This window comes from Chryseobacterium sp. 22458 (genome assembly GCF_052044975.1).
Lineage (GTDB): Bacteria > Bacteroidota > Bacteroidia > Flavobacteriales > Weeksellaceae > Chryseobacterium.
This window is the reverse complement of sequence record NZ_JBQEOA010000001.1, coordinates 1,426,359-1,484,029: the sequence shown is the minus strand read 5'-3', so window position 1 is coordinate 1,484,029 and position 57,671 is coordinate 1,426,359. Positions and strand designations below refer to the sequence as shown.

54 protein-coding genes (2 of these 54 cut by a window edge) are annotated in these 57,671 nt (G+C 37.3%); 34 read left to right on the top strand and 20 right to left on the bottom strand.

Translation table 11 applies throughout. The features are described 5' to 3' along the window. The 5 genes from gpmI to ACTJJF_RS06580 all read left to right on the top strand — a co-directional run. On the top strand, window positions 1-1,111 hold the 3' portion of the coding sequence (gene gpmI, locus ACTJJF_RS06600; protein WP_440699107.1) for a 2,3-bisphosphoglycerate-independent phosphoglycerate mutase. 431 nt of this gene lie to the left of the window's left edge; the window shows 1,111 of its 1,542 coding nt (coding positions 432-1,542); the start codon falls outside the window, past its left edge; the stop codon is at window positions 1,109-1,111. 149 nt (window positions 1,112-1,260) lie between these two features. Beyond that, window positions 1,261-2,238, top strand: coding sequence for an acyl-ACP desaturase (locus ACTJJF_RS06595; RefSeq protein ID WP_065397591.1), 978 nt, complete (start codon window positions 1,261-1,263; stop codon window positions 2,236-2,238). A gap of 97 nt (window positions 2,239-2,335) precedes the next feature. Beyond that, window positions 2,336-2,767, top strand: a complete 432-nt coding sequence (locus ACTJJF_RS06590) for a BT0820 family HAD-type phosphatase (RefSeq protein WP_312301533.1) — start codon at window positions 2,336-2,338, stop codon at window positions 2,765-2,767. 154 nt (window positions 2,768-2,921) lie between these two features. Further along, complete coding sequence (gene map, locus ACTJJF_RS06585; protein WP_312301536.1) at window positions 2,922-3,731, top strand: type I methionyl aminopeptidase; 810 nt, start codon at window positions 2,922-2,924, stop codon at window positions 3,729-3,731. Next, window positions 3,731-4,498, top strand: coding sequence for a class I SAM-dependent methyltransferase (locus ACTJJF_RS06580; RefSeq protein WP_440699106.1), 768 nt, complete (start codon window positions 3,731-3,733; stop codon window positions 4,496-4,498). The genes map and ACTJJF_RS06580 overlap by 1 nt, the downstream gene beginning before the upstream one ends. Before the next feature lie 206 nt (window positions 4,499-4,704). Here the strand turns inward: ACTJJF_RS06580 and ACTJJF_RS06575 are convergent, their stop codons facing one another. Then, window positions 4,705-5,037, bottom strand: coding sequence for a DMT family transporter (locus ACTJJF_RS06575; RefSeq protein ID WP_045496196.1), 333 nt, complete (start codon window positions 5,035-5,037; stop codon window positions 4,705-4,707). A gap of 401 nt (window positions 5,038-5,438) precedes the next feature. Beyond that, window positions 5,439-6,002 carry a Crp/Fnr family transcriptional regulator gene (locus ACTJJF_RS06570; protein WP_440699105.1) on the bottom strand — a complete coding sequence of 188 codons (564 nt, stop codon included), beginning with the start codon at window positions 6,000-6,002 and terminating at the stop codon, window positions 5,439-5,441. Window positions 6,003-6,423: 421 nt separating this feature from the next. Here ACTJJF_RS06570 and era point away from each other — a divergent pair, with 421 nt between their 5' ends. Both era and ACTJJF_RS06560 read left to right on the top strand, forming a co-directional pair. After that, window positions 6,424-7,299, top strand: coding sequence for a GTPase Era (era, locus tag ACTJJF_RS06565; protein ID WP_065397597.1), 876 nt, complete (start codon window positions 6,424-6,426; stop codon window positions 7,297-7,299). Between the two features lie 66 nt (window positions 7,300-7,365). Beyond that, complete coding sequence (locus ACTJJF_RS06560) at window positions 7,366-7,794, top strand: DoxX family protein (protein ID WP_312301558.1); 429 nt, start codon at window positions 7,366-7,368, stop codon at window positions 7,792-7,794. 54 nt (window positions 7,795-7,848) lie between these two features. Here ACTJJF_RS06560 and ACTJJF_RS06555 read toward each other — a convergent pair whose 3' ends face one another. Beyond that, window positions 7,849-7,998 (bottom strand): bacteriocin-like protein, encoded by a 150-nt coding sequence (locus tag ACTJJF_RS06555; RefSeq protein WP_440699104.1) that lies wholly within the window; start codon window positions 7,996-7,998, stop codon window positions 7,849-7,851. Window positions 7,999-8,119: 121 nt separating this feature from the next. On the opposite strand from ACTJJF_RS06555, the gene ACTJJF_RS06550 reads away from it, so the two are divergent. Next, window positions 8,120-10,522 (top strand): S9 family peptidase, encoded by a 2,403-nt coding sequence (locus tag ACTJJF_RS06550; RefSeq protein ID WP_440699103.1) that lies wholly within the window; start codon window positions 8,120-8,122, stop codon window positions 10,520-10,522. Window positions 10,523-10,646: 124 nt separating this feature from the next. On the opposite strand, the gene ACTJJF_RS06545 is transcribed toward ACTJJF_RS06550, so the two are convergent. Next, window positions 10,647-11,342: an HAD family hydrolase gene (locus ACTJJF_RS06545; protein WP_440699102.1), complete on the bottom strand. Its 696-nt coding sequence runs from the start codon at window positions 11,340-11,342 to the stop codon at window positions 10,647-10,649. A 76-nt stretch (window positions 11,343-11,418) separates the two neighbouring features. Here ACTJJF_RS06545 and ACTJJF_RS06540 point away from each other — a divergent pair, with 76 nt between their 5' ends. Continuing rightward, on the top strand, window positions 11,419-11,982 hold the full coding sequence (locus ACTJJF_RS06540; protein ID WP_440699101.1) for a Crp/Fnr family transcriptional regulator: 564 nt from the start codon (window positions 11,419-11,421) through the stop codon (window positions 11,980-11,982). A gap of 188 nt (window positions 11,983-12,170) precedes the next feature. After that, a complete protein-coding gene (locus ACTJJF_RS06535; RefSeq protein WP_440699100.1) occupies window positions 12,171-12,674 on the top strand; it encodes an N-acetyltransferase family protein in 504 nt (167 codons plus the stop codon). A 48-nt stretch (window positions 12,675-12,722) separates the two neighbouring features. On the opposite strand, the gene ACTJJF_RS06530 is transcribed toward ACTJJF_RS06535, so the two are convergent. The 10 genes from ACTJJF_RS06530 to ACTJJF_RS06485 all read right to left on the bottom strand — a co-directional run bounded on the left by ACTJJF_RS06530 (window position 12,723) and on the right by ACTJJF_RS06485 (window position 22,962). Beyond that, window positions 12,723-14,084 carry an MATE family efflux transporter gene (locus ACTJJF_RS06530; protein WP_440699099.1) on the bottom strand — a complete coding sequence of 454 codons (1,362 nt, stop codon included), beginning with the start codon at window positions 14,082-14,084 and terminating at the stop codon, window positions 12,723-12,725. Window positions 14,085-14,186: 102 nt separating this feature from the next. After that, a complete protein-coding gene (locus ACTJJF_RS06525; protein ID WP_065397605.1) occupies window positions 14,187-15,371 on the bottom strand; it encodes a sigma-54-dependent transcriptional regulator in 1,185 nt (394 codons plus the stop codon). Window positions 15,372-15,427: 56 nt separating this feature from the next. After that, on the bottom strand, window positions 15,428-16,087 hold the full coding sequence (locus tag ACTJJF_RS06520) for a YggS family pyridoxal phosphate-dependent enzyme (RefSeq protein ID WP_440699098.1): 660 nt from the start codon (window positions 16,085-16,087) through the stop codon (window positions 15,428-15,430). Between the two features lie 72 nt (window positions 16,088-16,159). Further along, complete coding sequence (locus ACTJJF_RS06515; protein WP_440699097.1) at window positions 16,160-17,020, bottom strand: polysaccharide deacetylase family protein; 861 nt, start codon at window positions 17,018-17,020, stop codon at window positions 16,160-16,162. Window positions 17,021-17,362: 342 nt separating this feature from the next. Beyond that, the gene (locus ACTJJF_RS06510; RefSeq protein WP_440699096.1) at window positions 17,363-18,091 is read right to left on the bottom strand and encodes a DUF72 domain-containing protein; all 729 of its coding nucleotides are present in this window, start codon (window positions 18,089-18,091) and stop codon (window positions 17,363-17,365) included. A gap of 4 nt (window positions 18,092-18,095) precedes the next feature. Continuing rightward, window positions 18,096-20,993, bottom strand: coding sequence for a heavy metal translocating P-type ATPase (locus ACTJJF_RS06505; RefSeq protein ID WP_440699095.1), 2,898 nt, complete (start codon window positions 20,991-20,993; stop codon window positions 18,096-18,098). Between the two features lie 237 nt (window positions 20,994-21,230). Further along, the gene (locus tag ACTJJF_RS06500; protein ID WP_440699094.1) at window positions 21,231-21,791 is read right to left on the bottom strand and encodes a helix-turn-helix domain-containing protein; all 561 of its coding nucleotides are present in this window, start codon (window positions 21,789-21,791) and stop codon (window positions 21,231-21,233) included. Further along, the gene (locus ACTJJF_RS06495) at window positions 21,788-22,183 is read right to left on the bottom strand and encodes an acyl-CoA thioesterase (protein WP_312301606.1); all 396 of its coding nucleotides are present in this window, start codon (window positions 22,181-22,183) and stop codon (window positions 21,788-21,790) included. The genes ACTJJF_RS06500 and ACTJJF_RS06495 overlap by 4 nt, the downstream gene beginning before the upstream one ends. 98 nt (window positions 22,184-22,281) lie before the next feature. After that, window positions 22,282-22,695, bottom strand: a complete 414-nt coding sequence (locus tag ACTJJF_RS06490) for a DUF6157 family protein (RefSeq protein WP_312301609.1) — start codon at window positions 22,693-22,695, stop codon at window positions 22,282-22,284. A gap of 63 nt (window positions 22,696-22,758) precedes the next feature. After that, the gene (locus tag ACTJJF_RS06485) at window positions 22,759-22,962 is read right to left on the bottom strand and encodes a helix-turn-helix domain-containing protein (RefSeq protein ID WP_312301612.1); all 204 of its coding nucleotides are present in this window, start codon (window positions 22,960-22,962) and stop codon (window positions 22,759-22,761) included. A 338-nt stretch (window positions 22,963-23,300) separates the two neighbouring features. On the opposite strand from ACTJJF_RS06485, the gene ACTJJF_RS06480 reads away from it, so the two are divergent. Continuing rightward, on the top strand, window positions 23,301-23,651 hold the full coding sequence (locus tag ACTJJF_RS06480; protein WP_034696719.1) for an RNA recognition motif domain-containing protein: 351 nt from the start codon (window positions 23,301-23,303) through the stop codon (window positions 23,649-23,651). A gap of 155 nt (window positions 23,652-23,806) precedes the next feature. On the opposite strand, the gene ACTJJF_RS06475 is transcribed toward ACTJJF_RS06480, so the two are convergent. Genes ACTJJF_RS06475 through ACTJJF_RS06465 form a run of 3 tightly spaced genes read right to left on the bottom strand, consistent with a single transcriptional unit; the run spans window position 23,807 to window position 26,715 of the window. After that, a complete protein-coding gene (locus ACTJJF_RS06475) occupies window positions 23,807-25,588 on the bottom strand; it encodes a DUF4153 domain-containing protein (protein WP_440699093.1) in 1,782 nt (593 codons plus the stop codon). A gap of 21 nt (window positions 25,589-25,609) precedes the next feature. Beyond that, on the bottom strand, window positions 25,610-26,104 hold the full coding sequence (locus tag ACTJJF_RS06470; protein WP_312301626.1) for a BlaI/MecI/CopY family transcriptional regulator: 495 nt from the start codon (window positions 26,102-26,104) through the stop codon (window positions 25,610-25,612). Window positions 26,105-26,112: 8 nt separating this feature from the next. Further along, a complete protein-coding gene (locus ACTJJF_RS06465) occupies window positions 26,113-26,715 on the bottom strand; it encodes a phosphatase PAP2 family protein (RefSeq protein WP_440699092.1) in 603 nt (200 codons plus the stop codon). A gap of 316 nt (window positions 26,716-27,031) precedes the next feature. On the opposite strand from ACTJJF_RS06465, the gene ACTJJF_RS06460 reads away from it, so the two are divergent. The 12 genes from ACTJJF_RS06460 to ACTJJF_RS06405 all read left to right on the top strand — a co-directional run bounded on the left by ACTJJF_RS06460 (window position 27,032) and on the right by ACTJJF_RS06405 (window position 39,873). Beyond that, window positions 27,032-27,160 (top strand): hypothetical protein, encoded by a 129-nt coding sequence (locus tag ACTJJF_RS06460; protein ID WP_440699091.1) that lies wholly within the window; start codon window positions 27,032-27,034, stop codon window positions 27,158-27,160. Between the two features lie 317 nt (window positions 27,161-27,477). Further along, window positions 27,478-28,479, top strand: a complete 1,002-nt coding sequence (gene pdhA / locus ACTJJF_RS06455) for a pyruvate dehydrogenase (acetyl-transferring) E1 component subunit alpha (RefSeq protein ID WP_185246723.1) — start codon at window positions 27,478-27,480, stop codon at window positions 28,477-28,479. Between the two features lie 108 nt (window positions 28,480-28,587). Then, window positions 28,588-30,186: a 2-oxo acid dehydrogenase subunit E2 gene (locus tag ACTJJF_RS06450; RefSeq protein WP_440699090.1), complete on the top strand. Its 1,599-nt coding sequence runs from the start codon at window positions 28,588-28,590 to the stop codon at window positions 30,184-30,186. Between the two features lie 293 nt (window positions 30,187-30,479). After that, on the top strand, window positions 30,480-31,148 hold the full coding sequence (locus tag ACTJJF_RS06445; protein WP_312301644.1) for an ABC transporter ATP-binding protein: 669 nt from the start codon (window positions 30,480-30,482) through the stop codon (window positions 31,146-31,148). A gap of 11 nt (window positions 31,149-31,159) precedes the next feature. Next, window positions 31,160-31,738, top strand: coding sequence for a murein L,D-transpeptidase catalytic domain-containing protein (locus ACTJJF_RS06440; protein WP_440699089.1), 579 nt, complete (start codon window positions 31,160-31,162; stop codon window positions 31,736-31,738). A gap of 28 nt (window positions 31,739-31,766) precedes the next feature. Further along, window positions 31,767-32,444 (top strand): RadC family protein, encoded by a 678-nt coding sequence (radC, locus tag ACTJJF_RS06435; RefSeq protein ID WP_312301648.1) that lies wholly within the window; start codon window positions 31,767-31,769, stop codon window positions 32,442-32,444. A 32-nt stretch (window positions 32,445-32,476) separates the two neighbouring features. Then, window positions 32,477-33,355 (top strand): hypothetical protein, encoded by an 879-nt coding sequence (locus ACTJJF_RS06430; protein WP_440699088.1) that lies wholly within the window; start codon window positions 32,477-32,479, stop codon window positions 33,353-33,355. A 72-nt stretch (window positions 33,356-33,427) separates the two neighbouring features. Next, window positions 33,428-34,360, top strand: a complete 933-nt coding sequence (locus ACTJJF_RS06425; RefSeq protein WP_312301651.1) for a phytanoyl-CoA dioxygenase family protein — start codon at window positions 33,428-33,430, stop codon at window positions 34,358-34,360. A 98-nt stretch (window positions 34,361-34,458) separates the two neighbouring features. Continuing rightward, complete coding sequence (locus tag ACTJJF_RS06420; RefSeq protein ID WP_440699087.1) at window positions 34,459-35,634, top strand: hypothetical protein; 1,176 nt, start codon at window positions 34,459-34,461, stop codon at window positions 35,632-35,634. A 24-nt stretch (window positions 35,635-35,658) separates the two neighbouring features. After that, window positions 35,659-36,171 carry a hypothetical protein gene (locus ACTJJF_RS06415; RefSeq protein WP_065397626.1) on the top strand — a complete coding sequence of 171 codons (513 nt, stop codon included), beginning with the start codon at window positions 35,659-35,661 and terminating at the stop codon, window positions 36,169-36,171. A gap of 17 nt (window positions 36,172-36,188) precedes the next feature. Continuing rightward, a complete protein-coding gene (locus ACTJJF_RS06410) occupies window positions 36,189-36,800 on the top strand; it encodes an inorganic pyrophosphatase (protein WP_065397627.1) in 612 nt (203 codons plus the stop codon). A gap of 337 nt (window positions 36,801-37,137) precedes the next feature. Next, window positions 37,138-39,873, top strand: coding sequence for a sodium-translocating pyrophosphatase (locus tag ACTJJF_RS06405; protein ID WP_440699086.1), 2,736 nt, complete (start codon window positions 37,138-37,140; stop codon window positions 39,871-39,873). Between the two features lie 216 nt (window positions 39,874-40,089). Here ACTJJF_RS06405 and ACTJJF_RS06400 read toward each other — a convergent pair whose 3' ends face one another. Continuing rightward, entirely contained in the window at window positions 40,090-41,229 is a 1,140-nt protein-coding gene (locus ACTJJF_RS06400) for an aminotransferase class I/II-fold pyridoxal phosphate-dependent enzyme (protein WP_440699085.1), read from the bottom strand. 162 nt (window positions 41,230-41,391) lie between these two features. On the opposite strand from ACTJJF_RS06400, the gene ACTJJF_RS06395 reads away from it, so the two are divergent. The 5 genes from ACTJJF_RS06395 (at window position 41,392) to ACTJJF_RS06375 (ending at window position 46,359) form a co-directional block, all read left to right on the top strand. Next, window positions 41,392-42,432: a M28 family metallopeptidase gene (locus ACTJJF_RS06395; protein WP_312301656.1), complete on the top strand. Its 1,041-nt coding sequence runs from the start codon at window positions 41,392-41,394 to the stop codon at window positions 42,430-42,432. 224 nt (window positions 42,433-42,656) lie between these two features. Next, complete coding sequence (locus tag ACTJJF_RS06390) at window positions 42,657-43,019, top strand: VOC family protein (RefSeq protein ID WP_440699084.1); 363 nt, start codon at window positions 42,657-42,659, stop codon at window positions 43,017-43,019. 12 nt (window positions 43,020-43,031) lie between these two features. Beyond that, window positions 43,032-43,532: an endonuclease V gene (locus ACTJJF_RS06385; protein ID WP_440699083.1), complete on the top strand. Its 501-nt coding sequence runs from the start codon at window positions 43,032-43,034 to the stop codon at window positions 43,530-43,532. Between the two features lie 390 nt (window positions 43,533-43,922). Further along, a complete protein-coding gene (locus ACTJJF_RS06380) occupies window positions 43,923-45,233 on the top strand; it encodes a GEVED domain-containing protein (RefSeq protein WP_440699082.1) in 1,311 nt (436 codons plus the stop codon). Between the two features lie 307 nt (window positions 45,234-45,540). Next, window positions 45,541-46,359, top strand: coding sequence for a GLPGLI family protein (locus ACTJJF_RS06375; protein ID WP_440699081.1), 819 nt, complete (start codon window positions 45,541-45,543; stop codon window positions 46,357-46,359). A gap of 118 nt (window positions 46,360-46,477) precedes the next feature. Here the strand turns inward: ACTJJF_RS06375 and ACTJJF_RS06370 are convergent, their stop codons facing one another. Beyond that, window positions 46,478-49,813 carry a DEAD/DEAH box helicase gene (locus ACTJJF_RS06370; RefSeq protein ID WP_440699080.1) on the bottom strand — a complete coding sequence of 1,112 codons (3,336 nt, stop codon included), beginning with the start codon at window positions 49,811-49,813 and terminating at the stop codon, window positions 46,478-46,480. A 349-nt stretch (window positions 49,814-50,162) separates the two neighbouring features. Here ACTJJF_RS06370 and ACTJJF_RS06365 point away from each other — a divergent pair, with 349 nt between their 5' ends. Continuing rightward, window positions 50,163-51,146: a T9SS type A sorting domain-containing protein gene (locus ACTJJF_RS06365; protein ID WP_440699079.1), complete on the top strand. Its 984-nt coding sequence runs from the start codon at window positions 50,163-50,165 to the stop codon at window positions 51,144-51,146. Between the two features lie 138 nt (window positions 51,147-51,284). Here the strand turns inward: ACTJJF_RS06365 and ACTJJF_RS06360 are convergent, their stop codons facing one another. Further along, window positions 51,285-52,124, bottom strand: coding sequence for a helix-turn-helix domain-containing protein (locus ACTJJF_RS06360; protein WP_440699078.1), 840 nt, complete (start codon window positions 52,122-52,124; stop codon window positions 51,285-51,287). Between the two features lie 183 nt (window positions 52,125-52,307). Here ACTJJF_RS06360 and ACTJJF_RS06355 point away from each other — a divergent pair, with 183 nt between their 5' ends. The 5 genes from ACTJJF_RS06355 to ACTJJF_RS06335 form a co-directional block, all read left to right on the top strand. Next, window positions 52,308-53,468 carry an MFS transporter gene (locus ACTJJF_RS06355; protein ID WP_440699077.1) on the top strand — a complete coding sequence of 387 codons (1,161 nt, stop codon included), beginning with the start codon at window positions 52,308-52,310 and terminating at the stop codon, window positions 53,466-53,468. A 157-nt stretch (window positions 53,469-53,625) separates the two neighbouring features. Further along, window positions 53,626-54,120 carry a MarR family winged helix-turn-helix transcriptional regulator gene (locus tag ACTJJF_RS06350; protein ID WP_312301670.1) on the top strand — a complete coding sequence of 165 codons (495 nt, stop codon included), beginning with the start codon at window positions 53,626-53,628 and terminating at the stop codon, window positions 54,118-54,120. Beyond that, window positions 54,117-54,881 carry a hypothetical protein gene (locus tag ACTJJF_RS06345; RefSeq protein ID WP_440699076.1) on the top strand — a complete coding sequence of 255 codons (765 nt, stop codon included), beginning with the start codon at window positions 54,117-54,119 and terminating at the stop codon, window positions 54,879-54,881. Before ACTJJF_RS06350 ends, ACTJJF_RS06345 begins: the two co-directional genes overlap by 4 nt. A gap of 717 nt (window positions 54,882-55,598) precedes the next feature. Next, a complete protein-coding gene (locus tag ACTJJF_RS06340) occupies window positions 55,599-57,587 on the top strand; it encodes a type VI secretion system Vgr family protein (RefSeq protein WP_440699231.1) in 1,989 nt (662 codons plus the stop codon). Between the two features lie 12 nt (window positions 57,588-57,599). Next, window positions 57,600-57,671, top strand: partial view of an HET-C-related protein gene (locus ACTJJF_RS06335; RefSeq protein WP_440699075.1) — the 5' end (the start) only. It continues 2,385 nt past the right edge of the window; the window shows 72 of its 2,457 coding nt (coding positions 1-72); it begins with the start codon at window positions 57,600-57,602; the stop codon falls past the right edge of the window.

The window sequence follows — 57,671 nt, the reverse complement described above, 5'->3', positions numbered from 1 at the left end:
CTTTGTTCACGCCTTTACAGACGGAAGAGATTGCGATCCGCATTCAGGACTTGGATTTATTGATGAGCTTCAGAAACATATGGAGGCTACCACCGGAAAGCTGGCAACCGTTGTGGGAAGATATTATGCGATGGACAGAGATAAAAGATGGGAACGTGTAAAGCTTGCCTATGATGCCCTTGTAGAAGGTATAGGAGAGCAGACTACAGACGCCCTGGCAGCAATCCGTACTTCGTATGACAATAATGTAACCGATGAGTTCCTTAAACCTGTCATTTTGGTGAATACAACGGCAACAGGAAACGTAGTGCCGGTTGCGAAGATCATTGACAATGATGTGGTGATCTGTTTCAATTTCCGTACAGACAGAGGTAGAGAAATCACAGAAGTGCTTTCACAGAAGGATTTCCCTGAATATGGAATGAAAAAGCTGAACCTTTATTATATTACATTGACAAACTATGATAAGACATTCCAGAATGTGCAGGTAGTATTTGATGAAAATGTACTGACGGAAACAATGGGGGAAGTCCTTGAAAAAAATGGCAAAACCCAGATCAGAATTGCAGAAACGGAAAAATATCCTCACGTAACCTTCTTCTTTTCGGGGGGAAGAGAACTTGAATTCAACGGCGAAAGAAGATTATTATGTCCAAGCCCGAAAGATGTTCCGACCTACGATTTGAAACCGGAAATGTCAGCCTATGATATTACCAATGCTATTGTTCCGGAACTGGAGCAGGGAACAGCTGATTTTGTCTGCCTGAACTTTGCCAATACAGATATGGTTGGCCATACAGGAGTTTTTGAAGCTGCTGTAAAAGCCGCAGAAACCGTAGATAAATGCATCGAAAAAGTGGCAACAACCGCTTACGAAAACGGATATGCTGTCTTCATCCTTGCAGACCATGGAAATTCAGACGTGATGATCAATGCAGACGGAACACCTAATACCCAGCACTCTACCAATCTGGTACCTTTTATCGTGATGGATAAAGATCATGAATGGACGCTGAAGCCAGGAAAACTGGGCGATGTAGCGCCTACCATACTGAAAGTAATGGGGGTAGAAAGACCAAATGCCATGACAGGAGATATTTTAGTGAGCTAAAATTCGATAATAATGTTAAAAAAATGCCGTTATATTGATATATCGGCATTTTTTTATGATTTATGTCAGATAAGGTATGAGTTGCATACTTTATTATGCGCTAAATAATAAATAAATCATATCTTTGTTAATTAAAACTGAATATAAAAATGTATCAAAAGCTTGTTAGGAAAGAAGTAATGGGAATATTGGAAAAGGAAGTGAGTTCTTTTCTTGATAAATTTTTAACGCCAATTGAAAAAATTTGGCAGCCTTCCGATTATTTGCCTGATCCTTCAAGCGAAGAATTTAAACACGATTTAGAAGAAATTCAGACTTTTGCCCGTGAAATGCCTTACGATCTGTTTGTTACCCTGATCGGCGACTGTATTACAGAAGAAGCATTGCCTTCCTATGAATCCTGGCTGATGGGAGTTGACGGGATCAATCAGGAAGAAAAAGTGGGCTGGGCCAACTGGGTGAGAGCCTGGACTGCCGAAGAAAACAGACACGGAGATCTATTGAACAAATACCTTTATCTGTGCGGAAGAGTTAATATGAGAGAAGTAGAAATTACAACTCAATATTTAATCAATGACGGTTTCGATCTTGGAACCAGTATGGATCCGTACAGAAACTTTATCTATACAAGTTTCCAGGAAACAGCAACCAATATCTCTCACAGAAGAGTAGGTACACTGGCCAAACAGTCAGGAAACGGAAAACTGGCTAAAATGTGTGGGGTAATTGCAGCAGATGAAGCCAGACACGCAAAAGCTTACAAACATTTCGTAGCTAAAATCCTTGAAATAGACCCGTCGGAAATGATCCTTGCTTTTGAAGATATGATGCGTAAGAAGATCGTAATGCCGGCTCACCTGATGAGACAGTCAGGGCAGAAGGCAGGAGAGCTTTGGGGCCATTTCTCAGATGCTGCACAGAGATGTATGGTATATACCGGTCAGGATTATATCAATATTATGAAAGACCTTCTGGACGAATGGAAAATTGAGCATGTGAAAGGTCTTACAGAAAAAGCAGAGAAAGCCCAGGAATACCTGATGAAGCTTCCTGCAAGACTACAGAAGATCACAGACAGGGTTGCTACTCCGGATCTTCAGTTCCAGTTCAGCTGGGTAAAAAGCTGATAATTCTATATTATTATTAAATTATAAAAGTATTGAGTGCCTTTCTTTTTGGCACTCTTTTTATTTCTTATCTTTGCAAAGCTAAAAAATAAACAAAATGTTAAATAATAAAAAGATTGCTGTTGACTTTGACGGAACCATTGTGGATGATGCTTATCCGGCAATCGGGAAACCGAAAACCTTTGCTTTCGAGACGTTGAAAAGGCTTCAGGCTGAGGGCTACAGATTAATTCTTTGGACCTACAGACACGGAAAAACGTTAGATGAAGCGGTAGAGTTCTGCGCAAAGAACGGAGTTGAATTTTATGCCGTGAATTCAAGCTTTGAAGGTGAAGTTTTTGATTCTGAGAGCCAGTCCAGAAAACTGGATGCAGACTGGTTCATTGATGACAGGAATTTAGGAGGATTTCCGGGATGGGGTGAGATCTACAATATTATTCAGGAAAGAATCGAATTCCGTGTAGAAGGAAAAGAAGTTCTTGCCTATTCAAAACTTAAAAAAGAAAAGAAAAAAGGACTTTTTTGGTAGAATATAGAAATTAGAGGCTAGAAATTAGTTTTTAACGGCTAATAAAAGTTTCTGTTTTTTTATCAAAAAAAGTTTATAGATTGTTATAATATAGAAATACAGCATTATGCTGTAATCTAGCTTCTAACATCTAATATCTAACATCTATACAACAATGATTCAATTAAAAACGATAGACGAATTACGTCTGATGAAGGAGAGTGCCCGATTGGTTTCTAAAACATTGGGAATGTTGGCAAAAGAAATTAAACCGGGGATTACAACTTTATATTTAGATAAGCTGGCTCATGATTTTATTAAAGATCATGGGGCTGAACCTGCATTCTTAGGATATGGAGGTTTCCCGAATTCTCTTTGTATCTCCCCGAACGAACAGGTAGTTCATGGTTTCCCGAATAATGAAGTGGTAAAAGAAGGAGATGTTCTTTCCGTAGACTGTGGAGTGATCCTGAACGGATTTGTAGGAGATCATGCCTATACTTTTGAGATTGGTGAAGTAAAACCTGAAGTTAAAAAATTACTGCAGGTTACTAAAGAATCTTTATACAAAGGGATTGAGCAGGTGGTCAGAGGAAAAAGAATCGGAGATATTTCCCATGCCATCCAGGCACATTGTGAAAAAGAAGGTTATGGCGTAGTAAGAGAGCTTGTAGGCCATGGTTTAGGAAGAAAAATGCACGAAGATCCACAGGTTCCCAACTATGGAAGACAGGGAAGCGGGAAGGTTATCAAAGACGGTTTAGCCATTGCTATTGAACCGATGATCAACCTGGGTACGGAAAAAGTGAAATTTCATAATGACGGCTGGACGGTAACAACACTGGACAATATGCCATCAGCTCACTTTGAGCATGACGTAGCTGTAATTAATGGTAAGCCGGTATTGCTTTCTACATTTGATTATGTATATGAAGCTTTAGGGATTGTAAGTGACGAAGAAAAGCCGTTCCAACTGGATTTTTAATGAAAAAGGTTGCCAAGCTTTTACTGAATAAAATTCCACGTCCGATGCTGATCAAAATGAGCATCTGGGCAAGACCGCTTATCTATCAGCTTTTCAAAGGAGATCAGTTTTATGATCCTATTGACGGAAGGTCATACCGTAAATTTCTTCCATACGGATATGGGAAACAAAGGGAAAATGCCCTTTCTCCGGGTACATTAAGCCTGGAGAGGCACCGTCAGATGTGGTTATATCTTCAGAATGAAACTGATTTCTTTATTAAAAATTATAAAGTTCTTCACATTGCTCCTGAACAGGAATTTCTGAGAAAGTTCAAAAGAATGAGCAACCTGAACTATATTTCTGCAGACCTTTATTCTCCTATTGTGGACGTAAAGGCTGATATTCTGGCTTTACCATTTGAAGATGAAAGCTTTGATATCATTTTCTGTAACCATGTTCTTGAACATATTGAAGATGATGCCAAAGCGATGAGCGAGCTGTACAGGGTAATGAAGCCGGGAGGCTGGGGAATCCTTCAGGTTCCGATGAAAAATTCACTGGAGAAAACCTATGAAGATTTCAGTATCAAAGATCCTAAAGAACGCCAGAAACATTTCGGGCAGTATGATCATGTTCGCTGGTACGGGATGGATTATTTTGACCGTCTCGAAAAAGCAGGTTTCGAAACAGAAATTAATTTCTATTCTCAGAAATTTTCCGAAGAAGAAATTAAAAAATACGGGCTGAGAACCAACGAGATCTTACCCCTGGTCTATAAAAAATAATAAGAAAGTTGAAGCTGAAAAAGCTAAAATAAGAACCGTTTTCCATCATGAAAACGGTTTGTTTTTTATAGGTGATAGAATCAGATAAATATTGATGATGAATTGCTATCTGAAAAAATACTTTTTATATTTTTTGAAAAAAGCGAAACCGTCCTCGATAGCGAAGACGGTTTCATTTTTAAATATAGATAGAGTTTATGCACTTTTTAGTGTGATGAAGATACCGCTTTCAATCCTACCACAGAACCAATAAGGGTTACAATAAAGAATACTCTCCAGAAACTTACAGGATCTTTAAAGAAAATAATTCCCATTAAAGCAGTACCCACCGCTCCGATTCCGGTCCATACTGCATAGGCCGTACCGATAGGCAATGTCTGGGTTGCTTTGATCAGCAATAACATACTGATTGTCATCGTAATCAGAAATCCGGTATACCAAAGGTACATTTCAGTTCCTGATGTTTCTTTCGCCTTTCCTAAACATGAAGCGAATGCCACTTCAAATAAACCTGCGATAACTAATATTATCCAATTCATTTTTTTAAATTTTTCTTCTGCAAATTTCAGAATTTAACAGGAGAAAAAATTTTACAATTGTTAAAAAATAAAGACGAGGTAGAGTATTTAAAGTGAAAAGCCGGATACTGGAAGGGGAAAGTTATGATAGTCTGAATGGATAATATTCTATTTTCTTAACCAATAAATATTTTTAGAAAGGAAGCAGTTATTTACTTTTCTCTCAATGAGTAATCATTAATATGATATACCCGATAATATCAATAGGGGTGGACTTTAGTCCGCTTTCAATATAAAATTTTATTCCACTGGCTTTAGCCAAAACCTGAATCTTCCTTTGCCTTTAGATTGATTCACAAAATGTCAGGTATTTTCAAGACTTCCATCAACCATCTTCGTGCTTCCATCTTTAAAACAACATATTATTTAATCTCTGCCCTGATTCTGCTCAGACTTACCTGAGTAATTCCCAGATAAGACGCTATATAACCAAGCTGAACTCTTTTAAGCAAATCCGGTTGATAAGTAATAATGTCTTTATACCGTTCAAGAGAAGTTTTAAATTGTCTTGAAATAATAAGTTCCTCAGATTTTATCATTTCAGCTTCTGCAAGCTTTCGCCCCCAGTTGGCTATGTGAATATCTTCATTGAACAGCTTTTTAAGATTTTCTGTTTCCAGACGGTAAAGGTCGCAATCTTCCAGCAGTTCAATGCTTTCATAGCCAGGTTTGTCTTCCACATAACTTTTCATAGAAAGTACGCACTGGCCCTCGCTTCCAAACCAGAAGGTAATATCATTTTCCGAAGTGGAAGAATAGGCACGGGCAATTCCTTTACGGATGAAATAGACATAAGGAATTACCTTGTCGGCTTCCATCAGACAAAACCCCTTAGGATATGAAACTTCAGTAGTGTATTCTTTTAAGCTGTTTTTGGAAGCTTCAGGAAGAAGATAAATGGAATCGAGAATCTGGTCTATATTCATAAAGATGAATTCTAATATTCAAAAATATTAGTTTTAAGCAATGCGATACAAGATTATTCTATGTTTTTTTAGCACCCGCACCTCTTCAGTCCTTCAATTTTCAATTCTTCCAAAAGAAAATATTTATCTCTTTAATGGCTGTATTCTATTCTGATACTCATTAAATCTTTGATTTTAACTTCTGTGAGCTTCTTACCGTTCACTGTTAAACTTTCTAAAGTGCCCTTAAATGTTTAAAAAAACTTTTGTGACTTTTGTGGTTCAAACCAATTATGCTTAAAATTAAAGAATAAGTTCCCTTTTAAAGTCCTTTCCTAAAGTAAAATAAAGTCTAATAACTCTCTTTTTTCTTTTAAAAATTGAGATTACCCGTAAAGACCGATTTTGTTTTACTAACTTTGCAGTTCGTAATATTATTTTTATGCACAAAGCTGGATTTGTAAATATAGTTGGAAAGCCCAATGCCGGAAAATCGACCTTACTGAACCAATTAATGGGGGAGAAGCTGGCGATTGTAACGCAAAAGGCCCAGACAACCCGTCACAGAATTTTTGGTATTTATAATGAAGATGACCTTCAGATTGTATTTTCCGATACTCCGGGAGTGTTGGATCCTAAATATGGTCTGCAGGAAAAGATGATGGATTTTGTAAAAGATTCTCTACAGGATGCAGATGTATTCCTGTTCATCGTAGATGTTACCGATAAAGCTGAACCTTCAGAATTTCTGATAGACAAACTTAATAAAATCCCTGTACCCGTACTTCTGTTATTGAATAAAGTAGATCAGACCGATCAGGCCGGTCTTGAAAAGCTGGTAGAAGACTGGCACAACAGAATTCCGAAAGCGGAAATTCTTCCTATTTCTGCCCTGAATGCTTTCAATACAGAGATTATCTTACCTAAAATAAAATCTTTACTTCCTGAGAATCCACCTTACTATGATAAGGATCAGTTTACAGATAAGCCTGAAAGATTCTTTGTGAATGAGGCGATTCGTGAAAAAATTCTTCTGAATTATGATAAAGAGATCCCATATTCTGTAGAAGTGGTTACAGAACAGTTTAAAGAAAAAGAAGGGATCATTTTTATAGACTCTATCATCTATGTGGAAAGAGATACCCAGAAAGGAATTATCATTGGTCACAAAGGAGAAGCAATCAAAAAAGTAGGAACTGAAGCAAGACTGGATCTGGAAAAGTTCTTCTCTAAAAAAATTCACCTGAACTTATTTGTAAAAGTGAAAAAAGACTGGAGAAAGAATGACAGGGATCTTAAAAATTTCGGTTACCGCTAAACTAAAATCGTTGTAATCCCGTTGTATTAAAAGATTTTTATTAACTTAGAGTAAATTTTTTAATAAATGAACTATAACAACTCAAATTCTGGCTCAATAGCTAAAGATATTATTGTATTCGTCGTGAGGGTGTTTGTAGGTTTTGCAATGCTTTCGCACGGGTTTCCAAAACTTCAGATGCTATTGGCAGGCGGTAAAATTGAATTTTTCGATTTTTTGGGATTGGGACCTCAGATATCTCTTATCCTTACCGTATTTGCCGAATTTGTTTGTTCAATCCTGCTGATATTGGGCCTTTTTACAAGGATTTCCTTAGGATTTCTGATCTTTACGATGGTAATGGCAGCTTTTGTTGTGCATGGAGCAGACCCTTTTGAGAAAAGAGAGATGGCCTTTATTTATCTGTCTGTCTATCTGCTGCTGATGGTGATTGGTGCCGGAAAGGTTTCTGTGGACCACATGATTGAAAGAAGAAAAAGAGCTTCAGACTGGTAAAAATATAACTAGATATAAAATGAAACGGCACTTTAAAGGTGCCGTTTTCTGTTTCTAATAATTGCAGTGAGGTAAGCATTCCCAGATCAGGTTTCCCTTTTCGTCTCTTACTCTGCATGCCATGAATCCTGATTCACATAATGGTGCACTTCCTCCGTTGATCTTTTTCAGATGTCCTTTTGCTAATTTTCTTAAATTTTTCATATTGATTTTAATTTGTAGGATAAAAGTAGTAAAAAAATAATATATGACACTAAAAGGTGTCTTATTTTTTTAATTTTATCAATCCTCCAAAATTCACTACATTCGTAGAAAATGAATTTATATGAAGATAAAACTGACTATTTGCCTTCTGGCATTTCTCAATTTTTATGATGCACAGGAAAATATTAATTACCAGAAACCATCTGCTGAAATCCTGAAACTGGCAGATTATCAGAGACCGCCAAGTGTCCTGATGAACAGCAAAAAAGATTGGGTGGTTTTTACATACCGTCCGACCTATAAAACCCTTCAGGACCTGAACCAGCAGGAAATGAAACTCGGAGGACTGAGAATCAATCCGGTAACCAATATCGCAAGTACAGTTACTTATTTTAATGATCTGAAAATCAGAAAAATAAATGATAAAAACGAAACGCAGGTAAAGAATCTTCCGGCAAATGCAAGGATTACATATACTTCATTTTCACCTGATGAGAAAAAACTTGCCTTCACCAATACTACAGATAAAGGGGTAGAGCTTTGGATCATTGACATGGAGTCGGCTACTGCCAAGAAAATTACTTCTGATAATCTGAATGCCAATTTAGGGATGCCTTATATGTGGTATAATGATTCCCAAAGCCTGTTAATTAAAACTCTTCCTCAGAACAGACCTGCTCTGATTGATTCAAGTAAAGATTTACCAACGGGACCTATCGTTTCAACAGCTGATGGGAAAGTATCACAAAACAGGACTTACCAGGATCTTCTGAAGAACCCTCAGGATGAGAAAAACTTTGAAGTTCTTACAGCGTCTGAGCTTTACAGTGCAGATCTGAACGGAAACCTTAAAAAAGTAAAAGAGCAGGATATGTATGCCGGATTAAGTTTTTCTCCTGACGGAAACTATTTAATGGCATCTGTGATCAAAAAACCGTTCTCTTATATTGTACCGCTAAGCAGATTTCCTGTTACCTCTACCGTGTATGATATGAAGGGCAATACAGTAAAGGTTGTGAATGAAGTTCCTCTGAATGAAATTATGCCTAAAGGTTTCTCATCCGTAAGAACAGGAAAGAGAAATATGGCCTGGAGAAGCGATGCTCCGGCAACATTGGTTTTTGCTGAAGCCCTTGATGGTGGTGATCAGTCGAAAGCAGCTGAATACAGAGACGAGATTTTCACATGGGAAGTTCCGTTTACTGCAGCACCGAAATCTTTTTTCAAAACAAAACAAAGATATGATGGTGTAACATGGACGAATGATCACTACGCTATTGTTTCAGAAGACTGGTATGATACAAGAAATACAAAATCTTTCCTGGTTGACCTGAATAACGGAGAGTCAAAAGTGATTGATGACAGAAATTCTCAGGATGTGTATAGTGATCCGGGAAATTTTAATACCGTGAAAAACCAGTACGGAAGATATGTTGTAGATATGAAAGGCGGAAAAGCCTATCTGATAGGGGAAGGCTTCACAAAAGACGGACAACATCCGTTTATTGATGAAATGGACGTTAAATCTCTTAAAAAGAAAAGACTCTATACCTCAAATCTGAAAAACGGTAAAGAAGCCATTATTGATATCCTGAACCCTTCAAAAGGAGAGATTCTTACCACTCAGCAGTCGTCAAGCCAGTATCCGAATTATTTTAAAAAGAATATTAAGTCCAATAAAGCAGAAGCTGTCACCAACTTTACAAATCCTTTTGAAAGCATTAAGGATGTTTACAAAGAAGTGATCACTTATAAACGAAATGACGGCGTTACCCTTACAGGAACCCTTTATCTTCCTGCCAACTATGACAGAAAAGCGAAAAAAGAGAAACTTCCGTTACTGATCTGGGCATATCCTACCGAATATAAAGACAAAAATACGGCAGGACAGAATACCCAGAACCCGAATGATTTCACTTTCCCGTCTTACGGATCTTTTATTTACTGGACAACGAAAGGATATGCCGTTCTTGATGATGCTGCATTCCCGATCATCGGTGAAGGAAAAACAGAGCCGAACGATACTTTCATCCCTCAGCTTGTGGCCAATGCTGAAGCTGCTATTGATGCTGTAGACAAGTTAGGATACATCGATAGAAAGAAAGTGGCTGTAGGAGGACATTCTTACGGTGCTTTTATGACGGCCAACCTTCTGACTCATTCCAAGCTTTTTGCCTGTGGTATTGCAAGGAGTGGAGCTTATAACAGGACACTTACGCCGTTCGGGTTCCAGAGTGAGCAGAGAAACTACTGGGATGTTCCGGAGATCTACAATACAATGTCTCCGTTCATGCATGCGGATCAAATGAAAACACCGCTTCTCCTGATACACGGTGATGCGGATAATAACCCGGGAACTTTCACACTGCAGACGGAAAGATACTTCCAGGCTTTGAAAAATCTGGGTGCTCCGGTAAAAATGGTTCTTCTTCCTAAAGAAGCTCATGGTTACCAGGCGAAAGAAAATATCTTACACCTTTTATGGGAGCAGGATCAGTTCCTTGAAAAGTGTCTGAAGAAATAAATGACAAAAGAGACTGTTTTACTGTAAACAGTCTCTTTTTTTACTTAAAATATAATTGGGAAGTAAAATTTCTTACAGCGAAGCTTACCTTAATAATCTTACCTGCTTAATAAATCTTAACGGTTTAAATGGTAAGATGCTTCAGAATCTCATCAATACTTTTCAGCTCCATAAAATTCGGATGTTCTAAGTTGACATCATGCTGCTCATGGCTCCACGTCACATGATAAGGAATGTGTGCTGCGTATCCTCCTGTTTCAAGTACCGGCAAAATATCCGACTTTATTGAATTTCCAAGCATCAGAAAGTTTTCAGGCTGACAGTCGAGATGCTTTAATAACTTTTTATAGTCATTTTCTTTTTTATCACTCATGATTTCAATGTGATGGAAATATTCCTGCAATCCGGAATTTTTCAGTTTACGTTCCTGATCCAGCAAATCTCCTTTTGTAGCAACTACCAGTCTGTATTTTCCTTTCAGGCTTTCCAGAGTCTCTGTTACTCCTTCCAGAAGTTCAATCGGTTTTAGTAGCAGTTCCTGACCGAGCTGAATCGCTTTGTTGACCAGTTCCAAAGACGCTGTATTATTGGAAACCCTGCCGATGGTTTCAACCATACATAGCATAAACCCCTTTACTCCGTAGCCATAAAGGTGAAGATTCTGCATTTCTGTTTTAAATAGCTCCTGTGATACTGAGTGCTGTGGAAGATAATCCTCAAGAAGTATACAAAATTCCTTTTCTGCTTCCCGAAAATAGGGTTCGTTGATCCAAAGGGTGTCATCTGCATCAAAGGCGATAGTGGTAATATGATTATTCATTTTTGTTTTGTAATTTTCTATCCGCAAAATTCAGTATAAAAACTCAATAAGAAAAGGACATTTGTCCCGGGAGAATATGTTAAGGACGAACCAGACATTTTTAAATTATCTTGATGAACTGCACAAAAAGCAGAACAGGAGTGATGATATTATAGTAAAATCTTTTTCTGCGGGGGATAAAATACTGGTACAGGATCATCAGCTTTCTCATGTCATGATGATTAAAGAAGGGATTGTCAAATGCTTTCTCGCCGAAGAAAACGGAAAAGAATATATCGTTGAGTTTCTGGGAAGCGGTGAAATCATCGGGGAAGTGGAATTAATTAAAAATATAAATTGTCTGTGCAGTATTGAAGCTCTCAATGAAGTGACAGTCTATGCAGTAAAGATTCAGGTTTTTAAAGCTTTGATTAAAAATGATCTTGCACTGAACCACCTTCTTTTAGAGTCTTTTGCAGAGCGAATTATCAATACTTCCAGCAGAGCATCCTATCAACAGTTATATACGATAGAACATACTTTAAAACAATTGTTACAAATGCAGGCTAAGCAGAATATCCATATTTCAAAAGAAGATATGGCGGCTTATTTAGGAATTACAGTAAGAAGTTTAAATAGAATTTTGAAAGATTTGAAATAATTTTCCTTGCTCCTTAAAAATATTCAAAGTTTAAATTTATTACGTCTTTGCGTATTCTAAAAAAATGACTGTATTTTTAGGGGTGCATTTGCTTCAATTATTAAAAATAAAATAAATTAACTGTGTTTTTACAGGGGTGTTTTTAAAATTTATTATTTTTGCATAAAAATAAGTTGAGCATTATTTCAATGGAAAAATTAAAATTCAGGAATGCTGAATTGGCAGATTTAAATAAAATTGTGGCCATATATAATTCAACAATTGCTTCAAGGATGGTGACTGCAGATATGGAAGAAGTCTCTGTAGAAAGCAAACTTAAATGGTTCGAAGAACATAACCCTCAGACAAGACCACTTTGGGTGGTTGAAGATGACCAGAAGGAAACCGTTGGTTGGGTAAGTTTCAGTTCATTCCATGAAAGGGCAGCGTATAACGGTACGGTAGAAGTAAGTATTTATCTGGACGAAAGCTGCAGAGGGAAAGGGTATGGTAAAAAAATTCTTCAGTATTGCATCGATAATGCCGGAAAATTTGGTGTAAAAAATCTGGTTGCTCTTATCTTTCTTCATAACGAACCGAGTTTGAAATTGTTCAGATACTTTGGGTTTGAAGATTGGGGAAGCCTTCCAAATGTAGCGGTTTTGGATGGTGTGGAAAGAAGCCTGAAGATTTTAGGAAAGAGAATTGATTAGATTTGAGGATAAAAAAAGCTGTCTCAAATTGAAACAGCTATTTTCTTTTTATGCATTCTGCTTAATTCTTTTCGCAGACATATTCAAAAATCGTTTAACAAGGAATATTGCCGATACTGTCAGTCCTAATCCCAGAGCGATCCACATTCCGAATGCTCCCATTTCCAATGTTACACAGAAGAAATACCCTAAAGGAATGGTGATGATCCAATAGGCAATAAAGGTATAGATAGACGGTATTTTCACATCCTGTAAACCCCTCAGCATTCCTAAAGCTGTCACCTGAATTCCATCCGAAAGCTGGAATAAAGCTGCAATGATCATCAATTTTGCAGCCAGGGTAATAACCTCCACTTCTTCTTTTTTGGTGAAGAAAGTAGGCAATATATTCCGGCCTAAGATAAATACTAATCCACAGATACACATGAAAATAAAGGCAATTTTCAGATTGTTGATCCCGACTTTTCTTAGTTCAACAAAATTCTGCTCACCCAGCTTTCTGCCAATCATCACTGTAGAAGCTACGCTGAATCCTACACACAGGTTAAAGGTAAAAGAAGCCATGCTCAAAGCAATCTGGTGAGAAGCAATATCATGAGCTGAGATCAATCCGCAGATAAATGCAGCACCGGCAAAAGCGGTTACTTCAAAGAACATCTGTAAAGCGGTAGGCAATCCTAGTTTAATCATTTTATCAAACATTTTCTTAGAGAAGTCCTGTATTTTCAATGAAAAATCTTTGATATAACGTCTCGTTCTTTTCTCTTTCAACAATACGAAGTAAAGGAAAACCACCATGAAAATTCTGGAGATCAGAGTGGCCAGGGCAGATCCTTTTACGCCCATTGGAGGTATTCCCCAAAGCCCTTTGATGAACACATAGTTTAAAGCAATATTGATGATATTGGCAATAATCGTTGCTTTGGTCACTCCAATCGTATAAGATAACCCTTCGGAGACTTCACGGAGCGTCTGAAATGCCATAAACGGGATCATACTGATCACCATGATGCTTAAAAAGCTTACCGTGTCAGGAATGATCTTGGCCGGCTGTCCGGAGTGATAGAGCAGAGGCATCGCTAAAAGCAGTACTGCCATCAGGATAATTCCTACAGACATGTTGATCACAAAACCATGGCTGAAAACAGAATTGATGGTTGCATGATCTTCTCTGGAATGTGCTTCTGAAACCAATGGCGGAATAGCAAACGAAAATCCGAGTGCCAGCACAAATATGGAGAAAAAAACAGCATTTCCCAATGAAACGGATGCCAGTGCATCGGCACCCAGAAGTTTTCCGACAATAATATTATCGAATAAATTTACTGAAACCTGCCCCACCTGGGTAAGCATCACAGGCAGAGCCAAAGTCAGGCATTCTTTTGTATAGTTTTTGTTTAAAAAGTTCATAATATTTTAAGATTCATATAGTTTATAATTTGAAACAGAGCAAAAAAAAATTTGCAGTGATCAACTGCAAATTTTTATAATTTATGGTGAATAATCGCTAAATTATTTCCTTACAAAACTTGCAACGTCACTTTCGGAAACAGTGTTCCCACCAAGAATGATTAATCTTTCTACGACATTCCTTAATTCTCTGATATTTCCAGTCCAGGAAAGAGCTTTTAAAGCATCAACAGCTTTATCATCAAACTTTTTCACTGCAGTACCATGTTCATCAGCAATCATACCGGAGAAATGCTCAACCAACAACTTGATATCTTCTTTTCTTTCATCCAATGGCGGAACATAAATTTCAATCACGGAAAGTCTGTGATAAAGGTCTTCTCTGAATTTACCTTCTTCAATTTCTTTCTGCATATTCTTATTGGTTGCCGCAATTACCCTTACGTCAACTTTTATTTCTTTATCACTTCCTACAGGAGAAACTTTACTCTCCTGAAGGGCTCTCAATACCTTAGCCTGAGCGATAAGGCTCATATCACCAATCTCATCAAGGAAAATAGTACCTCCGTTGGCCTGCTCAAATTTTCCCTGCTTATCTTTGATCGCACCGGTAAAAGATCCTTTTACGTGTCCGAAAAGTTCAGATTCAATAAGTTCAGATGGGATAGCGGCACAGTTTACCTCTACCATTGGTCCTCTTGCACGGTCACTCTGATTGTGGATGGCATGAGCTACCAGTTCTTTTCCGGCACCGTTAGGTCCTGTGATCAGAACTCTGGCATCAGAAGCAGCTACCTTTTCGATCATATCCTGGATCTTTTGAAGAGCAGGAGAAGTACCGATCATCTGGTATTTTTTATTTACTTTTTTCTTTAAAGTTTTATTTTCTGTCTGAAGATTTTTGTTCTCTTTCTTCAGAGATTCCTTTGCTAAAGCATTTTTCACACTGGTGATCAGTCTGTTGATGTCAATTGGCTTGGAAATGAAATCATATGCACCCTCTTTCAGACAAGAAACGGCAGAATCGATGTCTGCGTGTCCCGAGATCATGATAAAAGTAGTTTCAGGTTTTAGGGCAAGACTTTGTTTTAAAAGCTCAGTTCCCGAAAGTTTAGGCATCTTAATATCAGAAATCACCAGTGCGAAATCTTCTTTTTCTACCTGTTTGTAACCTTCAAGGCCGTCTTCGGCGATAACAAATTCATAATCTGTAAGTTCATCCGAAAGAATACTGTGAAGTACTCCCGAGATTGCTTTTTCGTCTTCTACTATAAGGATTTTTTGCATAGTTGCAAATTTAAATTTTTTGTTTCAATTATTAGCAAAAACTGTACCTAAAAATTCTATATTGAATAGTCTCTTCTTCCAAAAATTGCAGATCCTACCCTTACCGAGTTAGCCCCGCATTCAATAGCCACCGGAAAATCATCACTCATTCCCATTGATAAGGTATTCAGTGTTTTTAGTTGATTTAATTCATCGAAAAGTCCTTTTAGAATTAAAAATTCTTTTCTGACCTGTTGCTTGTCATCCGTAAACGTTGCCATTCCCATAAGGCCTGTAATTTCCGTATTTGGATATTTTCCGGCAAGGTACTGGTGGAACAGATTTTTGGCCTCTGATATTTCAAGCCCGAATTTTGTATCTTCAGCAGCAATTTTTACCTGAAGAAGAACTTTAATCATTCTGTTGTTCTTACCTGACTCTTTGTTGATTTCAGTCAGTAGCTTTTCAGAATCCACACTTTGGATCGTATCTATGAACGGAGCAATATACTTTACTTTATTGGTCTGTAAATGACCGATCAGGTGCCATTGAATATCTTCAGGAAGTAAGGGCGCTTTTTCCATCAGTTCCTGAACTTTATTTTCGCCAAATACTTTCTGTCCCAGATCATATGCTTCCTGTACAGCAGAAGCCGGATGTGTTTTTGAAACAGCAACCAGCTGAACTTCTGCAGGAAGTTGATTTTTTATAGCCTGATAATTTTCTTTAATACTCATAAATGCAAATTTCCGAAATTTAGCTGACAGTAGCTAATCATGAAACGTTTTACAGGATACTTTTTGCAAAAATCAATTCAGCACTTCATTGATTTTTGGATATTGAGAAATCTTTCTGAAAACAAACTTGTTGCTCTTCTGAAGTTTTTCAATAAACAGATCCAGTTCGTTGATGGAATCTGCATCTCTCAGATACTGATCATGGGTAAGGAACACAAGGTGTCTTGAAGTTTTTTCCAGGTCGTTAAGGAAAATGCTGTCTACTTTTTTAAGCATGGCTTCATGAGTTCCTTTCAGTGTCATTTTCTGGGAAGGTCTCCATTCCAGATCCCAGCCGATGACTTTATATCCCGCTTTCTTAAGGCCGTCAGCCGCTGCAGTAGTGCTTTTAATATCAGTAACGTTAATATTATTGAGTCTCCAGATATTTCTGCCCGGAGTTCTTGCTATTTTATCATACAGCTTCAGGCTGTCTTTAGCAATGTCAAAATCATGAACAACAGCATCGGCATTCTTATAAAAATCCGTGTATTTGTTATGAGCATGTGTAAAACTGTGATTGGCCAGTTCTATCAAGGGATTTTTCTTAAGGAGCTCAAGGTCATTTTTCTGCCTGGTGCTTCCATAGGCATGTTTGCCCACCAGAAAGGCGGTTGCGCAGACATTTCTTTTATCAAGTATTTTAAGAAGATTTTCCGTTCCCTGATTGGGGCCGTCGTCAAAGGTAAGGTAGATCACTCTTTTGTCAGAATCTACACTTTCATCATCCGTTTTGGGGACGGGGTTTGCGGTGGGATGTTCCTGTGAATGGATGGAATCATTCACATCATTCTTGAAATTACAGCTGTTCAATAAAACTGAAGTTGCACTCATCAATGCAAACATCCCGAGAAGAGTCTTATTTTTTGACCTTCCCGCAAAAATTTTTCTCATAAATGTGATGGAAAATTTAAATTGTTAAAAATCGTTAAAAATAACGATTGAATGTTAACAAAATATATGCCACTCGAAGCTGTTTTTTATCTTTTTAAGGTTATTTTAAGAACTTTATTTTAAGGCAAATTTTTGGTAATAGGATGATTGGGAAGTTACGGTTTCGGTTTTGTTAAATATTAACATTTATAAATGCTAAAGCGATAGTTTTTCTCTATTTTTATTAGCATAACAATATTCTTCCTTTCTTTGGGAATTATTAGTTTTTAAATCCGGATCTGCTGGTCAAAGTAATTTTTGACAGTGCCGGAATTTTATGAGTGAGTAGTCTGTCAGAAGTATCTAATCTAAAATCTCTTTTAGATACAAAGCATTTTTAACGGCAGAAGTTCCCCAGGTGTTATTAAAAAAAATATAAGCTGTATGTTGAGAGTCATTGATTTTTTCTGCAAGATGATTAAGGAAGTCAGTGCTGTATTCAGACTTATAAAGAATAGGTTTCCCGTGGAGCCTGTAATAAAGTACTTCAGGATGATTGATGATAACTTCTTCCGGAAGATTACCCGGAAAGCTTACTCCTGAAAAAACAACGCCGATATCTTTTAAAAGATCAAATATTTCCTGCTCCCACCAGGATTCATGGCGGAATTCTATAACATTCAGGTAGTTGAGATCAAGGTTTTTGATGATGAGTTCCTGATGCTGGGAAGTGTTTTTAAAAGAAGGAGGAAGCTGGTATAAAAAACCCGAAAGTTTATCTTTAAGGTGAGTCCGAATATGTTCACAGAATGCTGTAATTTCTTCCTTAGATTCTGCAAACCGGTTTTGGTGGGTAATTAATTTGGGAATTTTAATAAAAAACCTGAACTGATCAGGAGTTTCATCATACCACTTTGAAAGGGTTTTGGCAGTAGGTTTCCTGTAAAAGGTGGAATTGATCTCTACAGCATTAAAAACGTTGGCATACAAAGAAAGAAAATCTTTACTCGGAGCATTTTCAGGATATAAAGACCCTTTCCAGTCGTTATTATAAAATCCCGAGCACCCTATGTAAAGATTTTCTTTTTTCATATTTTTATTTTATATCCAGATCCACTGAGTTTAACCGTAGTGAATTCAGAATCACAGATAAGGAACTGAAGCTCATGGCAGCAGCGGCAATCATCGGTGATAACAGAATCCCAAAGAATGGATACAATAATCCTGCCGCTACAGGAACTCCCAGTACATTATATATAAATGCGAAGAATAAGTTTTCTTTGATGTTTTTAAGAAGCTTCTCGCTTAAGAGCTTTGCTTTTGCAACGCCAAGAATATCACCTTTCAGTAAAGTAATTTCTGCACTTTCAATAGCAACATCGGTTCCTGTTCCCATGGCAATTCCTACATCAGACTGGGCAAGGGCAGGAGAGTCATTAATTCCGTCTCCGGTCATGGCTACGATTTTACCCTGTTGTTGTAATCTTTTGACTTCATTCAGTTTGTCTTCAGGAAGGCAGTTTGCTTTAAAATGTCTGATTCCCAATTCTTCAGCCACAGCTTTGGCAGTGTGCTCATTGTCACCGGTCATCATAATGACGTCAATACCTTCGTTCATCAGCTGTTTTACCGCTTTTTTAGAGCTTTCTTTGATCTTATCCGTAAAACTGATAAATCCTAATACCTCCTGATCTTCTGCGATATAGGAAATCGTATGCGCTTTAGACTGTACTTCTACAGCTTTTTGTTTTAAGCTATCAGGAATCCTTATCTGATGTGAAGTAAGAAGGTTTTCATTACCCAGGTAAGCTGTCTTACCATTGATTTTTCCTTTAACTCCTTTTCCTGAAATATTTTCGAACTGATCTACTTTTTCTGCAGCTATATTTTCATCCTTAGCCTTTTTGATCACAGCATTGGAAAGTGGATGTTCCGAATTTTGATTTAATGAAAAAGCCAGCTTTAAAATCTGATTTCTTTCTCCGTTATTGGTTGTTTCAATATACTCTACAGATGGTTTTCCTTCTGTAAGTGTACCGGTTTTATCAGTAATCAGTACATTCACCTTATTCATCTGTTCCAGGGCTTCAGCGTTCTTGATCAGAATACCATTTTTGGCACCTTTCCCGATTCCTACCATCAGAGACATGGGGGTTGCCAGTCCAAGAGCACACGGACATGCTACGATCAGCACTGCAACAGCATTTACGAAGGCAAATAAACTTCTTTTTCCTTCGGGCCCGAAGAACTGCCATAAAACAAAGGTAAGTACTGCGATTAGGATCACCACCGGGACGAAAACTTTTGAAACTTTATCCGTCAGTTTCTGAATAGGAGCTTTGCTTCGGCTGGCTTCATTCACCATTTTAATGATCTGGGAAAGTAAGGTTTCGTCGCCTACCTTTTCAGCTTTCATAATGAATACCTGATTGCCGTTGAGGGTTCCCGAAGACACTTTGTCGTCAATCGTTTTTTCAACCGGAACAGGTTCTCCTGTAATCATACTTTCGTCTACTATCGAATTTCCTTCTACAATTTTTCCGTCAACCGGAATTTTTTCACCCGGTTTTACTTTTAAGAAATCTCCGATTTTCACTTGCGAAAGAAGAACTCTTTTTTCTTCTCCGTTTACCATAAGGTTGGCTTCATCAGGTGAAAGATTCATGAGTTCCTTGATGGCATTTCCTGTTTTTTTATGTGCTGCAGCTTCCATAAGCTGACCTAAAATGACCAATGTTAAAATAACACAGACTGCCTCAAAATACAATGGGATTTCGTGATTGTGCCCACGGATTTCGTGAGGGATGATATCCGGAAAAACCAAAGCAACAATACTGAATATAAATGCAGCTGCAACTCCCAGGGCAATAAGACTGAACATATTAAGATTCCATGTTTTAAAAGAAGTCCAGCCTCTTTTCAACAGGAACCAGCCGGAATAAAACATCACCGGAAGGGTAAATGCCAACTCAATAAACCCCTGGATCTGATGTGAGAACGGGAAGTTGATAAACATTCCCCCCATGGAAAGAATGAAAACAGGGATGGTAAAGGCTAGTGAGATTATGAATTTCCTTTTCAGGATGTTGTAAGTTTCATCTTCTTCTTCCTCACCGGAATCCGGCATTCTTACCAGATCCATTCCGCAGATCGGGCAGTCTCCCGGTTCATCACGGATGATTTCGGGGTGCATGGGGCAGGTGTATTTTGCGGTTTTCTTTTCGGGGTATTTTACCAGATCCATTCCGCAAACCGGACATCCTACATTTGAATCATAAGTTTTGTCACCTTCACAATACATCGGGCAATAGTATCGGCCGGCCATTTCATCAGTAACTTTTGGCGTTTCATGATGGTGATTGTGGTGGTGATGGTTGTGGCTATGATTATGAGAATGAGAATGAGAATGAGAATGAGAATGAGAATGAGAATGAGAATGAGATTTTGCATTTTTTACAAGATCATCTGTGATTTCTTCCAGATGCATATGACATACGGGGCAGTCTCCTTTTTCATCATAAACTTTATCACCTTCACAAAACATCGGACAGTAATATTTTCCAATACTGTCTTTAAAATTCCCGGGAAGATTGGCGGATGAATAAGTAGGCTTATGGTTAGGGTCTTTAGCTGTTTTTTCCTCAATAGGAACCAGATACATTTTGCATACGGGACATCTTTCTCCCTGTTTAAAGTATACCTTTTCCCCTTCACATTCCATTGGGCAATAATACACTGAAGACGGGGATACCCGGTCCTGAGGTTTTATAAAGGTGTTTTCCGGCTGATCCGGATCTTCCAGTCTGTATTTTCCTATTTCAGCTAAAGCATTATTTAAGGCGGATAGCTCAATTTTATGCTCAGAAGTGATGGTTGCTATATGATTTTCCAGATTAACGTCGGCTGTTACCCCCTCAACACTGTTCAGCTGATTGGATATTTTTTTCTGGCAGCCGGAACAGGTCATTCCAAGTATTTTATACTGTTGTTCCATGATTCTAAATTTATAGTACAAATTTCCAAAATGAAATTGTAAGGTTGTTATAAATTTAAGGATAATAGTTATAGAATTTAGAATGGGAAGTAAATGTGAAGGGGGTAGGATTGAAAGGAGGGATGGAGAGATTTTGAGATTGAAAAGTGAAAGGTTTTTCTGGAAAATAGAGCGTACGCAGTAGGAAGGCTTTTGAATAATCTTTCATTACTCTCAAGCTCTCCCATGCTCAAACTTCTAGAGGTTATCCAATGACTTTCGGTTGTGCTCTTTCAGTTTCTTAAACTCCGTAGGGGTAAATCCGGTGGTGTTACGGAACTGGGAAGAAAGATGCTGAACGCTTTTATAGCCAAGCTTTCCCGCAATTTCAGTAAGGTTGAATTCATTGTACAGAAGCAGCTCTTTTACCTTTTCGATCTTTTGAAGGATGAAAAACTGTTCCAGGGTAATATTCTCATTTTGTGAGAATGTTTTGGAAAGTGAACTATAGTCTTTATGAAGCTTTGAACTTAAAAACTCAGAAAGAAGGAAGTTTTCATCAATATCAAGCTCGCTTATTTTTACAATAATCAGGTTTTTGATCTTTTCTGCAAGCTGATGTGCAGAATCCATGATTCTCTCAAAGCCTGTGTCAAGCAGTTTTTTCTCAAGGTCCTGCATTTTTTCAGCTGAAACTTCCGTTTCCGTTTCTACTTCACCGAGAATAATGGAGGTTGTTTTGATGTCTGAAGTATTAAAGATGTTTTCTACAGCAGCGATACACCTGTTGCAGACCATGTTTTTGATAAAAATTTTCATTGTCCGCTGTTTAGCCTGTCTTTTACAAATTCGATCTGTGTTTTACCATGAGGAGCCGGGTTTCCGTCACTGTCAAGATTTACCATTACGATTTTTTCAACAGTGATGATAGTCTGATGGGTCATTTTATTCCGGACATCACATCTTAAGGTAATAGAAGAAGAACCGAAATGAGTGGCTTCAATACCTATCTCTATAATATCACCCTGTTTGGCAGAGCTTACAAAATTGATTTCAGAAATGAATTTGGTGACCACTTTTGTGTTTTCAAGCTGAATAATAGCATATAAGGCTGCTTCTTCATCAATCCATTGCAGGAGTCTTCCTCCGAAAAGAGAGTGGTTAGGATTTAAATCTTCCGGTTTTACCCATTTTCTCGTATGATAGTTCATGTTTTTAAATAATTTATACCACAAATTTACTGTTAAATGCTGATGTGATCAATAGAAAAAGTATTTATTGATCTGAAAAGAATCATTCATTTTCTCAATCATTTTCTTTTGGAACGCATTGCTTTTGTCTTTTTGACTGATGCATCCTGTAAGAATCTCCGATAGTCTTCACTTTCCACAGCGTAAAGGGCAATTTTTCCTTCTTCATTATGGTGAATTCCGAACCCGTATCTTTTAGTTAAAGGCGAAGATCTCATGCAGGCCTGACCTTTAGAAAAAAAAAGATTTCTTGCTTCTTCCTTTTCATTTTCTGAAAGATCATTTTTGATGGCAAAGCACTCAAAGATAATATCGTCTGATGTATATCGATAAGGGCTTTTTATAAGTTTTTCATATTGAAGATTCGCCAGGGTTTTTTCCTTCTTTTCAGGAGGGATCTGGGCATGGGAAGCCGGGCAGTCTTCAGCTACTTCAATAAAAGTATTGGTGTAATTGGTGGTATGCTGTTTCATATCAGTTGAAGATTGGTGATGAAAATCTGAAATACAAAGATCCTGATTTTTTTCGACACGATATTATTCTTTATATTCTAAAATTTCGCCCGGCTGGCAGTCCAGAGCTTTGCAAATGGCTTCCAGAGTACTGAATCGGATTGCTTTTGCTTTTCCTGTCTTTAATATAGAAAGGTTAGAGAGGGTAAGGTTTACTTTTTCGGAGAGTTCATTGAGGGACATTTTTCTTTTCGCCATGACGACGTCAAGGTTTACAATAATCGACATACTTATATTGTTGGTTTGTTTTTAGTTGAACCTATGAATTTGATCCGGTTTACAATGGTAGAGCAGAAAGAATTTTTTATGTTTTTCATCTTATCTGTATTTTAATTAAATACAAATATCAATAAAAATTTATTGAAAAACGATTATTTTTTATTCTTTTTCAATCGATTTAGGTTTTTGGATTCAACATAATGTGAGAAATACTTAAAAAAAGCTTTGATTTGAAATTTTTAATTGTATCTTGCATACGTTTATATTTGGAATCAATATTTGTTCATTAATTTATGTTGTTTTTCTTTTATATACCAAATTTTTATTAATTTTTTAATTTATTCAAAATGAACATTTTTGTTTCAAACATCAATTACGCAACTAAAGAGTATGAGTTGCACGATCTATTCGCAGAATTTGGAGATGTATCATCAGCTAAAATCGTTACAGACAGAGAAACTGGTCGTTCCAGAGGTTTCGGTTTCGTAGAGATGGGTGATGAAGAAGGAAAGCAGGCTATTGAAGCTCTTAACCAAAAAGAATTCAACGGAAAAACTCTAAACGTATCTGAAGCTAAGCCAAGAGAAGAAAAACCTAGAAGAAGCTTCGATAACAACAGAGGTGGAGGTTATGGTAACAACAATAATAGAGGCGGAGGCTATGGTAACAACCGTGGCGGAGGCGGAAATCGTTGGTAAAAATATGAAGCGGCTTTTTAGCCGCTTTTTTTATGACATATATTTCAGTTGAACTCCTGTAGTGATTATACTTTAATCGGAATTACAGATTATAAACTGAATAAAAAAAATAAACTGCTTCGGAGCCGGAGCAGTTTACTTTTTTACTGTACTTATTACTTTAGTTTTATCAGTAAATAAGCATTTTCATAGTAAATGCTGATGTGATTATCATAAGGGAATTTCTCCCGCACAATTTCATTAAGAATAAATTTGATATGGTATTTTCCCAGATCAGATTCCATAGAAATATCCGGGACTTTTACGATACCGGTTTTATTTTTGTTTTGCTCAAGCAGTTTCATCACCTGCGGACCAAAATCTATTTCCTCATCATTTAATTTTAATTTCAATGATGACTGTTTTTCTAAAAGGTTTGTTACTTCGAAGGTGTCGCCATTAAGTTTCTGAGGGTCTCTTTTATTAGGAGTAAAGTTGAGAAGATATTGATAGCTGCCGATTTCTATAGCTGGCTTTTCAGAGGTAATAACGAGCCGCATGGTTTCATGCCATATATCTTTTGACGTTTTTTGAACATTTGTAAATTTGTTCTGAATGGTATTTCTTATGCTGTAAAAATTACCGTTTTCCATGGTGTCAGCCAGCTCAGTTTGGTCTTTTTTATTCAGAAAGGCGTATAAAAACTCATTCTGTTTTCTTTCAGCCAGAAATTCAAATTTATCTGCAATCTCATTACGCACCGTATCGGTAATTTTCTTCTGAAAATCTAATTTACCGTTATGTATCAGCTGATGTTGATTCAACACCTTTAAAAGTTCATTTTTCTGACTTCTTTTTGCTACACTGAAAGCATTGAAATAAGGGAAGATTAATGCAAAAGTTCCAAATAAAAATAAGCTGACCGGGATAAATTTAATGGTAGCTCTTTTGCCCGATATAAAATAAACAACGGTACTTAAAAGCCATAAAGCGAGCAGAAGAACAAAATATCTTGGTTCTGTATACCCATATTCTAAAATTCTTGTGAAAATAGCCGTAAAAAGCAAAATAATCAAAGGAATAATGGTATAATAGAATGCTTTGGAAAATATTCTGACCCAGGATTTTGCATTTTCCGCCCTCAGGGGATAAACAAGAAGCAATGCCAAAATACCCACAATGCTATAGGCTAAGACCAGATAAGAAACCCAACCTCTCGGAAGCTCCCAGTTGATCAGGATTTTAAATGAATAAAAATAAAGTATGGCTGCATAAATAAGCAGTAAAGGAATCAGTATAAACTGAGTGAAGAATTTCAGAACAACGGGATAAGCGCTCTCTTTTTCAAGGTTGCTTATTCCTTTTTCATTAAATAGAAGAAAAATAAAACAGCTTCCGGAAATGGCAAGAACAAAAAAAGTATCTGTATAAACTTTGTCGTTGAAATTGAAATCAAAAAGTTTGTCAACTGCCAGGATGGCCAGTTCAACACCTCCAGTCAGTATACCTGTAAATACGGCTGTAAGGAAGATGTTAACAAAAAGATTCTTATTATACTGCCAGAATCCAGATTCTTTATTCTTTTCTAAAAACGGGATGAAAGACACCAGAAGGTGGGTGAGAAGCGCAGTTACTGCAATAATGTAAAAATGGACGTCAGTAAAGTTTCTCTGTTTATCCGGCAGAATGAAATAGAACCCGATAAGGAAAGCGATTCCTGAAATTTGTAACAGCAGCTCTTTTCCTATTCTCTGTGAAAGCATTTTCATAGCAAACATCAGGGAAATTCCCATGCCTGCACAGATTGTGAATTTTGTATAGGCTGTGGATTGTTCTGCATTACTTTCAACAATGCAGATGGCACCTGCAGAAGCCAATAAAGCCATTGTTAAAACCAAAGGATAGCAGAAGACTGTTTCATAAGCCCGGCTTAGGGTTTCGTAAAATTTTGATTTCATGATTTGGTGTTGGGGTAATTCCTATGAATCTTTTTTCTTTTTTTTCTTTTTCTCCTTGTCTTTTTCCTTTTCCTTTCCTTTTGTTTTTTTCTCTTTTTTAGGACTCAGTACCTCATTGGCATATTCGAACGCAGGTTCTTCTGCTTTTGTTGGTTTCATCTCGATCTTAAGATCAAAATATCCGGTAAGGTCGTTTTGGGATATTAATTTCTCAACGAATAAAAAGTCCAGAATCTCTTTACCAGAATCATTAAAGAAATTGTGGGAAAGTTCTTTCAGCAGAAATTTTTTATATTCTTCCAAAGGAACAAGTACGGTGTATTTGAATATTCTCCCTTCTTTTACAGTAGACAGATATCCCTTTTCAACCAGTATTTTCAAATAGGTAGATACCGTATTCTGGTGGGGCTTGGGTTCGGGATGCTGCTCCATAACGTCCTTCAGATAGAAAGATTCCATTTTCCAAAACAGCTTCATAAAGTTTTCCTCTGCGGAAGTAAGATGATTAATTTTCATATAGAGTTCTAATGTTGAAATTGAATATTGCAATAAAGATAAAGAAAAGATACCATAAAAGCTATTCCGGCTCCCATAAATACTTCTTTTACGGTGTGTCTTTTTAAGATAACCCGGGTGATTCCGACCAGAATAGCAATGCCCAGCCATATAAGACCCATTTTCCAGTCCAATGTGAAAAATAATGCGGCTACAAATATATTGAAAGCCGTATGCATTGAACTTTTAATAAAAAAGTTACTGATCTGAAGAGTGAAAAGCAGTATTAAAATAAACAGCATAACAAGATCAATATACCCGTTTCTGACATAATTAAAAATAAGATAGGTCACTACACAGGCCGCAATGAATATGTACAGTGTTTTGCGCTGAACCCTGTTAGAGACATCCATATTGGTATATCTTCCTGTTTTTACATTCCAGATCAGCCATATGACTACAGGGACAATGATCATTAATAATACAGGAACGAAATAGAGGAGTGATTCCTTAAGGGAGTATTCTCTGACACTCATATAGATGAAAAATATAATCAATGAAGTCAGGGGATTAAAAAAATCAGAAATGACTTTTGATATTCTGAGCAGCAGTGGAGACGGTGTTTCTTCCATATTCAGGTTTAAGCATCAAATATAATACTATAAGACCAGAAAACAAGTGAAATGAAGCTGTAAAAAAGTGAAGTAGGGACGTAAACCATTGTGGATGTTAGTGATTTTCAGATCATAAAATAATTTTAATGTGCTTATTTTTAAAACAGACAGGTATTTCTGGACCGGTTCAGGGATCATGCACTCAGGATCATGGAAAAATACGGCTTTCATATTATTGGCATCTGGGAATCGGAATTCAATGAAAAAACAGAATTTGTCTATCTCCTTGAGTGGAAAGATGAAGGCACAATGAAAACAACTGCGGGATAAATTTATGGCAGATAAGGAGTGGAAAGAAATTAAAGCTGAAACGACAAAATTGCATGGCGGTTTTGTTAACAATATCGAAGACAGAAAGTTGAAATTGACGGAATTTTCACAACAAAACAAGCTGTTGAAATAACCAAAAGGTATGTTAACAATAATTAAAGATGAATAGAGACGGAAAGGAAAATGTAATGTTTTATGATGGCCTTATTTCATTGATTGTTTTCGGAAAGCTACATATACAGGATGATTTTTCAGATACAGCAATAAGAAAATAACTGTAAAAATGCTGTTGCATGAGCCTTTCTGAGGGTCGAAAATTAAGAATAATCCGTTCCGCCTGCAAATAGATTTTAGAGAAAAAATGAAAAGTTACTTATGCATACAATAAAAACAAAGTTTTTTTCATAATTTTGCTCAACTATTTCATCATAAAAAAGCAAGAGCTAACACATGAAAGAATTTTCTAAAGAGGTATACCTGAAGTGGTATGAAGATATGACAATGTGGAGAAGGTTTGAAGACAAATGCCGTTCTCTTTACCTAAAACAAAAGATCAGAGGATTTTTACATTTGTATAACGGTCAGGAAGCAATCCCTGCCGGATTTACACATGCAATGGATCTTACAAAAGACAGTATGATCACTGCTTACAGATGCCACATCCATCCAATGGCGATGGGAGTAGATCCTAAGAGAATCATGGCTGAACTTTGTGGTAAAGCTACAGGTACATCCGGAGGTATGGGTGGATCTATGCACATTTTCAGCAAAGAGCACCGTTTCTACGGAGGTCATGGTATTGTTGGAGGACAAATTCCTTTAGGAGCAGGTATTGCTTTTGCAGATAAATATTTCGACAGAAAAGCAGTAAACATCTGTTTCTTTGGAGATGGTGCTGCGAGACAGGGTTCACTACATGAAACATTCAACATGGCAATGAACTGGAAGCTTCCTGTAGTATTTGTGGTAGAAAACAACCAATATGCAATGGGAACTTCTGTAAAAAGAACAGCCAACCACGAAGATATCTATAAATTAGGATTAGGATATGAAATGCCTTGCCTTGCTGTAGATGCAATGGATCCTGTAAAAGTAGCTGAAGCAGCTTACGAGGCTATTGAAAGAGCAAGAAGAGGAGACGGGCCTACATTCATTGAAGCAAGAACTTACCGTTACAGAGGTCACTCAATGTCTGATGCTGAACCATACAGATCTAAAGAAGAAGTGGCAATTCATAAGAATGATGACCCAATCGAATTGGTAAAACACAGAATTCTTGAAAACGGATGGGCTACAGAAGCAGAATTGGAAACTATCGACAACAAGTCAAGAGACTTCGTTGAAGAATGCATCGAATTCATGGAGAACTCTCCATATCCGGACGCTGAGAAAATCTATGAGTATGTATATGCTCAGGAAGATTATCCGTTCTTAGACAAATTAGAAAACTAAAAGATAATGAGTTAATTTGACAGTTTGAGAATTTGAAAATGTGATAGAGTATGTCCTTTTTTAATTTTCAAATTTTCAGATTGCTAAATTTTCAAATTAAAATAAATTATGGCAGAAGTAATTACGATGCCCCGCCTTTCCGACACTATGACGGAAGGTAAAGTGGCGAAATGGCATAAAAAAGTAGGAGATAAAGTAAAGGAAGGAGATATTTTAGCTGAAATTGAAACTGACAAAGCAGTTCAGGATTTCGAATCTGAAGTAGAAGGTACTCTTTTATACGTAGGTGTAGAAGAAGGTAGTGCCGCTGCTGTAGACTCTGTTTTAGCAATTATCGGTAATGAAGGAGAAGATATTTCAGGATTAACAGGCGGAGCTGCTGCTCCCAGTGCCGGTTCTGAAGAAAAAAAATCAGAAGAACAGCCTAAAACAGAAGTTGTGGAAACTGCTTCAGCGGAAGTTCCGGCAGGAGTAGAAGTGATTACAATGCCAAGACTTTCTGATACAATGACAGAAGGGAAGGTGGCTAAATGGCACAAAAATGTGGGTGATACAGTAAAAGAAGGCGACCTTCTTGCTGAGATCGAAACAGATAAAGCAGTACAGGATTTCGAATCAGAATTCAACGGAGTACTATTGAAGCAGGGTGTAGAAGAAGGTGGTGCTGCTCCGGTTGATTCCGTACTGGCTATTATTGGTCCTGAAGGAACAGATGTTTCAGCGGTAGGAGCTCCTAAAGCTTCTGCTCCGGCATCAGAAAAACCGGCTGAACAAAAAACAGAAGCTAAAACTGAAGAAAAAGCTTCCCCGGCTGCTAATACTTCATCTTCTGACAGAGTGGCAATTTCTCCATTAGCTAAGAAAATGGCTCAGGATAAAGGAGTTGACATCAATGCCGTTCAAGGTTCCGGAGAAAACGGAAGAATCGTTAAAAAAGATATCGAAAACTATCAGCCTGCTGCTAAACCAGCCGCTTCAGCTCCTGCTGCAAGTGCTGCTGCCCAGGTTGCAGTAAACTTCGTTCAGGGAGAAGATACAGAGACTCCAAACTCACAGGTAAGAAACATCATTGCAAAACGTCTTTCTGAAAGTAAATTCTCTGCTCCTCACTATTATCTGATGGTTGAGATCAACATGGATAAGGCTATCGAAGCAAGAAAAGAGATCAACTCTATTCCGGATACGAAGATTTCATTCAACGATATGATCATTAAAGCAACTGCCATTGCTTTAAGAAAACACCCACAGGTAAATTCAAGCTGGGCGGGAGATAAGATCATCCACAGAGGAAACATCAATATTGGTGTAGCAGTTGCTATTCCTGACGGATTGGTGGTTCCTGTATTGAAGAATACTGATCAGATGTCTTATACTCAAATCTCCGCATCTGTTAAGGATATGGCTTCAAGAGCTAAGAGCAAAGGCCTTAAAGCGAATGAAATGGAAGGTTCTACATTCTCTATTTCTAACCTGGGAATGTTCGGAATCGAGACCTTTACAAGTATCATCAATCAACCCAACTCTGCCATCCTTTCAGTAGGAGCAATCATTGAGAAACCAATCGTTAAGAATGGTCAGATTGTAGTAGGAAACACTATGAAACTTTCATTGGCATGTGACCACAGAGTAGTTGACGGTGCTACAGGTGCTCAATTCTTACAGACATTAAGAACATATTTAGAAAATCCATTAACATTGTTACTGTAATTTTCTAATTTAGAATACCTAAGCCTCCCAAATTGGGAGGCTTTTTTGTATACCGGACAGTAAAATAGATTTTGCTAAAAATAAATGCCTCTCCTTTACCTGGAAAGTAACTATACTTAAACTCATTTCCGTTTTACCATAAATGAAGAACTGGGATCAATTTTTAATGTGAGATCCTGGAAAATGATAAAACTTTTCATACTGAAAGGTTTTATGGTTATTACATGTTATTTTTTTGGAATTATCATGGTTGTTCTTTATGGAATTCAAAATCAAATTAGTATTTTTGAATCATGATTAAAGCGAGAAATATCCATAAATCTTATGGAAATTTAGAAGTACTGAAAGGAGTTGATATTCATATCAAAACAGGAGAAGTTGTTTCTATTGTAGGAGAATCGGGAGCAGGTAAATCTACGTTGCTGCAGATTCTGGGAACACTTGATCATCCTACCCATTCCGGTAAATATGATACTGAAATTGCGATCGCAGGAGAATCATTTATTAATATGAATGACAAACAGCTATCAAAATTCAGAAATCAGAATATTGGTTTTGTATTTCAGTTTCATCAGCTTCTTCCGGAGTTTACCGCTCTGGAAAACGTATTGCTTCCTACGAGAATTGCAGGAGCCAATGAAAGAGAAGCTATAGAAAAGGCCTACGCTTTGTTTGAAGACTTAAAAATAGAGCAGAGGCTGAATCATAAGCCCAATCAGCTTTCCGGTGGAGAAGCTCAGAGGGTGGCCGTAGCAAGAGCTTTAATCAATTCACCAAAAATCATCTTTGCAGATGAGCCAACAGGAAACCTGGATTCAAAAAATGCGGATGATCTCCACAGGTTATTTTTTGATCTGAGAGACAAGTACAATCAAACCTTTGTGATTGTAACCCATAATCCGAACTTAGCTGAAATTACAGACCGGAAGCTCGTCATGAAAGATGGGATGATTATAGAATAACAGAACACACAATGATGAAACCTTTTCTTTTTCTTTTATTATTTTTAATTTCCTGTTCAAAAGCTGATTCTCAGCAGTTGAATACTTTAGGTCTGCCTAAAGCAAAAGTTTCTGAGATTAAAGACTATATCAAAGAGAAAGAGTACAATCAGGAGCTGGCTGTGTTTATTAATTTTAAAATTCCTTCAGGGAAATATCGCTATTTCATTTATGATCTGAAAAATGATAAAATACTACACAAAGCAATCGTTTCTCATGGTTCAGGTTCTGTAATTCCAAAATCGGAAGCTTTACAGTTTAGTAATGTTGAAGGCTCTTATCAGTCCTCTTTAGGAAAATATTCGATAGGAGAAAGCTATATAGGTCAATTTGGAAAAGCATATCGTTTAAAAGGACTGGATTCTACCAATAGTAATGCTATGCAAAGGGCTATTGTCCTCCATTCCTTTGGATGTGTTCCTGATACTGAATCTGAAAATCCGGCCTGCCTGAGTTTAGGCTGTCCCATGCTTTCGGTAAATGCTCTCAAAAAATCTGCGCAGTACATTGATCAATCCAGACTGCCGATCATTTTGTATGCATTTTATTAATTCCTAACCTCTATTATCTTTATTTTCCATGACTATAAAATTTCTTGCCGAAGATGACAGACCCAGAGAAAAACTTTTACAGAAAGGTAAAGGTTCACTTTCCGATTCCGAATTGCTGGCAATCATTATGGGAAGTGGAAACAGAGGAGAAAGTGCAGTGGAACTGGCAAGAAAAATTTTAATCTCAGTTGATAACAGCTGGCATAATCTCAGTCTTCTTTCCGTTAAAGATCTGATGAAGTTCAAAGGAATTGGTGAAGTAAAAGCAATATCCATTACTTCAGCCTTAGAAATAGGAAGAAGAAAATCAGGACAGGAAATTCCGGAAAAACCTACAATAGGAAACAGTAATGATGCTTATATATTGCTCAAAAATCAGCTTTCAGACTTAAGGACTGAAGAATTCTGGGCTATTTTTCTGAACAACAGTAATAAGGTGATTCATATCTCACAACTGACGCAGGGCGGAATAAGCCAGTCTGTGGTAGATGTAAGAGTTTTATTTAAAACAGCTCTGGATCATTTTTCAACCGGGATTATCATTGCCCATAATCACCCATCCGGCAGTTTGAAACCAAGCAGGGAAGATCTCAATATTACACAAAAAATAAAAGAGGCTGGCAACACACTAAGTATTCAGCTTTTGGACCATCTTATTATTACCCAGGATTCTTACTTTAGTTTCTCGGATTCAGGATTGCTATGATTAGACGATTGAAATACAATGAAATTGATTTTGTGAAATATACCCGATGTTTAGAAAATTCTGAACAGAAAAAATATAGTGCCTCCAGGGAATTTCTGGATATTACTTCCTGCAAACAGTGGGAGCTCCTGGTTTATAAAGACTATGAAGCAGTAATGCCCGTACCTTACGTAAGAAAATACGGGATGAAAATTGTACACAACCCAAAGCTTTGCCAGCAGTTGGGAATTTTTTCAGAGAGGGATCATATTGATCTTAACGAATCTTTTTTAGAATATCTGGAAAAGAACTATATGATAAGGATTTATTCGTTCAATGATGTGAATCAGTTTCGTACACCCATCAGAACCAAAAAGAATTTTTTGCTTTATCCTGATTCTTATGAAAATGTTTACTCCAAATATTCTCCGAAAAGAAAAAGAAAACTTAGGCTGAGCGATGAAGTGATGAAAGATTCTGATGTAAAAACGATTTCCTATGATCAGGCAAAAGCTTTTGTAGAAGCTAATACAATAGGGTTGAACAAGGATAATGATTTATCCGAGTTTATGAGGATTTTTGAAAGTTTTTATCACTTGAATCACCTGAGATTTTCTGCTTTCTATTATCAGAAGAAAATTGTAAATATTATTGCAACCTATTCCGATGATAAGATGGTAGCACTTTTGGGAAATTTTAATGACAGGGATTATGTGAAACTATCCGGTGCCTCTGTATTGATCGATCACATTATTAAAGAAATGATCAGTACCCATATTTTTGATTTTGAAGGGGGAGAACTCCCGAATATCGAAGAATTTTTCAGAGGATTCCGGCCGGAGTTGAGACCTTATGCTATCATTGAAAATTCAAAAAAAGAACTTTTTAAAAAACTAGGTTACCTTACCGTAAAAGGTAAGCCGTTCTTATAATGAAAAGCTTTGTTTAGATTAGTTCTAATTAAGTAATATTCCGTAACTTTATACAACCTTATCAAAACAGTTATGTTACAACAGATTCGCCATTATAAACTATCCTATATGCTGTATAACTTATTTAAGAAAAGTAAGTTGAAGCATAATATTCCACTATATAAAAAATACGGAATCAACAAGAGCTATTTTTCCAGTATTTCAAGCAAAGATTTTGCTCATCTTCCGGCCAATGAAAGAACGATAGACCATAAAAAGCTTACAGAAACTCCTTTTTTTAAGAAATTATCTGAAGAAAACAAGGAAAGTGCCCTTCAGTATGATGATAATGGCTACATGATTCTGAGGAATTTTCTGACCCCGGAAACTGCCGATCAGATCAATACTGAAATTGATAAGCTGATGAAAGACGGAACACTGAAATTTATTTACGGAGGAAAGCTGATGTTTGCTATCCATCACTCGGAAATCATAAAAAATATAGGAAGTGATAAGGAATTGTTAGACTTTTTATCTGTTCTGCTGAATGGCCGGTCCAAGCTTTTCCAAAGTATCAATTTCATTAACGGAAGCCAGCAGAAAACCCATTCTGACAGTATTCATATGACCACTTATCCCTTAGGAGGATTACTGGGAGTCTGGATTGCACTGGAAGATGTGGATGAGACCAATGGTGCATTACATTATATTCCTAAAAGCCACAAATTGCCTTACTTCCTGAATTCTGATTATGATAATGAAGGAACCGCTTTTAAAATCGGTAAGAAAAGTTACAGAGCCTATGAAGCATTTCTTGAAGATAAAGTAAAGGAATTAGGATTGAAAAAAGAAGTTTTTAAGGCTAAAAAAGGAGATTTACTCATCTGGCACGCCAATATTCTTCATGGTGGTGAACCTCATATCGATAAAAACAGAACAAGAAAGAGCCTTGTATATCACTTCTTTGATGAAAACAGTGTATGTTATCATGAAGTGACCCAGAGGCCGGCGTTGTTTGAGCTTTGATAGAATTTCCTTAGCATAAAAGGTTTTTATAAGAATACAGATTTAAAAAGATAGTTTTTTTACATTTGTATTCTTATCTGTTTTTATAATATTTCTGTATGAAAAAAAAGGAAAATATTCTTGTTTTTATATTTTCAGTTTACATAGGTATCATGTTATACTATCTGTATACCCACCAATATTATAATACTGATATGGAGGCTTATATGGGACTGATCTATAAAACGGAGTATCCTGGGATGAAGATTGAGGAAATTCATCAGAAAGTATATACAGAATTGAGAGAGAAGAATCCCCATTTTGCTGGATTTGATCCTGTAGATTCTATGGTGGAAGAAGTAGCGAAGGGGGAGAGTACCTATTATAAAACCTTATCGGAAAATCCAAAAGCTTATGAAGAAGAGCTTCAGCTTTTTGTGGTAAAACCTTTTTACAATTTTGTCAATTGGTCATTTTTTAAGCTTGGTTTCAGTGCTTCTGCCTCTACATTTATGATGTCAATCGTATCCTATGCACTGATTCTCATCCTGATTTTTGTTTTTCTTATTAAGACATTGAAGAATTATACCCTGGCTTTCATCATAACGGTCTTGCTTTCATTATTCAAGCCTCTTCTTGAATCCAGCAGACATGCATCAGCAGACTCTTTATCCTGTTTGTTACTGTTGCTGAGCTTTTATGCATTTGCTGTCAGAAAGAATATATTTTCCGCCTGTATTTTTGGCATGTTGTGCATCCTGACCCGGCCTGAATATTTTATTTTCTATTCTTTTCTGTATGTTTTCATTTACATCTATAGAAAAAACTTTCAGGTTGATATAAGATCTTTGTTCATTTCATATACCTATCTTTTTCTCAGCTTCTTTCTGATACAGTATTTTAACAGGATTTCCTGGTCTACCTTATTTATGAATCAGTTTACACAGGTTCAGCTTTATCCCGTATCTGCTCCTGATCCGTTTTATTTTCCGGATTATCTGCAGTATATAAAAAGTAAGATCATGCTTGAGTTCAATGGTTCCTACTTTCCGCTTTTATTACTTTTTTTAGTCATCCTTCTTGCCAATAATTTTTCTTTGAAAACTAAAAAAAATCAGGCTCAGGTCTTGTTTTTTGTAATTATTTATGGAACTGTTTTTCTGAGATTCTTAGTTTTCCCTTCATTAACCAACAGAATGATGCTGGGCTTTTATCTGTTAATTATTCTCTCTATGATCTATATACAGAATTCTAAAGTGGATATCTGTAAAAACTCTTTACAACACGGAAAATAATTAGTAATTTTGCAGTCTAAAATTATGACGAGTCTTTCAGGATATTTACCATATGCATTTGCATTGATCATCGCAATTCCTTTTCTGGTTTTGCTAAGACAATTTGTACACTCTTACATTACCCTTAAAAATCAGGAAATCAAGCTGCTTAGCATGAAATCAAATTCGGAGAATAAGGCCCATTCATACGAAAGAATGACTCTGTTTCTCGATAGGATAAAACCGTCAAACCTCGTTCAGAAGTTTGATAAAGGACTTGCGGTTCATGAATTTATTTTCCTTACAGAAAAGACGATCAATGATGAGTTTGAATATAACTCTTCGCAACAGCTGTATGTAACGAAAAACTCATGGAAAAATATTGTAGACTCTAAAAATGCAATTATAGACCTGCTTCATAAAACGTATGATGGCCTGAAAGGAAATGCTGAGCTGGAAGAGTTCAAAACCATTTTCATTATGAATTATATGGAAGGCAACGATTTTATTGCAGCAACCCTAGAGGATTTAAGAAAAGAAATTTTAATAATAACTTAAAAAATAACAGATAAATAATGATTCCAAATTTTAAAGCACATCCATGGCACGGGATTTCTGCAGGGGAAGATGCGCCAAATGTTGTAAATGTATTTGTGGAAATTGTTCCTTCAGATACTATTAAATATGAAGTAGATAAAGAAACAGGATATTTAAAGGTAGACAGACCACAGAAATTCTCTAATATCATCCCGGCTTTATATGGTTTCGTTCCAAGAACGTATTGTCATAATGAAGTGATGAAACTTGCTGTAGAAGCAGGAGCTGATGATGTGACAATGGGAGATCATGACCCGCTTGATATTTGTGTTTTAAGTTCTCACAATATTCACGCAGGAGGTTTATTGATGGAAGCTATTCCAATCGGAGGTTTCAAAATGATCGACGGAGGGGAAGCTGATGATAAGATTGTAGCGGTAATGATCAACGACCACGCTTTCGGACACTTCAGAGATATTTCTGAATTGCCTGAAGCAGAAGTAAAAAGATTGATGCACTACTTCCTTACTTATAAAAACTTACCGGATGAGCCTGCAAAATGCAGAATCCATGAAGTATACGGAGCTGAGCATGCAAGAAAAGTAATCAAAGCTTCTCAGGTTGACTACTCTGAAAAATTCGGAGGATAATATTCTTCTGATATAAAATATAAAAAGGATAAGCGGGAAACTGTTTATCCTTTTTTATTGAAATTATTAAAATAAGTGTAAAAATTTCTACTTCTTGATCAGGACTTAACTTACGGCTCTTTCCCTTAATATCTTTTAGTCGTTTAAAATTTCAGATGCTTGCAACCCTTATTCTATGAGCTTTTCCATTAAGTCTGAAGTGTTCTGATTCGTAGTAAAATATTCATTGATATACTATCTTTATTTAATTGCTACTACTAAACTCATGATTTTTTTAGTGCTTTGATGATAATTATTTATTATATTTAATTTTCTATTACCAAAAAAATATTAAACTATGGATCTATTTGTGTTAGTGCCAATTTTTGGTGTCGTAGCTTTGCTTTACACATTTCTTCAAAGCAACTGGGTAAGTAAACAGAATGCCGGAAATGAAAAAATGAAAACGATCAGCGGACATATTGCTGACGGTGCAATGGCTTTCCTAAAAGCCGAATATAAAATTTTAACCTATTTTGTGGTTGTAGTTGCAATCTTACTGGCTGTAATGGGCTCCAGTAATGCTAATTCACATTGGAGCATAGGAATAGCCTTCGCCGTAGGAGCTGTATTTTCTGCCACTGCAGGTTTTATCGGGATGAAAATCGCCACAAAAGCCAATGTAAGAACTGCTGAAGCTGCTAAAACTTCACTTTCCAAAGCATTGAAAGTATCATTCACCGGAGGTTCCGTGATGGGAATGGGAGTGGCCGGGCTTGCTGTTTTAGGATTGGGAGCTTTATTCCTGATCATTAAGCAGATCTTTGCCCCGGATGCTACGGTAGATTCACATGAAATGGAAAGAACCATTGAAATCCTGACCGGATTTTCTCTGGGAGCCGAATCTATAGCGCTTTTTGCAAGAGTAGGAGGTGGTATTTATACGAAAGCAGCAGACGTAGGTGCTGACCTGGTAGGGAAAGTAGAAGCGGGGATTCCTGAGGACGATCCAAGAAATCCTGCTACTATTGCAGATAACGTAGGAGATAACGTAGGAGATGTTGCCGGAATGGGAGCCGACCTTTTCGGTTCTTATGTTGCAACGGTTCTCGCAACCATGGTTTTGGGACGAGAAACCATTTCTGATGATGGTTTCGGGGGTTTTGCACCGATTCTTTTACCTATGCTGATCGCAGGAACAGGTATTATTTTTTCTATGATAGGAACTTTATTTGTAAAGATCAATGATAATGAAGGTTCATCCACTTCCAGTGTACAAAACGCATTAAACCTGGGCAATTGGGGAAGTATTGTTATTACGGCTATTGCATCTTATTTCCTGGTGACCTATATTCTTCCTGAAAAAATGATTTTGAGGGGGCACGAATTTACTAAAATGGGTGTATTCGGGGCTATTATGGTAGGTCTGGTTGTAGGAACCTTAATGAGTATTATTACAGAATATTATACAGCTATGGGAAAGAGACCTGTTTCAAGCATTGTGAGACAGTCGTCTACAGGCCATGCAACCAATATTATTGGCGGACTTTCCGTAGGAATGGAATCTACTTTACTTCCGATTATTGTATTAGCAGGTGGAATTTATGGGTCTTATCTGTGTGCCGGGCTTTACGGTGTTGCGATTGCAGCAGCAGGAATGATGGCTACCACAGCGATGCAGCTGGCGATTGATGCCTTCGGACCAATTGCTGATAACGCAGGAGGAATTGCTGAAATGAGTGAGCTACCGAAAGAAGTGCGTGAAAAAACAGACATTCTGGATGCCGTAGGAAATACAACTGCCGCTACAGGAAAAGGATTTGCTATTGCTTCAGCAGCATTGACTGCATTGGCATTATTTGCCGCTTTTGTGGGAATTGCAGGTATCGACGGAATTGATATTTACAGGGCTGATGTATTAGCAGGTTTATTTGTTGGTGGGATGATTCCTTTTATCTTCTCCTCATTAGCGATCACGGCGGTAGGACAGGCAGCTATGGCTATGGTGGAAGAAGTAAGACGCCAGTTCCGAGAAATTCCTGGCATTTTAGAAGGAAAGGCACAACCCGAATATGAGAAGTGTGTAGCTATTTCTACCGATGCTTCCATCCGAAAAATGATGCTTCCGGGAGCTATTGCTATTATTTCTCCATTGCTGATCGGCTTTATTTTTGGCCCTGAAGTATTGGGTGGATTTCTGGCAGGTGCTACAGTATGCGGTGTTTTGATGGGAATGTTCCAGAACAATGCAGGTGGCGCATGGGATAATGCTAAAAAGTCTTTTGAAAAAGGTGTGGATATCAACGGGCAGACCTACTACAAAGGCTCTGAACCGCACAAAGCATCTGTAACCGGAGATACCGTAGGAGACCCTTTTAAAGATACTTCAGGACCATCTATGAATATTCTGATCAAGCTGATGTCAATTGTTTCCCTGGTGATTGCCCCTACTTTAGCAGTCATACATAAAGATAAGATTGAAGCCAACAGAAAGGCTAAAATAGAAAGCCTGACCGGAATTACAAATACCGGAACTTCAACGGCAACTACTGATCTGAAAACCGTTTCACCGTCTTCCGGTGAAATTAAAGGACATCTTAATGAAAACGGGGATTTTGTATATGAGACCGGAAATATACAACAGATAAAACTGAATGGCGGGAAAACTATTGCCATAGGAGACGGAAGTCAGCTTTACCAGCTTTATAATGCTGTGAAACAAAAAGATCAGTCTGTTTTAGATCCTAATAAATGGTATACTATAGAAAATCTTTATTTTGAAACAGGATCGAGTGATTTGAAGGCAGGTTATGAACTTCAGCTGAACAATATTGCAGAAATTTTAAATGCTTACCCCGCCTTGAAAATAAAATTAGGAGGGTATACTGATAACAGCGGTAATGAAGACAGTAATCAGAAACTATCCAATCTGAGAGCACAGACAGCAAAGCTGAAACTTCTTGAGCTGGGTGTTTCTTCAGACAGAGTAGAAGCAGAAGGCTACGGATCACAGCATCCGGTGTGTGAGGCTAATGACACAGAAGAGTGTAAGGCTAAAAACAGAAGAATTGACGTAAGAGTTCTCGCTCTTTAAGATCAGTTGAAATATCAATCAAAAAAGCATCGCATCTGCGGTGCTTTTTTTATCACTTATTGTAATTTTTCAACCTATAAAAATATTAAAGCATTCCACAATTTTATCGCAGATAAAATCATTGCGCCTTAAAAACATAAGCTATTGAAGTTTCTTTGCGGCTTTGCGTTTCCAACAAAAAAACTTTTTTTACCATTTAAAGCGTTTCCATTTAAATTAAAGATTCTTTCTCAAATGTTCCAATGCCTGAATAATTAGTTCATCCTTCTTTGCAAAACTGAACCTGATATAATCAGAATTTTGTTTTGAATGATAAAATGCCGAAAGAGGAAGGCAGGCCACTTTTTTCTCCACAGTAAGCCATTTTGAGAACTCTACATCAGTCATTGTTTTTGAGATATTTCTGAAATTAACTACCTGAAAAACACTTCCTTCAGCCTGTTGCTCAATCTGTAAAGGGGTTTCCTTAATAAGCTCATTGAAAATGTCTCTTTTCCTCTGCATTAAAGCTTTACTGGCTTCAGGATCAAATACTTCCAGATATTTCGCCAGTGCATATTGTGCAGGTGCATTGGCGCTATAGGAAATATATTGCTGGTGGCAGCGGAACAATGCAGTCAGCTCTTCTGAAGCAAGCATATAACTAACTTTCCAGCCTGAAGTATGAAACATTTTCCCGAAAGAAAAAATACAGAATGTCCGGTTTTTTAGCCCGGGATGAATAAAAGAACTGTAATGTTCTGCTTCATCATAACAGTAGGTATCATAGATCTCTTCTGAAATCAAATAAATTTCACGATCCCTGATCAAGTCATATAGCTGGTTCCAGTCCTCCTTTTTCCATATTTTTCCGGTTGGGTTCTGGGGTGAATTGACGATAATGGCTTTTGTTTTCTCTGTGATACAGGTTTTAAATATTTCCCAGTTGATGCTGAAATCATAACCAAGATCGTAGTATACCGGAATTCCTCCGTTCATTACCACCGCAGGTCCGTAAGTATAGTATGATGGTTGAATAATGACTACTTCATCATTCTGATTTAAAACAGATTTAAGGGCAGTATATAAAGCAAAGGTTGCACATGGGATGACAGTAACTTCATTGTTTTTTACCTGTATTTTATTTTTACGTTGAGCATTAAAAGTAATGATATTTTCAAGCAGCAGAGGATTACCAGCCAGCGGTTCGTAATGGTGGGTATCAAGATCAGCAGCTTCTTTCAGAAAGTATTTCAGCCGCTCGTCAATATCAAAATCAGGCAGACCTAAAGAAAGATCAAAACTTCCATGTTCTGATGCCAGCCCGGACATCTCTGTAAAAAAGGAATAGTGGGTAAACCTATGAATTTCTTCCATCTATTTTGTTTTTTTTCAAATGTAATAAAAAATTAATAGGGTAATGGGTTTATTTTTATTAATATGCTAAAAATACTGAAGCTTTATTGTCACTTATTGCTTTTTAAGCTTTATAGCTCACATTCAATAAAAATTATTATTTTTAAAAGAAATTTATTCTTTATGAAAAAACTACTTATTCCGTTGTTTTCTATTGCTGTATTAGCCAGCTGTGGAACGGCAAAAATGTCTGATGGAACACCTTCGGCTTCTGTCTCTACAAAACATGACAAAGCTTTTTCCAATGCCTATAAACTGATTAATGCAGAGGATTTAAAGAAGAACCTGTATGTCATTGCTTCTGATGAAATGGAAGGGAGGGATACCGGAAGTAAAGGACAGAAAAAAGCGGGTGAGTATATTGTCAATTATTATAAAAGCCTGGGAATTTCAGGTCCAAAAGCATTAAATTCATTTTACCAGAAAGTGCCATCGGAATTCATGAAAAAAAGAGGCGGAGGTAATCTTCCCGATTCGGAAAATATTCTGGCCTTCATTGAAGGAAGCGAAAAACCGGAAGAGATTGTTGTAGTATCAGCCCATTATGATCACGTGGGAACCAAAGGTGGTGTGGTATATAACGGAGCTGATGATGACGGTAGCGGAACAGTTGCAGTAATGGAAATAGCTAAAGCATTCCAGCAGGCTAAGAAAGCGGGTAAAGGCCCTAAAAGATCTGTTCTCTTTTTACACGTTACCGGAGAAGAGCACGGTCTGTTTGGCTCAGAATACTATTCCGAAAATCCTGTTTTTCCATTAGCGAATACAGTGGTAGATCTTAATATCGATATGATCGGGCGTGATGATCCGGCAAACAGAGGAAAACAATACGTTTACGTGATCGGATCCGAGATGCTGAGCTCTGAGCTTAAGGTAATCAATGAAGCAGCTAATAAGAGAACCAATAACCTGGAGCTTAATTATAAATATGACGATCTCAATGATCCTGAACAATTGTATTACCGTTCAGACCATTATAATTTTGCCAAACATAATATTCCGGTTGCATTTTTCTTTGACGGAATTCATGAAGATTATCACAAGCCTACAGATGATCCTGAGAAAATTGATTATAAACTATTGGAGAAAAGAACACAACTTATTTTCACTACTGCATGGGATATCGCCAACAGAGCAGAGAGAATTGTAGTTGATAAAAAATAATTACAGTATCAGTTTGTCATTTAAAGTCACTGATCTGCTGCTGTAAGCTGCAGTAAAGCCAAAGAATTGATTATTTGCCACGAGTACACAAATATTGATGAGTGCATTCGTGGCAATTTTAAAACCGTATTGTACGGAAATCATACTCAATTCGGAACTTCTTACCTGAATATGGCTGATAATGTCAGAAATAATCTATAACAAATGGAAAAAAACAGAATATTATGAAACAGCATGTAAAATCAATAAGACCTTTCATCGGAGCACAGAATTTTGAAACCAGCCGGAGTTTTTACAGAGATCTTGGATTTGAAGAAGTAGTTCTTGAGCCTAAATTGTCATTATTTAAGCGGGAAGAAACCGGGTTTTATCTTCAGGATTATTATGCAAAAGATTGGATAGATAATACAATGATCTTTATGGAAGTTGCTGATACGGACGAATTCTGGAAAGAAATTTCATCTTTGCAGCTTACTGAAAAATATGAAAATGTAAGACTTACTCCCATAAGAACAATGGAATGGGGAAAAGAATGCTTTGTACATGACCCGTCCGGGATCTTATGGCATTTTGGAGAGTTTTTTTAAGCGAAAAAGAATATGATTTACGCATTTGATACCTACTATTATGAAGATTTTGCCAATACAGTCTGTATTGCATTCGAAAACTGGAAGTCGGAAAAAGAGGTAGAAACCTTTATAGAACAGACCAAAATAAATTCAGAATATGAAAGCGGAGCATTTTACAAGAGAGAACTGCCCTGTATCCTGAGCTTATTACAGAAAATTACATTAAAACCCGGTGATATTATCATTGTGGATGGATATGTAACCCTGAATAATGAAGGAAAACCAGGCTTAGGAGGTCACCTTTATAAAGCCCTGGATGAAAAATATCCCGTTGTTGGGATTGCCAAAAACGAATTTACCACTCCAGATACACAAAGAAGAAGTGTATTGCGGGGAGAAAGCAAAGCACCACTTTTTTTAACAGCAAAAGGAATAGATGTTGATGAGATCAAAACCAAAGTAGAGCAAATGCATGGAGGCTACAGGATGCCCACTTTGTTGAAAAAGCTTGATCAGCTTAGCAGGCAATAAATCTATGTTATTTGATCCACTTTTGAAGATAATATTAATTTCCAGTTTTATTTATACCGATTGGTATATTTTAAAATATGATCATATGAAAGAAATATTTATAATCTCACTAAAACGAACGCAGGCAGTATAAATAGTTAGTATTTTTAATCTCTCGCAGATCTTGCAGATTTCGCAGATTTAACAATCATCTGTATTCCTTTGCAATAACAGTTTTTTAATATGTAATATTTGGTCATAGTATTTTAATTATTGCATAAAATATTGACTATATCGCCTGATTATATTTCAATGATCATTAAATTCTAATAAACTGACAAAAATCATCACATTCTTATTTTTATTGATTCTAAATAAATATAAATTTGTATCAGGAAATTTAAAGAATATATGAAAAAACTAACTACCTTTTCTGCTGTTGTTCTCTGTTCACTGATGAACGCACAATTGCAATATTGTAAACCTTCATTCCAGTATGGAGCCGACAGCAATATGATCCGTAATGTGACTTTCGGGGGCATTAATAACACATCGCCGGATCAGACAGGATCTGCTCCTGTTTATGAAGATTTCACTTCATTATCAACTAATCTTCAGGCAGGAAACTCTTATCCGATCTCTGTAAAAGGCCCATCGAGTACTTTTCCAAGTGATGTAATGGTTTATATTGATTTTAATCAGAATGGTAGTTTTGATGATGTTGGGGAAAGTTTTTATATCGGAAGGCTTGGGGCCGCAACTCCTTTCAATGCTTTTACAGTCAGCAATACCATTACAGTTCCTGCGAATGCAGCCAATGGCAGCACAAGAATGAGAGTTCTTAAAAACACGAATCTTGCAGCCTATTCTGATCCCAATGCAGCTGTTTCTATCAATTCTGCCTGTGACAGCGGACTTAGAGCCGGGCAGACTGAAGATTATACGGTCAATATTGCAGGGAATACAGCCGGTTTTCCTGCACCTTACTGTGGGACAGACAAGGTGACAAGCCTTACAGTGAGCGAGATCAGCGGGGTTGAATTTGCCGGAATTACGAATAACAGCGCTTTGGATGGCAATTCAGATGTCCTGGAGAATTTTACAGCTGTGAAATTCAATGGAAACCGTGGGAATGCTTATCCTATTACAGTAACGGGAGGTACCCAGGGACAGTCTACCGTATCTGTTTACGCTTATATTGATTTTAACCACAATAATGTATTTGATACTGATGAAGTATTTAATATCGGATATCTGGACAATTCCAATCCGGTGCCTCATACCCAATCCGGAACGGCATCCGGGACTATCCTTATCCCTTTAAATGCTTTGTTGGGAGAAACCCGTTTCCGGCTGGTGAAAGCATATGAATCAAATTCATGGATGGGTACACTGGAAAACCTTCCATGCCCTAAAGGCTGGTTTATCGGCCAGGTAGAAGATTACACCATCAATATCATGCCGGAGACTCTTTCTACCCTTGAAGTTTCCAAAGATTCATCCGTAAAGCCAAAGATATACCCCAATCCTGCTACAGGTTCTGTAACGATTAAGATGAAGGAAGGGCTTGAAAAATATGAGATTTACGGAACATCGGGACAGAAAGTCCTTGAAGGTAGTTCGTTAACAGTTAATACGGATAGCCTTACTCCGGGAACTTATATGATCAGGATCCTGACAAAGGATAAAAAGGTGATCACTGAAAAGATCATTAAACAGTAAAACACATATCTAATCATATCCATATCAATTTTTGTTTTTTAATCGGCAGGTTTTGTTCTGCCGGTTTTTTATTTTAAATAGGGGAGCATTTAATAATATTTTAACTAAAACAATGTTTTGGAGATAAATTGTTAAATTTTAATGGCTGATCTTTAACACCAGGAGTAAAATTTTATTAAAACTTTATCACGTCAGGCCTTTCTGTTATTGGGAAATTGAATCTATTTTTACAGAAAAAAATTAATACTCATTTCTCATAACAGGCTTTTGAAAAAGAGCAAATTTATGAATTAAGAAATCTGATACCATGAAGAAAACAGTACTTATTACAGCGGTTGCTGCCGGATTCTGGGCACAGGCTCAAACCCACCGTTTTATCTACGATGTTGTTTATAAAAAAGATGCAGCCTCAGAAGTTTTAACTAAAGAAAATTATCATCTTGATATTCATCCTGATAGAAGCGAATATTATCATAGAGATTTTTTTGTCGCCGATTCATTGATTACTAATAATATTCCTTTCCCGAAAGGCTCTAAGCTCAACACTTCCACTATTGTTTCCCACAAAAAAGGAGAGGAGCTTTACGATGAATATGATCTGCTGGAAAATACGGTGCTTAAGCTTCAGTCAAAAGACACTCAAAACTGGCAACTGACCAATGAAAGTAAAAAAGTAAAAGATCTTACTCTGCAAAAAGCAACCATCCATTACGGCGGCAGAAACTGGACTGCATGGTTTTCCAAAGAAATTCCTTTTCAGGACGGACCTTATAAGTTTCATGGACTTCCGGGTCTGATTGTAGAGCTGTATGATGATAAAAGTAATTATAAATTTGAACTCGTAAAATCCGTTAAGTTGGATCAGCCGGTAAACAATATGTTCATTAAGATGTCTAAGGAAATGAGTGTTCCTGTTACATTGGAGAAATATAAGAGTACAAAGCTTGCGTATTATGATTCTCCTGTCAATTTTATCAGAAACGGACAGGAAGGCGATCAGTTTTTCCTGAATGACGGAACTAAAGTGAATGCCGCCAACAGAAGAGAAATCAATGACAGAATGAGGGAAAATATCAAAAAATATAATAATCCTGTCAATCTGGATACGAAAATCAATTATCAGTAAGCGGCTTACAGGGCAGATAGAAAAAATTTGAAGATCATTTCAAAATAGAGTATTATTTCTATATTCCTGATGTACGGGCACTTTTATTTGTACATCAGGAATTAAAATGAATTTTATTTTAAGAGTCGGATTCCAGCAAATTCATAAGGTCCTGTTTTGATAACCCCTGAAGCTTTGTTCCATCTGTTTTGAGCAGGTTTTGGGCCAGCTGTTTCTTCTTTTTCTGCAGCGTCAGTATTTTCTCTTCTACAGTATTGGAGCAGATCATACGCACGGCTATTACATTTTTAGTCTGGCCTATACGATAGCTGCGGTCGATCGCCTGATTTTCGATTGCAGGATTCCACCAGGGGTCTACAAGGTAAATATAATCTGCCTGGGTAAGGTTCAGCCCAACACCTCCGGCTTTTAAACTGATTAAAAACACCCTTACTTCCTTATTGGTCTGGAAATTAGTAACCTTTTCTCCTCTGTCTTTGGTCTGCCCGGTGAGATACTCAAATTGGATATTGTTTTTTTCCAGTTCTGCTTTAATAAGATCTAGCATTCCCACAAACTGTGAAAACACAAGTATTTTATGATCTTTTGATTTTCCAAGGATCTGTTCCATCAGAATCTCAACCTTTACTGCATGCTCCCCGGAATAGCCTTCTTTGATAAGAACCGGAGAATTACAGATCTGCCGGAGCCTGGTAAGTCCGGTAAGAACATGCATACTGTTTTTATTCAGCTCATCATCGTCATTAGCTGCAATAAATTCACGAAGCTCTTTTTCGTAAGCATCATAAATTCTGCGCTGTTCAGCATTCATTTCACAATAGATCACCGTTTCTGTTTTTTCAGGCAGTTCTTTGGCTACCTGCTTCTTGGTTCTGCGGAGAATGAAAGGTCTGATCTTCTGCTGAAGCTCCAGAGCACGTTTACTGTATTCAAATTTATCAATAGGAATGGCATAAATATCCTTAAAATACTGTTTGCTGCCCAGAAGTCCCGGACAGGCAAAAGAAAGCTGGCTATATAAGTCAAAAGTACTGTTTTCTACCGGTGTTCCTGTCAGTACGATCCTGTTCCGTGCCTGAAGGAGGCGTGCAGCTTTATATCTTTCCGAATCAGGATTCTTGATCGTTTGTGATTCATCAAGGAAAATATAATTGAAATGAAAGGCTTTAAGGAACCTGATATCAGAAAGCAGCATTCCATAGCTGGTAATAACTACTTCATAATCAGTCATGTGAGCGGTTGTTTTCGGTCTGTCAGCCCCATAGTGCAGTAAAACCTTAACAGAAGGTGCAAATCTGCTGATCTCTTCCTGCCAGTTGAAAAGCAGGGAAGTAGGAACTACAATAAGATTGGTGGTATGACCTCTTTTTTCTCTCTGAGACAGGATAAAAGCAATGATCTGAACCGTTTTTCCCAGACCCATATCATCGGCCAGACAACCTCCGAAATTAAATTCATCAAGAAAATTCATCCAGTTGAGTCCATGATGCTGATAATCCCTTAATTCAGCTTTCAAGGCATCCGGAACTTTTACTTCAGGAATATTTTTCACCTTTAAAAACTTTGAAGAATAGGTCATTAATTCATTCTGAACCTCCTTACTCAATACTTCCTTTTCAAAAAGGGAAGAGATTTCTGTGAAGCTGATCTTCGGAATTTTCAGTAAGTCTTCGTCAATTTCTCCAGCCTGGAAATAGGCGGTAAGCTTATCAATCCATTCTTCGGGAAGAATCCCAAGGGAACCGTCATCCAGCTGTACAAATCTACTTTTATTGCGGATGGTTCTGTGAAGCTGTTTTAAAGTAGCTTCTTCGGGGCCAAATCCTACTTTCAGTTTTGCATTAAACCAATCGAGCCCGCTGGTAATCTGGATATTGATTTTTGCCCGGTGAGGATTAAGTTTATTGTTTTTTAATTCGTTGAAACCAAGAATAGTTACACCTTCATTTCTCCATATTTCAAAGGCATCAAGAAACCAGTTATTGTCCAGAAATTTATCTCTGTGCAGATAAAAATACTGATAGCCATCCATCTGATCTTCAAAATCGGGATGCTGCATCATGATCAGAGATGTAAAACGTGCTTCGGCCGCATCATTTCTTTCGATCTTAAAAGGATTTCCATTCAGGTCCATATCAAAAATCTGCTTTCTGGAATACACCGGAACTTCTACCTCGCCATATTTCATCACAGGAGTTATTCCGATATAATTTTCCTGTTGACGCAGGTAAATAACCTTTTCTATCTGATAATTTTTGTCTTCAAGCTGTACTTTCGTTGCTTTTTGTATGTAGCTGTAATTGATGTGAATGCGTTCTTCGAGATTGGAGAGTATGTTCTTCATGAAAGCCCCGTATTTTGAAGAATGGATCAGCAGAATCTCATTGTTTGTTTTAAAAAATCTGATGATTTTTAGCATGTCCGTTTGAGCTACAAGACTGAAAATGTTTTGGTTATATACGAAATATTCATTTCTGAGAACAACATTTTTAAAAGGAACTGAGATATCATTGAACTGTAATTCTCCGGTTATTTCGTAAAACGGATCTTTCTTAAATACAGAAAGTTGTACCTCGGCATCTAAAGTATTTAATTCAACAGGGACCAGCGACTTTGCAGACATGTTTTCTGCAATTTCCCGGTCATGATAATAGACTTCCAAGCCCAAGGGATTCTGTACAATACGCTTTAAAACCTCCATTTCGGAAGTATTATAGTCTTCATTATAATTGCTTTGGAAAGAATGGATGGCTGTGTAGAATTTGATTTCCTGGGGCTTCTCAGCTTTCCATATCAGCTGCATGGCATCCACAGGAGTAACCGGATTTTTAATTTTCCCTGTTTGTGTGCTTTCTGCTTCCATCAGAGAAAATACCAGATGATTGTAATAGCGGTGTTTACTCATGACCAATATCTGTTTCTTACCTGTTTCCGTGATGGTCAGTTGATCAGGAGATTGCTGCGGAAGGAGGTCTCTCTGAAAAAGAATTTCATCAACCGGAAGCATTTCTTTGATTTTGGGCAGGATCTCAATTTTTCCACCATTATATTCTATCCTGAAGTAGGTGTCGAGATCCGATTCATGTTCCAGACCATAACTTTTAGCCTTAGGAATCAACATTTTTTTGCGGAGAATATCATCGAAAAAGATCCGGAATTTCTTTTCTTCCAAAATAGCATGAATAATCTCTCCCTGATGTGAGCAAAGCTGTCCCTGTGGACTGTCACATGTGCAGGAACATAGAAGAGCGCTGCCAATCCGGCTTATTGTGACTACAGGAAAATCCTGAAGTGATGATTTCTTGGTAAAAATGCCGGTATTATTTTCAATAGTGGCAGGATGAATTTCATGAAAATCCCTGATTCCGATAAAGCTGGTGTCTGTAGTATGTTTCAGAAGATCATAAACGGAAAGGGTACTGATACTGATATTTTCAAGAATATATTCTGCCATAAAAATTGATAGAAGCAAACTTACAAAAAAAAGGATGAATGAAAGGAACGAGGTAAAATCCATTTTGAATACAGCCTTATCCGTTTTGGTAGTTTCACTCTTTTTCCGGTTGCAGATCTTGTCATGTAAATTAAAAAAAATGAAATCAATTTTTATAATAGTGCTTCTACAGAGGCCGGATACTTTATTTTATATGAGCCTGTCATAATATAACCATTTACCGCCGGATAAAAAATACCGGATTTCAGGTAGACGAAAATACTTTTTTTTCAGGATTGATAGCCGCCGTAACCGGAAGTAAATTTGCAGATACAATGAGACTCCATATCCAATTTAAAAAATAAATAATATGAAAAAGCTAAATTCTATCTTATTTCTTGTTGCAGGAATAGCTGCTTATGCGCAGCCTTCCATTACAAGATCTGCTATTGAAAGAATCAATATACCTGTTACGTTTAAAGCCGGAGATGTGGCACTGACGGTGACTCCCGGTCCTTCGGGTGCTAATGTGAACTGGGATTTTTCTGCCTATACAGGAGCCAATACTTCAACCTCTACCATGAATGTATGCCCCGGGGAAGCCAACTGTTTCAGGTTTCCTGAAGCCAACAGGATTACCAAACCTACACTTTCCGATACCTATGACTTTGTTTCTATCACAGATACCGAAGCCAGAATGCTTGGATCGTATGCCGGTGCCGGATTTGGAGATGTTACAATGACTTATACAGACCCTTTAATTGATTTTAAATTTCCGGTTACTTACCTGCAACAGTTTACCGATAATTATCAGATCAGCACAACAGGCGGTACAGGAAGTTCAGCTGAAACAGGACAGGTAGACTATACTGTAGATGCTTATGGTACAATTACAACACCTACGGGAACTTACCCAAATGTTCTGAGAATCAAAAGAATGAGAACAGGTACACAGACACCCGGCCCTTTTACCTATACCAATGAATCCTATATGTGGATCAGTCAGAGTGCAGGAATTGTATTTAATTTTGCAATCAATACTTTTACATTTAACGGAACTACCAATGTGACAAAAAGTGTTTCTTACCCGGCAGCGGGAGCTTTGTCCACTGTTGATCAGGATGCTGAAAAAGAAGGGATTTCCGTATATCCGAACCCTGGTTCAGAGGTGATCAGTTTAACATCAAAAGAAGATATTAAGAAAATAAAGGTGATGTCTCTGGAAGGAAAGGTTGTTTTAACAGCAGAGAATCCTAAAAATATAGATATTTCAAAGCTTCAGAAAGGAGTGTATATTCTTCAGGGTGAACTGAAAAAAGGAGGTTCTGTTTCAAAGAAAATTATAAAAAAATAAAATAAAAATTCAGTTTGGGGAAGTTTTTCAATCAGGAGACAGTATGAATTTCATACTGTCTCTGACTTTTTATTAAAATACTTCGTAGCTTATATTTTCTATAGGGTCTATTATAGAACATATATTTTCCGGCTATTTTCAGATTTTATAATTTTCTCTGTATGTATTGGCTGTAATCCCTGTGCATCGTCTGAAATATCTGCAAAAAAGAGAAGAGTCTACAAATTGTAGCCGGTTACTGATTTCTTTAATGGAAAGGGAGGTGGTCTTAAGGAGTTCTTTAGCGTGTTTTATCACCATATAACTGATCCACTGTTTAATAGGTTTTCCGGTTTCCTTTTTGATCAGGCTGCTCAGATACTGAGGGGAAAGATGGAGCTGATCAGAATAGAAGATCACACTTCTTTGCAGATGTCCCTGTTCATTTAGTAATTCAAAAAAATGGTCTATAATATCTTTGCTTCGGGTCTGCAGAAGGCTGTTGTCTTTGATAACCGGAAGGTAAAGTTTTGAAATTATTTCAAGAAGTGCATAAAGCAGATACTGTACAGCTTCTATTGTACTTTCTTTTTTTGTTTGATAATGATACTCTTCTATCAGTTTTACCGTTGACCAAATGAGCTTTCCAGCCGGAGATTCCATGCGAATTCCCGGATTGAGCTTAATTTCTTCACTGGCAAGCAGAACGGTCAGAAAACTATAAGAACTAATGAAATCCAACGAAATGAAAAACACGGTCATATCAAGATCATCACTACAGGAAACATCAGCCAGATCCGTATCAGGCAGAAGCATGATGACCGAATTCTTCCCGATCTTAAATGCAAATGAGCTGATCTGAAAATCCAGAGTACCCTCTGATACAAAGCAAAATATCAGTTTATTGAGCTTCCCGGCTCTTTTATCAAACGCTTTGATATCATCTGCTTTATATTTCTCAATATATAACCCTTCAAATGTTGGCTTAATATCTATCATGGTGGAGGTGGTTACTTCTCAGAATGCTTATACATTATTTCCTGTGATCAAATGTAAGCAGTAAATTTTTCTTTTTCTCTACAGTGTTTAAAATGGAATATAAAATATCAAAAATGGAATATATTTTATTGCCGAACTGTGCCTAACTTCGCAACCGGAAATCTAAATCAAACAACTGTCAAAATGCACGATAGAGAATCTTACAATACGAAAATGCCTGCAGCCTGCTTTTTACTTTTCTTTGCCCATGGGCTTGTTTTTTCTTCCTGGGCAAGCCGGATCCCTGTGATCAAAAATACACTCTCGATCAGTGAAGCGGAGCTGGGGACCTTATTACTGCTGATGCCGATAGGGCAGCTTTCCACCATGGTTCCTGCAGGAAAACTGATCAGCAGATTCGGGAGCAGCCGGATTATTAAAAGCTGTTTTTTACTGTATCCTGTTTTTCTACTGCTGATCGGGCTTTCACCATCTTACTGGGTACTTGCTGTGGTTCTTTTTTTCTTTGGTGTTTCGGGGAATCTGTGCAATATTGCGATGAATACACAGGCGATTGAAATAGAATCAATAACGAAAAGAACCCTTCTTTCATCTTATCATGGTGCCTGGTGCTTTGCCGGATTAGTGGGAGCTGTCGTTGGGCTATTGGCGATCAATATCCATGTAGCGACTTTCTATCATTTTGTATTCATTTTTATCCTGGTGGCAGGACTATGGATGTACAGCAAAGGAAATCTAACCAATATCATCCATAAGGTTGAACCGCAAAGACAATCTATTTTTAAAACAGTAAACTCTACTTTGATAGGGCTTGGAGTGATCGGGTTTTTAAGTATGGCTATTGAAGGTGCTATGTTCGACTGGAGCGGAGTATATTTTCAGACGATTGTAAAAGCACCGGATGGGCTTGTTATTCTGGGATATACAAGCTTTATCTTCATGATGACTTTAGGCCGGTTCGCAGGGAACCGTGTGATTGAAAAGTATGGAAAAAAGACAGTGCTGCAGGGATGTGGCCTCCTGATGAGCTGCGGTCTTTTCCTTAGCGTCTTCTTTCCGGAATTTTGGGTATGCATTATTGCTTTTATGATCATCGGTCTCGGAGGGTCTCTGAGTGTTCCATCGGTTTATAGTGCCGTAGGACAGGTAAGTACCGTTGCTCCCAGCATTGCATTGTCTTTTGTATCCAGTATTTCGTTTTTAGGATTTCTGATGGGGCCTCCTCTGATCGGATACATTGCTGAAGCTTTTGATCTCAGGTATTCTTATGGTCTTTTTGCCTGCTTTGGTATTCTGCTAACGGTAATTGCCGGACAGATGGATATATTCAGAATTAAAAAGTGATACTTCTTCTGTAAACTCTTTAAAAATAAAACAAAAATTCAATTAATTCAAATTTTATATTATTGATTAATAGTGTTTTATAGTTTTGTTTTAAAATTAATATAGTCAACTATGTAGTTGACTATATTTTTTGTATATTTACAGCAAATATTTAACTATGGATTTTGACTTTATTAAAGAGCTTGGTTATAAAGCTTTGGATAGCAGGCTGAAAAGGATCAGTGACCGGATGTCTCATGACGTCAGAAAGTTCTATAAAGAATTCGGAATAGATGTAGAGCCCAACTGGTACCTTGTGCTGATGCTGCTGCAGAAAAAAGGAGAGATCTCTATCACAGACATTGCGGAACCTTTGGGGTATTCTCATCCTTCCGTAGTAGTGATTGTCAAAAAAATGACAGACAAAGGTTATCTGCTCATCAAAAAAGATCGTACAGACAAACGTAAACAGATTATTTCACTTTCCCCGAAAGCTACAGAGATGCTTCCTCAGCTGGAAAAAATCTGGGACAGCTGTGAAAAGGCAATCCTTCAGCTTTTATCAGAAGATCTGGCTATTTTGTCTTATCTGGACAGCATAGATCAGGAACTAAAGAGCGAATCTTTTTATAACAGATTCAGACAACAATACTTAAAATCAATACATTCATGAAAACATTTATTCTTATTGCTGCATTTCTTTTTGGTAATCTGATGGTTTCAGCTACAGAAACAAAAGTTATGATCAGAGCAAAAGCAAGGGACGCCAAATTTATAGGGACTTCACTGGGAGGTGCTCATATTATTGTAAGAAACAAACTGAACCGGAAAATTCTGGCAGAAGGGAATACAGCGGGAAGCACAGGCAATACCGATCTGATTATGAAAACACCTAAAATCAGGGGGAATTCAATTGCAGACGAACAAACGGGAGGATTTATTGCCAATATTGACATAGATGAGCCCACATTTGTTAATATAGAAGTGATTTCACCCCTGAACAGCAGACAGGCACAAGCTACAGTAACTACAGAACTATGGTTGATTCCCGGAAAAGATATCTTGGGAGAAGGAATTATTCTGGAAATTCCGGGATATATTATTGATATTCTGAAACCCAGAACGCATCAGTATATCGCTCTGAACACCATTAAAGACAAACCGTTTCAGTTTCAGGCCAATATTGTGATGATGTGTGGCTGTGTAATTGATAAAGGAGGGGTATGGAATTCTGATGAAATAGAAGTAAAGGGAATTCTCAAGAAAGATGGCAAAGTCATCAAAAATGTTGATATGTCCCTGGTCTCTACGAACCTGTTTGAAGGAAATCATCCCATCAATGCACCGGGAAATTATGAGCTGATATTATATGCTTATGATAAGAAAACAGGTAATACGGGAGTGGACAAAGTGAACTATGTAGTTTTTGAATAATAGCCAATTCTGCAGGAAAACTCTTAGATTCAATATTTCGGTGGTAAACCGATTTTCCGGCAGTTTTATTTTTCTGTTTTGGTATGAGGACGGTTTCAGGTTGCTGTTAATTGATAAAGAGGTTCTGAAATATTATTTCTGCTCACGGAAAAAGTTTCCTAAGCCATCTTATTACCTGATCTTTTCGTTGATAGCCGTTTGTCCGTTTTTTGTACCTGAGATTAACTTGGTTTTGAAGGTTTTAAATAGTTTTACAGCTGTTTGAAATCTTTTTTTTTATTTTTTTAGTGGCTGAAGATCGTATTTTCATAATCTCAAAAATCGTAGAATTACTACAATTTTTCAAAAAAAGCCTATTTCATTTTGCCGTGATTTTTTATGGTGATATATTAGCCCTATCAAGTCATAAAATATAGGAATGAATAGCATAATAAACCATTGAGAATAATCACATTAAGCATAAAAAGCATTAGCCTTATTTGCCTGATATTAATGTATACAAACAGCTCTGTACCGACAAATAACACATTGGGGCCGATAAGTAATTTGTCTGAACTGTTTTGAATAAACGGCCGTATCCCTCTGGTATTTTTCCAGAAAAAAATACAAACACACTAGCAAAAAAATTATACCATGTTTAAGGAACCCAATGAGAATCTTTCCAAAAAGAAAATAAATACAAATTCTGCCCATACATCAGACACTACGGCAAAGTTCATGGGTAAGACCATGCATACCAATAATCCTACTGTTTCTGAAGATAAAGTATGGTCAAAACAACCTACTTCCAAAATATTTAATGCCCAGGGAATTCCGGACAATGCCGTTGCAGGAATCAACAGGGTAGTGAAGCTGGAAATCTTCGTAGAAGGTAAAGCTATTAAATTTTTCAAACACTTTAAACTCAAGCAAAGTGCGGTAAAGCATCATGAATTTGATCTTATCCTTGCTCACGATACCTTAGGAAGTGCTGAAAACCATAACCTGGAAGAGGCGCAAAGCTTTTTAGGGAAAAGAATTACTGTTATTTTCAGATATAAAGACGTTGAAAGCGGTCCTGAACGAAACTTTGTAGGAGTCATTACAGAAGTGGGTTTCAGCCAGGAAAAAGGAAATCTGGGGAATATTGTGCTGACAGGTTTCAGTCCAACGATTCTTCTGGATGCTGCTCCGCATATTCAGAGTTTTGGAGGGAGCCAGCCGATCAGTCTCAACAGTATTGCCAGTGAAGTGATCAAGGAAGGGCTGGGACAGGAGAAATTTGATTTCCGGGTAGATGCCCGCTACGGGAATGTACCTTACAGCTCACAGTATGAAGAGACTCACTATAACTATCTGGCAAGGATTGCAGAATCTTATGGTGAACAGTTTTTCTACGATGGGGAAATTCTGCACTTCGGACAGCTTCCGCCACAGGAAAAGCCTGTAAAACTTGTTTATGGAAGTAATCTGAGCGACGTTAAAATCAAAATGAAAGCTCAGCACGTTAATCCTACATTTTACGGATACAACAGCAGCCAACACGAAAAGTTGACTACCGGAGCCTCCAAAGTAAGCCATACTTCAGACATTGCAAGAAGAGCTTATGAAATCTCTGAAAATACTTTTAAAACACCATCATTAAGAATTGCACCGATTAATGCTTCTACGTTCATGGATGTTGATTCATCCCAGAAAGGAACTACAGGAAGCAAGGCTGCAGAGGTTTTTATTACTTCAGGGTTTATGACTGTTCCGTTTTTATATCCGGGTTGTATTGTAGATCTTGAAATGCGTAAAACAGATACTAACGATACTTCTTATTTTACCAAACTGATGCTGACGGAAGTAACCCATGAAGTGGATGCCCGTGGATATTACAACGGATATTTTGAATCTATTGCTGCAGACACAGGTTTTATCCCCCGTCCGGATTTTCATGTGCCTAAAGCTGAGCCTCAGATTGCAACCGTTATTTCGAATACAGACCCATTGAATCAGGGGCGTATACAGGTACAGTTTGACTGGCAAAAAAGCAATACTACCCAGTTTATCAGGATGATGAGCCCGGATGCCGGAGGTACAGATCAGATCACTCAAAACAGAGGATATGTAGCGGTTCCTGAAGTAGGAGATCAGGTAATGATTGGCTTTGAGTACCACCATCCGGATTTTCCATTTGCAATGGGTGGAATGTTCCATGGGCAGGTGGGATTAGGCGGCGGAGTAAACAACCATATTAAATCCATCCAGACCCGAAGCGGTAATAAAGTGATTTTCAACGATGCGGAAGGCAGCATTTTTATTGAAGATCCAAGTGGAAATACTTATTTAATGGATGGTAAAGGCAATATCACCGTTACTGCTCCTAAAAATATGACCTTTAACGTAGGGGAGAATCTTACTGTGAATGTGGGACAAAATATGAATACCACAGTAGGCGCTGACCAGAGTAACATCGTGGGAATGAACAAAAGAGAAAGCATTACCATGAACAGTTCACAAAGCATCGGTGCGATGAAGATGACATCTGTAGTAGGAGATGCCAGCATGATGATTGCAGGGAAACTGACGGAGATTATAGACGGGGATGTACATAGTGAGACAAAGAAGGAGAGGAATGAGGTAAGCGAAGGTAAGATTGTTACTAAAAGTACAGGAACTAACGAGCATCATTCTGATAAGATTGTGAAAAATAACAGCGCTGAAAAAAGCAATAACTTCTAACTCATTCTCACTATGAGCAGAACCAGAATTGTTAAAGGAAATATTACCAAGATCATTGGCGGGAATTATAAAATTTATTCTAAT

What these genes read in the sequence shown, in the direction of transcription:
- ACTJJF_RS06595 (WP_065397591.1), top strand. Translation starts at nt 1,261, where the DNA reads ATGTATCAAAAGCTTGTTAGGAAAGAAGTAATGGGAATATTGGAAAAG.
- ACTJJF_RS06590 (WP_312301533.1), top strand. Translation starts at nt 2,336, where the DNA reads ATGTTAAATAATAAAAAGATTGCTGTTGACTTTGACGGAACCATTGTG.
- map (WP_312301536.1), top strand. Translation starts at nt 2,922, where the DNA reads ATGATTCAATTAAAAACGATAGACGAATTACGTCTGATGAAGGAGAGT.
- ACTJJF_RS06580 (WP_440699106.1), top strand. Translation starts at nt 3,731, where the DNA reads ATGAAAAAGGTTGCCAAGCTTTTACTGAATAAAATTCCACGTCCGATG.
- ACTJJF_RS06575 (WP_045496196.1), bottom strand. Translation starts at nt 5,037, where the DNA reads ATGAATTGGATAATATTAGTTATCGCAGGTTTATTTGAAGTGGCATTC.
- ACTJJF_RS06570 (WP_440699105.1), bottom strand. Translation starts at nt 6,002, where the DNA reads ATGAATATAGACCAGATTCTCGATTCCATTTATCTTCTTCCTGAAGCT.
- era (WP_065397597.1), top strand. Translation starts at nt 6,424, where the DNA reads ATGCACAAAGCTGGATTTGTAAATATAGTTGGAAAGCCCAATGCCGGA.
- ACTJJF_RS06560 (WP_312301558.1), top strand. Translation starts at nt 7,366, where the DNA reads ATGAACTATAACAACTCAAATTCTGGCTCAATAGCTAAAGATATTATT.
- ACTJJF_RS06555 (WP_440699104.1), bottom strand. Translation starts at nt 7,998, where the DNA reads ATGAAAAATTTAAGAAAATTAGCAAAAGGACATCTGAAAAAGATCAAC.
- ACTJJF_RS06550 (WP_440699103.1), top strand. Translation starts at nt 8,120, where the DNA reads ATGAAGATAAAACTGACTATTTGCCTTCTGGCATTTCTCAATTTTTAT.
- ACTJJF_RS06545 (WP_440699102.1), bottom strand. Translation starts at nt 11,342, where the DNA reads ATGAATAATCATATTACCACTATCGCCTTTGATGCAGATGACACCCTT.
- ACTJJF_RS06540 (WP_440699101.1), top strand. Translation starts at nt 11,419, where the DNA reads ATGTTAAGGACGAACCAGACATTTTTAAATTATCTTGATGAACTGCAC.
- ACTJJF_RS06535 (WP_440699100.1), top strand. Translation starts at nt 12,171, where the DNA reads ATGGAAAAATTAAAATTCAGGAATGCTGAATTGGCAGATTTAAATAAA.
- ACTJJF_RS06530 (WP_440699099.1), bottom strand. Translation starts at nt 14,084, where the DNA reads ATGAACTTTTTAAACAAAAACTATACAAAAGAATGCCTGACTTTGGCT.
- ACTJJF_RS06525 (WP_065397605.1), bottom strand. Translation starts at nt 15,371, where the DNA reads ATGCAAAAAATCCTTATAGTAGAAGACGAAAAAGCAATCTCGGGAGTA.
- ACTJJF_RS06520 (WP_440699098.1), bottom strand. Translation starts at nt 16,087, where the DNA reads ATGAGTATTAAAGAAAATTATCAGGCTATAAAAAATCAACTTCCTGCA.
- ACTJJF_RS06515 (WP_440699097.1), bottom strand. Translation starts at nt 17,020, where the DNA reads ATGAGAAAAATTTTTGCGGGAAGGTCAAAAAATAAGACTCTTCTCGGG.
- ACTJJF_RS06510 (WP_440699096.1), bottom strand. Translation starts at nt 18,091, where the DNA reads ATGAAAAAAGAAAATCTTTACATAGGGTGCTCGGGATTTTATAATAAC.
- ACTJJF_RS06505 (WP_440699095.1), bottom strand. Translation starts at nt 20,993, where the DNA reads ATGGAACAACAGTATAAAATACTTGGAATGACCTGTTCCGGCTGCCAG.
- ACTJJF_RS06500 (WP_440699094.1), bottom strand. Translation starts at nt 21,791, where the DNA reads ATGAAAATTTTTATCAAAAACATGGTCTGCAACAGGTGTATCGCTGCT.
- ACTJJF_RS06495 (WP_312301606.1), bottom strand. Translation starts at nt 22,183, where the DNA reads ATGAACTATCATACGAGAAAATGGGTAAAACCGGAAGATTTAAATCCT.
- ACTJJF_RS06490 (WP_312301609.1), bottom strand. Translation starts at nt 22,695, where the DNA reads ATGAAACAGCATACCACCAATTACACCAATACTTTTATTGAAGTAGCT.
- ACTJJF_RS06485 (WP_312301612.1), bottom strand. Translation starts at nt 22,962, where the DNA reads ATGTCGATTATTGTAAACCTTGACGTCGTCATGGCGAAAAGAAAAATG.
- ACTJJF_RS06480 (WP_034696719.1), top strand. Translation starts at nt 23,301, where the DNA reads ATGAACATTTTTGTTTCAAACATCAATTACGCAACTAAAGAGTATGAG.
- ACTJJF_RS06475 (WP_440699093.1), bottom strand. Translation starts at nt 25,588, where the DNA reads ATGAAATCAAAATTTTACGAAACCCTAAGCCGGGCTTATGAAACAGTC.
- ACTJJF_RS06470 (WP_312301626.1), bottom strand. Translation starts at nt 26,104, where the DNA reads ATGAAAATTAATCATCTTACTTCCGCAGAGGAAAACTTTATGAAGCTG.
- ACTJJF_RS06465 (WP_440699092.1), bottom strand. Translation starts at nt 26,715, where the DNA reads ATGGAAGAAACACCGTCTCCACTGCTGCTCAGAATATCAAAAGTCATT.
- ACTJJF_RS06460 (WP_440699091.1), top strand. Translation starts at nt 27,032, where the DNA reads ATGGCAGATAAGGAGTGGAAAGAAATTAAAGCTGAAACGACAAAATTG.
- pdhA (WP_185246723.1), top strand. Translation starts at nt 27,478, where the DNA reads ATGAAAGAATTTTCTAAAGAGGTATACCTGAAGTGGTATGAAGATATG.
- ACTJJF_RS06450 (WP_440699090.1), top strand. Translation starts at nt 28,588, where the DNA reads ATGGCAGAAGTAATTACGATGCCCCGCCTTTCCGACACTATGACGGAA.
- ACTJJF_RS06445 (WP_312301644.1), top strand. Translation starts at nt 30,480, where the DNA reads ATGATTAAAGCGAGAAATATCCATAAATCTTATGGAAATTTAGAAGTA.
- ACTJJF_RS06440 (WP_440699089.1), top strand. Translation starts at nt 31,160, where the DNA reads ATGATGAAACCTTTTCTTTTTCTTTTATTATTTTTAATTTCCTGTTCA.
- radC (WP_312301648.1), top strand. Translation starts at nt 31,767, where the DNA reads ATGACTATAAAATTTCTTGCCGAAGATGACAGACCCAGAGAAAAACTT.
- ACTJJF_RS06425 (WP_312301651.1), top strand. Translation starts at nt 33,428, where the DNA reads ATGTTACAACAGATTCGCCATTATAAACTATCCTATATGCTGTATAAC.
- ACTJJF_RS06420 (WP_440699087.1), top strand. Translation starts at nt 34,459, where the DNA reads ATGAAAAAAAAGGAAAATATTCTTGTTTTTATATTTTCAGTTTACATA.
- ACTJJF_RS06415 (WP_065397626.1), top strand. Translation starts at nt 35,659, where the DNA reads ATGACGAGTCTTTCAGGATATTTACCATATGCATTTGCATTGATCATC.
- ACTJJF_RS06410 (WP_065397627.1), top strand. Translation starts at nt 36,189, where the DNA reads ATGATTCCAAATTTTAAAGCACATCCATGGCACGGGATTTCTGCAGGG.
- ACTJJF_RS06405 (WP_440699086.1), top strand. Translation starts at nt 37,138, where the DNA reads ATGGATCTATTTGTGTTAGTGCCAATTTTTGGTGTCGTAGCTTTGCTT.
- ACTJJF_RS06400 (WP_440699085.1), bottom strand. Translation starts at nt 41,229, where the DNA reads ATGGAAGAAATTCATAGGTTTACCCACTATTCCTTTTTTACAGAGATG.
- ACTJJF_RS06395 (WP_312301656.1), top strand. Translation starts at nt 41,392, where the DNA reads ATGAAAAAACTACTTATTCCGTTGTTTTCTATTGCTGTATTAGCCAGC.
- ACTJJF_RS06390 (WP_440699084.1), top strand. Translation starts at nt 42,657, where the DNA reads ATGAAACAGCATGTAAAATCAATAAGACCTTTCATCGGAGCACAGAAT.
- ACTJJF_RS06385 (WP_440699083.1), top strand. Translation starts at nt 43,032, where the DNA reads ATGATTTACGCATTTGATACCTACTATTATGAAGATTTTGCCAATACA.
- ACTJJF_RS06380 (WP_440699082.1), top strand. Translation starts at nt 43,923, where the DNA reads ATGAAAAAACTAACTACCTTTTCTGCTGTTGTTCTCTGTTCACTGATG.
- ACTJJF_RS06375 (WP_440699081.1), top strand. Translation starts at nt 45,541, where the DNA reads ATGAAGAAAACAGTACTTATTACAGCGGTTGCTGCCGGATTCTGGGCA.
- ACTJJF_RS06370 (WP_440699080.1), bottom strand. Translation starts at nt 49,813, where the DNA reads ATGGCAGAATATATTCTTGAAAATATCAGTATCAGTACCCTTTCCGTT.
- ACTJJF_RS06365 (WP_440699079.1), top strand. Translation starts at nt 50,163, where the DNA reads ATGAAAAAGCTAAATTCTATCTTATTTCTTGTTGCAGGAATAGCTGCT.
- ACTJJF_RS06360 (WP_440699078.1), bottom strand. Translation starts at nt 52,124, where the DNA reads ATGATAGATATTAAGCCAACATTTGAAGGGTTATATATTGAGAAATAT.
- ACTJJF_RS06355 (WP_440699077.1), top strand. Translation starts at nt 52,308, where the DNA reads ATGCACGATAGAGAATCTTACAATACGAAAATGCCTGCAGCCTGCTTT.
- ACTJJF_RS06350 (WP_312301670.1), top strand. Translation starts at nt 53,626, where the DNA reads ATGGATTTTGACTTTATTAAAGAGCTTGGTTATAAAGCTTTGGATAGC.
- ACTJJF_RS06345 (WP_440699076.1), top strand. Translation starts at nt 54,117, where the DNA reads ATGAAAACATTTATTCTTATTGCTGCATTTCTTTTTGGTAATCTGATG.
- ACTJJF_RS06340 (WP_440699231.1), top strand. Translation starts at nt 55,599, where the DNA reads ATGGGTAAGACCATGCATACCAATAATCCTACTGTTTCTGAAGATAAA.